Origin of the sequence: Megasphaera massiliensis (assembly GCF_036305205.1) — a bacterium.
Classification (GTDB): domain Bacteria; phylum Bacillota; class Negativicutes; order Veillonellales; family Megasphaeraceae; genus Megasphaera; species Megasphaera massiliensis.
Map to the genome: position 1 here is coordinate 115,344 of NZ_JAXIXE010000036.1, position 57,671 is coordinate 173,014.

The 57,671-nt window shown below is 55.3% G+C and carries 57 protein-coding genes and 1 riboswitch (2 of these 58 cut by a window edge); of the genes, 54 read left to right on the forward strand and 3 right to left on the reverse strand.

Annotation, left to right across the window (positions count from 1 at the left end):
- The 17 genes from cobI to UCI88_RS07445 all read left to right on the forward strand — a co-directional run.
- Positions 1-401, forward strand: the 3' portion of a protein-coding gene (gene cobI, locus UCI88_RS07365; RefSeq protein WP_256179264.1) for a precorrin-2 C(20)-methyltransferase. It extends 298 nt beyond the left edge of the window; only the last 401 of its 699 coding nucleotides appear in the window; its start codon lies beyond the left edge, outside the window; it ends in the stop codon at positions 399-401.
- A gap of 50 nt (positions 402-451) precedes the next feature.
- On the forward strand, positions 452-1,891 hold the full coding sequence (locus UCI88_RS07370) for an Rne/Rng family ribonuclease (RefSeq protein ID WP_044503688.1): 1,440 nt from the start codon (positions 452-454) through the stop codon (positions 1,889-1,891).
- Between the two features lie 39 nt (positions 1,892-1,930).
- The gene (locus tag UCI88_RS07375; RefSeq protein ID WP_256179263.1) at positions 1,931-3,154 is read left to right on the forward strand and encodes a lipase family protein; all 1,224 of its coding nucleotides are present in this window, start codon (positions 1,931-1,933) and stop codon (positions 3,152-3,154) included.
- A 96-nt stretch (positions 3,155-3,250) separates the two neighbouring features.
- Positions 3,251-4,594 carry a Trk system potassium transporter TrkA gene (gene trkA / locus UCI88_RS07380; protein ID WP_225069359.1) on the forward strand — a complete coding sequence of 448 codons (1,344 nt, stop codon included), beginning with the start codon at positions 3,251-3,253 and terminating at the stop codon, positions 4,592-4,594.
- 1 nt (position 4,595) lies between these two features.
- The gene (locus UCI88_RS07385; RefSeq protein ID WP_044503691.1) at positions 4,596-6,050 is read left to right on the forward strand and encodes a TrkH family potassium uptake protein; all 1,455 of its coding nucleotides are present in this window, start codon (positions 4,596-4,598) and stop codon (positions 6,048-6,050) included.
- A gap of 109 nt (positions 6,051-6,159) precedes the next feature.
- Entirely contained in the window at positions 6,160-7,209 is a 1,050-nt protein-coding gene (locus tag UCI88_RS07390; protein WP_256179262.1) for a GspE/PulE family protein, read from the forward strand.
- Positions 7,200-8,156, forward strand: coding sequence for a type IV pilus twitching motility protein PilT (locus UCI88_RS07395; protein WP_044503693.1), 957 nt, complete (start codon positions 7,200-7,202; stop codon positions 8,154-8,156). The genes UCI88_RS07390 and UCI88_RS07395 overlap by 10 nt, the downstream gene beginning before the upstream one ends.
- A 2-nt stretch (positions 8,157-8,158) precedes the next feature.
- Positions 8,159-9,211 carry a type II secretion system F family protein gene (locus tag UCI88_RS07400; RefSeq protein WP_256179261.1) on the forward strand — a complete coding sequence of 351 codons (1,053 nt, stop codon included), beginning with the start codon at positions 8,159-8,161 and terminating at the stop codon, positions 9,209-9,211.
- 13 nt (positions 9,212-9,224) lie between these two features.
- Positions 9,225-9,590: a competence type IV pilus major pilin ComGC gene (locus UCI88_RS07405; RefSeq protein WP_044503695.1), complete on the forward strand. Its 366-nt coding sequence runs from the start codon at positions 9,225-9,227 to the stop codon at positions 9,588-9,590.
- 3 nt (positions 9,591-9,593) lie between these two features.
- The gene (locus UCI88_RS07410) at positions 9,594-10,040 is read left to right on the forward strand and encodes a prepilin peptidase (protein WP_256179260.1); all 447 of its coding nucleotides are present in this window, start codon (positions 9,594-9,596) and stop codon (positions 10,038-10,040) included.
- Positions 10,037-10,462 (forward strand): hypothetical protein, encoded by a 426-nt coding sequence (locus UCI88_RS07415; RefSeq protein WP_044503697.1) that lies wholly within the window; start codon positions 10,037-10,039, stop codon positions 10,460-10,462. Before UCI88_RS07410 ends, UCI88_RS07415 begins: the two co-directional genes overlap by 4 nt.
- Positions 10,410-10,895, forward strand: a complete 486-nt coding sequence (locus UCI88_RS07420) for a hypothetical protein (RefSeq protein ID WP_256179259.1) — start codon at positions 10,410-10,412, stop codon at positions 10,893-10,895. Before UCI88_RS07415 ends, UCI88_RS07420 begins: the two co-directional genes overlap by 53 nt.
- Positions 10,810-11,280 carry a hypothetical protein gene (locus UCI88_RS07425; RefSeq protein ID WP_230198103.1) on the forward strand — a complete coding sequence of 157 codons (471 nt, stop codon included), beginning with the start codon at positions 10,810-10,812 and terminating at the stop codon, positions 11,278-11,280. The genes UCI88_RS07420 and UCI88_RS07425 overlap by 86 nt, the downstream gene beginning before the upstream one ends.
- Before the next feature lie 2 nt (positions 11,281-11,282).
- The gene (locus tag UCI88_RS07430) at positions 11,283-11,693 is read left to right on the forward strand and encodes a hypothetical protein (RefSeq protein ID WP_256179257.1); all 411 of its coding nucleotides are present in this window, start codon (positions 11,283-11,285) and stop codon (positions 11,691-11,693) included.
- Between the two features lie 11 nt (positions 11,694-11,704).
- A complete protein-coding gene (locus tag UCI88_RS07435) occupies positions 11,705-12,451 on the forward strand; it encodes a hypothetical protein (RefSeq protein ID WP_256179256.1) in 747 nt (248 codons plus the stop codon).
- A 15-nt stretch (positions 12,452-12,466) separates the two neighbouring features.
- Positions 12,467-12,976: a hypothetical protein gene (locus UCI88_RS07440; RefSeq protein ID WP_256179255.1), complete on the forward strand. Its 510-nt coding sequence runs from the start codon at positions 12,467-12,469 to the stop codon at positions 12,974-12,976.
- The gene (locus UCI88_RS07445) at positions 12,960-13,436 is read left to right on the forward strand and encodes a hypothetical protein (protein ID WP_256179254.1); all 477 of its coding nucleotides are present in this window, start codon (positions 12,960-12,962) and stop codon (positions 13,434-13,436) included. The genes UCI88_RS07440 and UCI88_RS07445 overlap by 17 nt, the downstream gene beginning before the upstream one ends.
- A 224-nt stretch (positions 13,437-13,660) precedes the next feature.
- Here the strand turns inward: UCI88_RS07445 and UCI88_RS07450 are convergent, their stop codons facing one another.
- The gene (locus tag UCI88_RS07450) at positions 13,661-14,098 is read right to left on the reverse strand and encodes a hypothetical protein (protein ID WP_256179253.1); all 438 of its coding nucleotides are present in this window, start codon (positions 14,096-14,098) and stop codon (positions 13,661-13,663) included.
- Between the two features lie 412 nt (positions 14,099-14,510).
- Here UCI88_RS07450 and UCI88_RS07455 point away from each other — a divergent pair, with 412 nt between their 5' ends.
- From UCI88_RS07455 to UCI88_RS07550, 20 genes are all read left to right on the forward strand, one after another.
- Positions 14,511-15,686 carry an iron-containing alcohol dehydrogenase gene (locus tag UCI88_RS07455; protein WP_256179252.1) on the forward strand — a complete coding sequence of 392 codons (1,176 nt, stop codon included), beginning with the start codon at positions 14,511-14,513 and terminating at the stop codon, positions 15,684-15,686.
- 225 nt (positions 15,687-15,911) lie between these two features.
- Positions 15,912-16,625: an AEC family transporter gene (locus tag UCI88_RS07460; protein ID WP_330024166.1), complete on the forward strand. Its 714-nt coding sequence runs from the start codon at positions 15,912-15,914 to the stop codon at positions 16,623-16,625.
- A gap of 68 nt (positions 16,626-16,693) precedes the next feature.
- A complete protein-coding gene (locus UCI88_RS07465; RefSeq protein WP_065359788.1) occupies positions 16,694-17,692 on the forward strand; it encodes an aldo/keto reductase in 999 nt (332 codons plus the stop codon).
- 142 nt (positions 17,693-17,834) lie between these two features.
- A complete protein-coding gene (locus tag UCI88_RS07470; protein ID WP_256179250.1) occupies positions 17,835-18,470 on the forward strand; it encodes a flavodoxin family protein in 636 nt (211 codons plus the stop codon).
- Between the two features lie 13 nt (positions 18,471-18,483).
- On the forward strand, positions 18,484-19,557 hold the full coding sequence (locus UCI88_RS07475; RefSeq protein ID WP_256179249.1) for an alpha/beta hydrolase: 1,074 nt from the start codon (positions 18,484-18,486) through the stop codon (positions 19,555-19,557).
- Between the two features lie 29 nt (positions 19,558-19,586).
- Entirely contained in the window at positions 19,587-20,183 is a 597-nt protein-coding gene (locus UCI88_RS07480) for a flavodoxin (protein WP_044503709.1), read from the forward strand.
- Positions 20,184-20,464: 281 nt separating this feature from the next.
- A complete protein-coding gene (locus UCI88_RS07485; RefSeq protein ID WP_256179248.1) occupies positions 20,465-21,508 on the forward strand; it encodes a cobalt-precorrin 5A hydrolase in 1,044 nt (347 codons plus the stop codon).
- Positions 21,509-21,522: 14 nt separating this feature from the next.
- On the forward strand, positions 21,523-22,254 hold the full coding sequence (gene cobJ / locus UCI88_RS07490; protein WP_256179247.1) for a precorrin-3B C(17)-methyltransferase: 732 nt from the start codon (positions 21,523-21,525) through the stop codon (positions 22,252-22,254).
- Positions 22,251-22,952 (forward strand): precorrin-6A reductase, encoded by a 702-nt coding sequence (gene cobK / locus UCI88_RS07495; protein ID WP_044503712.1) that lies wholly within the window; start codon positions 22,251-22,253, stop codon positions 22,950-22,952. The genes cobJ and cobK overlap by 4 nt, the downstream gene beginning before the upstream one ends.
- Positions 22,953-22,986: 34 nt before the next feature.
- Positions 22,987-24,204, forward strand: a complete 1,218-nt coding sequence (gene cbiE, locus UCI88_RS07500; RefSeq protein WP_256179246.1) for a precorrin-6y C5,15-methyltransferase (decarboxylating) subunit CbiE — start codon at positions 22,987-22,989, stop codon at positions 24,202-24,204.
- A 22-nt stretch (positions 24,205-24,226) separates the two neighbouring features.
- On the forward strand, positions 24,227-25,639 hold the full coding sequence (locus UCI88_RS07505; RefSeq protein WP_256179245.1) for a cobyrinate a,c-diamide synthase: 1,413 nt from the start codon (positions 24,227-24,229) through the stop codon (positions 25,637-25,639).
- On the forward strand, positions 25,636-26,265 hold the full coding sequence (locus UCI88_RS07510) for a precorrin-8X methylmutase (RefSeq protein WP_044503714.1): 630 nt from the start codon (positions 25,636-25,638) through the stop codon (positions 26,263-26,265). Before UCI88_RS07505 ends, UCI88_RS07510 begins: the two co-directional genes overlap by 4 nt.
- 87 nt (positions 26,266-26,352) lie before the next feature.
- Positions 26,353-27,258 carry a PHP domain-containing protein gene (locus tag UCI88_RS07515; protein WP_256179244.1) on the forward strand — a complete coding sequence of 302 codons (906 nt, stop codon included), beginning with the start codon at positions 26,353-26,355 and terminating at the stop codon, positions 27,256-27,258.
- 3 nt (positions 27,259-27,261) lie between these two features.
- Positions 27,262-28,227: a peptidoglycan recognition protein family protein gene (locus UCI88_RS07520; RefSeq protein WP_256179243.1), complete on the forward strand. Its 966-nt coding sequence runs from the start codon at positions 27,262-27,264 to the stop codon at positions 28,225-28,227.
- Between the two features lie 112 nt (positions 28,228-28,339).
- On the forward strand, positions 28,340-31,624 hold the full coding sequence (gene mfd, locus UCI88_RS07525) for a transcription-repair coupling factor (RefSeq protein WP_256179242.1): 3,285 nt from the start codon (positions 28,340-28,342) through the stop codon (positions 31,622-31,624).
- A gap of 16 nt (positions 31,625-31,640) precedes the next feature.
- The gene (locus tag UCI88_RS07530) at positions 31,641-33,194 is read left to right on the forward strand and encodes a putative polysaccharide biosynthesis protein (protein WP_407944386.1); all 1,554 of its coding nucleotides are present in this window, start codon (positions 31,641-31,643) and stop codon (positions 33,192-33,194) included.
- Between the two features lie 120 nt (positions 33,195-33,314).
- Positions 33,315-33,776 carry a MarR family winged helix-turn-helix transcriptional regulator gene (locus UCI88_RS07535; protein WP_256179241.1) on the forward strand — a complete coding sequence of 154 codons (462 nt, stop codon included), beginning with the start codon at positions 33,315-33,317 and terminating at the stop codon, positions 33,774-33,776.
- Positions 33,773-34,864: an efflux RND transporter periplasmic adaptor subunit gene (locus tag UCI88_RS07540; RefSeq protein ID WP_256179240.1), complete on the forward strand. Its 1,092-nt coding sequence runs from the start codon at positions 33,773-33,775 to the stop codon at positions 34,862-34,864. The genes UCI88_RS07535 and UCI88_RS07540 overlap by 4 nt, the downstream gene beginning before the upstream one ends.
- Complete coding sequence (locus tag UCI88_RS07545) at positions 34,861-37,902, forward strand: efflux RND transporter permease subunit (protein WP_256179239.1); 3,042 nt, start codon at positions 34,861-34,863, stop codon at positions 37,900-37,902. Before UCI88_RS07540 ends, UCI88_RS07545 begins: the two co-directional genes overlap by 4 nt.
- A 181-nt stretch (positions 37,903-38,083) precedes the next feature.
- Positions 38,084-38,785 (forward strand): flavodoxin, encoded by a 702-nt coding sequence (locus tag UCI88_RS07550; protein WP_330024160.1) that lies wholly within the window; start codon positions 38,084-38,086, stop codon positions 38,783-38,785.
- A gap of 71 nt (positions 38,786-38,856) precedes the next feature.
- Here the strand turns inward: UCI88_RS07550 and UCI88_RS07555 are convergent, their stop codons facing one another.
- Entirely contained in the window at positions 38,857-39,462 is a 606-nt protein-coding gene (locus UCI88_RS07555; RefSeq protein ID WP_044503722.1) for a hypothetical protein, read from the reverse strand.
- Positions 39,463-39,489: 27 nt separating this feature from the next.
- Positions 39,490-39,936 (reverse strand): DUF6173 family protein, encoded by a 447-nt coding sequence (locus tag UCI88_RS07560; RefSeq protein ID WP_230198047.1) that lies wholly within the window; start codon positions 39,934-39,936, stop codon positions 39,490-39,492.
- A gap of 224 nt (positions 39,937-40,160) precedes the next feature.
- On the opposite strand from UCI88_RS07560, the gene hslO reads away from it, so the two are divergent.
- From hslO to asrA, 17 genes are all read left to right on the forward strand, one after another.
- On the forward strand, positions 40,161-41,051 hold the full coding sequence (hslO, locus tag UCI88_RS07565; RefSeq protein WP_044503723.1) for an Hsp33 family molecular chaperone HslO: 891 nt from the start codon (positions 40,161-40,163) through the stop codon (positions 41,049-41,051).
- A 28-nt stretch (positions 41,052-41,079) separates the two neighbouring features.
- A complete protein-coding gene (gene mtnP, locus UCI88_RS07570) occupies positions 41,080-41,877 on the forward strand; it encodes an S-methyl-5'-thioadenosine phosphorylase (protein WP_044503724.1) in 798 nt (265 codons plus the stop codon).
- A complete protein-coding gene (gene mtnA / locus UCI88_RS07575; RefSeq protein ID WP_256179237.1) occupies positions 41,877-42,932 on the forward strand; it encodes an S-methyl-5-thioribose-1-phosphate isomerase in 1,056 nt (351 codons plus the stop codon). Before mtnP ends, mtnA begins: the two co-directional genes overlap by 1 nt.
- 17 nt (positions 42,933-42,949) lie before the next feature.
- The gene (locus UCI88_RS07580) at positions 42,950-44,191 is read left to right on the forward strand and encodes an adenosylhomocysteinase (protein WP_044503726.1); all 1,242 of its coding nucleotides are present in this window, start codon (positions 42,950-42,952) and stop codon (positions 44,189-44,191) included.
- Between the two features lie 15 nt (positions 44,192-44,206).
- The gene (locus tag UCI88_RS07585) at positions 44,207-45,487 is read left to right on the forward strand and encodes an amidohydrolase (RefSeq protein WP_256179236.1); all 1,281 of its coding nucleotides are present in this window, start codon (positions 44,207-44,209) and stop codon (positions 45,485-45,487) included.
- 116 nt (positions 45,488-45,603) lie between these two features.
- On the forward strand, positions 45,604-45,849 hold the full coding sequence (locus UCI88_RS07590; protein ID WP_044503728.1) for a hypothetical protein: 246 nt from the start codon (positions 45,604-45,606) through the stop codon (positions 45,847-45,849).
- Between the two features lie 372 nt (positions 45,850-46,221).
- A complete protein-coding gene (locus tag UCI88_RS07595; RefSeq protein WP_256179235.1) occupies positions 46,222-46,707 on the forward strand; it encodes a GNAT family N-acetyltransferase in 486 nt (161 codons plus the stop codon).
- Positions 46,708-46,953: 246 nt separating this feature from the next.
- Positions 46,954-47,052, forward strand: a riboswitch (SAM riboswitch).
- 77 nt (positions 47,053-47,129) lie between these two features.
- The gene (gene cysK, locus UCI88_RS07600; RefSeq protein ID WP_256179234.1) at positions 47,130-48,068 is read left to right on the forward strand and encodes a cysteine synthase A; all 939 of its coding nucleotides are present in this window, start codon (positions 47,130-47,132) and stop codon (positions 48,066-48,068) included.
- A 32-nt stretch (positions 48,069-48,100) separates the two neighbouring features.
- A complete protein-coding gene (locus UCI88_RS07605) occupies positions 48,101-49,138 on the forward strand; it encodes a sulfate ABC transporter substrate-binding protein (protein WP_256179233.1) in 1,038 nt (345 codons plus the stop codon).
- 12 nt (positions 49,139-49,150) lie between these two features.
- On the forward strand, positions 49,151-49,996 hold the full coding sequence (gene cysT, locus UCI88_RS07610) for a sulfate ABC transporter permease subunit CysT (RefSeq protein ID WP_256179232.1): 846 nt from the start codon (positions 49,151-49,153) through the stop codon (positions 49,994-49,996).
- A gap of 12 nt (positions 49,997-50,008) precedes the next feature.
- On the forward strand, positions 50,009-50,839 hold the full coding sequence (locus UCI88_RS07615) for a sulfate ABC transporter permease (protein ID WP_044503733.1): 831 nt from the start codon (positions 50,009-50,011) through the stop codon (positions 50,837-50,839).
- Positions 50,840-50,851: 12 nt separating this feature from the next.
- Positions 50,852-51,913 (forward strand): sulfate/molybdate ABC transporter ATP-binding protein, encoded by a 1,062-nt coding sequence (locus UCI88_RS07620; RefSeq protein ID WP_256179231.1) that lies wholly within the window; start codon positions 50,852-50,854, stop codon positions 51,911-51,913.
- 16 nt (positions 51,914-51,929) lie between these two features.
- Positions 51,930-53,627, forward strand: a complete 1,698-nt coding sequence (locus tag UCI88_RS07625; protein ID WP_256179230.1) for an adenylyl-sulfate reductase subunit alpha — start codon at positions 51,930-51,932, stop codon at positions 53,625-53,627.
- Positions 53,611-53,925, forward strand: a complete 315-nt coding sequence (locus tag UCI88_RS07630) for a 4Fe-4S dicluster domain-containing protein (RefSeq protein WP_044503736.1) — start codon at positions 53,611-53,613, stop codon at positions 53,923-53,925. Before UCI88_RS07625 ends, UCI88_RS07630 begins: the two co-directional genes overlap by 17 nt.
- Before the next feature lie 37 nt (positions 53,926-53,962).
- Positions 53,963-54,862, forward strand: a complete 900-nt coding sequence (cysD, locus tag UCI88_RS07635) for a sulfate adenylyltransferase subunit CysD (protein WP_044503737.1) — start codon at positions 53,963-53,965, stop codon at positions 54,860-54,862.
- Positions 54,862-56,556, forward strand: a complete 1,695-nt coding sequence (locus UCI88_RS07640; RefSeq protein ID WP_256179229.1) for a sulfate adenylyltransferase subunit 1 — start codon at positions 54,862-54,864, stop codon at positions 56,554-56,556. The genes cysD and UCI88_RS07640 overlap by 1 nt, the downstream gene beginning before the upstream one ends.
- Positions 56,557-56,786: 230 nt before the next feature.
- Positions 56,787-57,671, forward strand: partial view of an anaerobic sulfite reductase subunit AsrA gene (gene asrA / locus UCI88_RS07645; protein ID WP_256179228.1) — the 5' portion only. Its footprint extends 132 nt past the window's final position; only the first 885 of its 1,017 coding nucleotides appear in the window; its start codon is at positions 56,787-56,789; its stop codon lies off the right edge, out of view.

Sequence of the window (57,671 nt, forward strand, 5' to 3'; positions counted from 1 at the left end):
TGGCCCTCATTACCCTCGGCTGCCCGACGGTCTATGCGACCAGCATTTACGTTCACCGCCTCGTTCGGGACGCCGGCTATGAAACGGCCATCGTCCCCGGTGTGCCCAGCTTCTGTGCCGTGGCCGCTAAATTGCAGCAGCCGTTGTGCGAAAAAGACGAGGCCTTGCTGATCATTCCCGGCAACCATAAAAACCGCCGGCAGCTGCTGGCTCTCCCGGGCAGTAAGGTCATCATGAAACCGTCGGGAAAATTGGGACCCATCCAGGATGAACTGAAAGAATTGGGCCTCCTCGAGCGGACGGCGATGATCGAGCGCTGCGGACTTTCCGGCGAGAAAATATATGAACAGGCTGCCGATGCAGAAGAGACCGGGTATTTCGCCGTCTTATTGGTGAAATAATCGGTCTTAGAAGGACGTTTCGGCAGCCATTTACAAGGAGGAGTGACACGATGAAAACGATCGTTGGCAATGTCATGCCCGAAGAAACGCGCATGGCTATCCTCGAAGATGGTCGTCTTCGCGATTTCGCGGTGGAACGCGACGATGACATGCATATCGTCAATCATATCTATAAAGGCACAATCCAAAATATTCTGCCGTCCCTTCAGGCTGCCTTCGTCAATATCGGCCGCCGTAAAAATGCTTTTATCTACATGGGGGATATGTTTCCTCGAGCGGCGACGAAAGAAGAAATCCAGCAGATGCATCTGTCTGTCGGCCAGTCGGTCTTAGTCCAGGTCATCAAGGACGAACAGGGCTCGAAAGGACCGAAGGCGACGGCCAATGTCAGTTTGGCCGGCCGCTATGCTGTATTGATGCCGACCGTCGACTACATCGGCGTATCGAAAAAAATCCGCGATGAACAGGAGCGGGATCGCCTGCGCGACATCGTGTCTGAAATAAAGCCGGACGGCATGGGCCTTATCATTCGCACCGTCGCCAAGGGCGTATCACGGGAAGAACTCTTAGGCGACCTTCAGTATTTGCTGCGGACGTGGGACAGTATCCGCCAGCGTTACGCCCTGGCCAAGAAGCCGACTCTCTTGTACCGCGAAGCCGATTTGGTCATGCGCATGGTCCGCGACCATTTTACGGCCGACGTCAAACAAGTCGTCGTCGACAGCCGTGAAGCCTATGAACGCATCTGTCAGGTCTTTCCCGGTTCGCAGTGGCAAAGCCGTATCCGCCTCTACGAAGGGGACGAGCCGGTTTTTGAACACTATGGCATCGAAGAAGGGCTGAAAGGCCTGATGTCACGCATCGTACCCCTGCCGTCGGGTGGCAACTTGGTCATCGATCATACGGAAGCCTTGACCGTCATCGACGTCAACAGCAGCAAGTATACGGGCAACGGGACGACCCTTCAGGATACGATTTTTCACGTCAATAAAGAAGCAGCCATCGAAATCGCCCGCCAATTGCGCCTGCGCGATATCGGCGGCATCATCATCATCGACTTCATCGACATGGCCCAGCCTTTGAAACGCGATGAGATTTTGCAGATTTTGATCCGTGAAACGGCCATGGACTGCACTAAGACTCGGGTTCTCGGCATGACGGCCTTGAACCTCGTCGAAATCACCCGCAAAAAAGCCCGCCAAAGCTTGTACCAAGTACAGTTCGATCCCTGCGACGTCTGCGGCGGATCGGGATACCTCTATTCGGCTGAAACGGTGGTCCTGCAGATCATCCGCCGCCTGCGTCATATGGCGGCGAATCACCAGCTTCGCGGCGACGTCCTCATCGAAGCCCATCCGGACGTCTTGGCCCTCTTAAAGGATAAGAAACGCAAGGCCGAATGGGAGCGGGAATTGAAGCGGACCCTCTATTTTGAAGCCTCAGATCATCCCAATCGGGAAGTATTCTCTATTTTATCGTATGCACCGTGATAACAAGCGGGCTTAGGCGACCTAAAAGGAGGGAAGGCCATGTTTGGGAAAAAAGTATTCATCCTATCGCTTTGTTTCGTGCTGACGGCCTTGTCGGTTCTGGCGTCGTCGCCGCAGGAAGGATATGAACAGGCACGCCGAGAAGTCCTGTCAGCCTGGCTGTCTATGGCCTCTTATGACGATAAGCCCGGTGAAGCTGCCCGTCAGGAATTGATCCGCCGCGGTTGGGATATTGACTCTCGGATACAAAAAGACGATAAGTCCGAGTCGAAATTTAGCCTGGCTCGTAAGGGCAGGGACACGTTCGTCGCCGTCACAGGGACGGAAAGTTTGGCCGACGTCAAATCCGACTTGAATCTCCACTCGATTCCTTATAAAGAGGGGGATACGGGCGATTTGCGGAAAGTCCATGCCGGATTTTCCTATTATACGACGAGCCTCCTCGATACCCCGTATAAGGGGACGACGCTGAAACAGGCTTTAAAAGCCGACGCGGCATCGCAAAACGTGACTTTGACCGGCCACAGCCTCGGCGGGGCAGCGGCCCTCTTGGCGGCAGCCCGCCTCTATGATGAAGGCCTGCCGCAGATTCAGGTTGTCACTTTCGGTGCGCCGGCAGTGGGCAATTCAGCCTTTAATGAGACGTATGAACCCCTCCTTCACGTAGACCGCATCGTCATGGCCGGTGATCCCGTGAAGGGCATTTTACAGACCGTCGATGGGACATACAGCCAATTTTCCAAGGAAACGGTGTGGGACAGTGCGCCGTCGGTGCAGCGCTTTGCCCATGACATTGTCGGCTATGCCGATGCGGCTTTGCGCCATTATTACGATGCTAAAGGGGCCTATGAAGCCTCTTTGGGGCATCCCTTGGCGGCCGATGAGGTCCGGGCGGCGACTCCTTCTGCGTGGGTCCTGCCACTGGCCGTGACCGTCGATACCGCTCTTTCCGGCGATGTGCCGTATATGAGGCAGGCTGCCGACAATCAGTTGACCTATCGCATCCATCCTTTATACGGGGCTTCTGGAAAATCCTTGGCAGAGAATTTGAAAGCGGCTCGGGATAAGGGCTGTGAAGCCGTTTTAGTCCGCCGCCTTACGGGAAAACGAGCGAAAGACAAGGATTATGATTTTGTCATGACCTATGAAGAAGTGTGGTACGACGTACAGAGCGGCGCCGTCCGTTCGGCCTTTTCCATGACCATGAATACCGAAAAGATGACGCCCATCTTGGCGCTTCTGGCCATGGCCGGTACAGCATAGGCTGAAGGGAAAGAGGGCAGATATAGCAACTGTCCCTTTCCGACGTTTCGTCTTTCGCCGGGCTGTTAATGTGATTCTTAGGAGGAGGTTTTTCCTTTGCGCATAGTTGTCGTAGGGGCCGGCAAGCTGGGCTACAGCATTGCCGAGCTGTTATCGCATGAACAATTTGATATCGTCGTCGTCGACCATGATGAAGAACGACTGGAGGTCGTCCGCAACACCCTCGACGTATTGACCATTCTGGCCAACGGTGCCAGTCCGGTTACGATGGATGATCCCGATATTCACGGATCGGACCTCCTCGTCGCTTGCACGGCGACGGATGAAGTCAATCTGGTAACCTGTATTTTAGCCAAGAAACACGGCATTAAATACACGGCCGTCCGCATCCGCGACATGCAGTTCCTGACCGGGGCCAAGGATTATCTGAAAAAGAATTTTGATATCGACCTGGTCATCAATCCGGAAATGATTACGGCCCGTGAAATCAACCGGATTCTCCTGACGCCGGCAGCACTCAACGTCGAAGATTTTGCCAACGGCAAGGTCCGTCTGTTTGAAACCAAAATCACCCGCCATTCGCCGCTGGTCAACGTGCCTTTTAAGAATATGAATATGCCGCCGTCAGTCCTGGTCGGCATGATTTTCCGCGACCAGCGCATGATCATTCCTCACGGGGACGACCGCCTCTATCCGCACGATAATGCCTATTTTATCGGCGATGCCAAGGCCATTGAAAAATTCAGTGAAAATTTTGTGCCCAGCAATATCGAAACCATCGAGCGGGTCATCATCATCGGGGCCGGCCGGTCGGGCCGTTTTTTGGCGCCCATGCTGGATAAAGAAGGCTTCCAGGTCAAGATTTTCGATAAGGACCATGAACGGTGTCTGCAAGTGGCTGAACTGATGGATGACGGCTTGGCCATCCACGGCGACGGGACCGATATCGACCTCTTAGAGCAGGAAGGGATTGCCGATGCCGATGTCGTCATCTGCCTGACCGACGACGACCGCCTGAATTTGATGCTGGCCCTCATTGCCAAGCACTTGGGAGCTAAGAAGACCATCGTCCGCGTATCCCGTATCGAATACGGCGGACTTATGGAAAAAGTCGGCGTTGATATCGTCTTATCGACGCGGCTCTTGTCGGCCGGTGAAGTCCTGGCCTTTGCCCGGGGCGGCGTCGTATCAGTCTCTCTCCTCGAAGGAGCCAAGGCTGAAGCTGTCGAAGTCATCGTCCAGGAAGGGGCACCGGTCATCGGCAAACGACTGATGGATCTCAGCCTGCCCAAGGAATGCCTGATCTGCGCCTATGTCCGCGACGGGGAAGCGTACATTCCGAACGGCCAGTCGGTCCTCTTGGAAGGCGACCGCATCATCCTCTTCAGTCAGACAGAACATTCGCAAAAGGTCATGCAGTACTTTAAAGGCAGGGAGTAGCATGGACAGACATATCTTGTTCTATCTCGTCGGCAGGATCATCCTGGTCAACGGACTGAGCCTGATCATTCCTTTGACAGCCGGCCTTCTTTGGGGCGAAAGGGGACTCTTATACTTCGGGCCTTCCCTCATCGCCGCCGTGGCCTTAGCGTTTTTTTGCCTCTATCGCGGCCGCCATCATAAGCGCCAGGTCGGGGCCGGCGAGGGTGCCTGGTATATGGTCCTCGTCTGGCTGGCATTGAGCCTGTTGGGGATGGTGCCGTACCTTATTGCCGGGGTCTTTACCTCGCCGGCCGATGCTTTCTTTGAAAGTGCAGCAGCCTTTACGACGACGGGGACGTCCGTTCTTGCCGACGGCGGTGCCGCCCTTCCGTCGTCGCTCCTCTTATGGCACAGTCTCATGGGTTGGCTGGGGGGCTTAAACTTTATCCTCATGCTGGTTTCGGTCATGCCCTTGGTGAGCGGCTGTTTCGGCCTGACCTTATCGGTCCATCAAAGCGTGTCTTTCAGTCCTATGGTGGCCAGTATGCAGGACGCAGCCCGAAAGGTAGGATGCATCTATTTGGCCATTACGATGTTTTCTATCTTTCTCTATTGGCTGGCCGGCCTTTCGCCGACGGCAGCCGTCAATCAAGCCCTTCTGACCTTGTCGACGAGCGGCGGCGATTCGCTCTTCGATTTTTTCCGCTATGACAGTCGGGCCCTCGAAGGGGCGGCGGCCCTTTCCATGCTCCTGGCCAGCGGCAACTTCCTCTTGTACTGGAAGGGCTGGGAACGGCGCAGTCTGAAAATCTTTCTGCACGACGCCGAACTGCGGTATTTTTTGATGATGTTCCTCGGCGTCAGTGCCGTCGTATCCTTCCACCTCTGGCACTACGGTGTCTATGATGGCTGGGATAATCTGCGCTACGGCTTTTTTCAGGTCTTATCCTTTATCAGTACCAGTGGTTTTGCATCGACGTCGATGGAGTCCTGGCCGGAATTTGATAAGTATGTCCTGTTTTTACTGGCCTTTATCGGCGGCTGTATCGGATCGTCCACAGGGGGGCTCAAGGTCATGCGCTTTATGGTGCTGTTTAAAATGACCTCCCGGGAATTGCAGCGGACCCTCCACCCGCATATGGTCGTTTCTTTGAAAATAGACGGCGTTCCCGTCGATATGAAAATTGTCAGCCGCGTCCTCAGTTACTTTTTTTTAGTCATCATGACCTTTTTTGCATCGATGCTGATCATTTCCTTAGCCGGCGTCACCCCGATTCAGGCCATGGCCATGGCCGTCGGCTGTCTCTCCAGTGTCGGTTCGACGATGGCCCTCTTTGGTGTCACCGATGTGGCATCGCTACCGGCGTGGACGAAGGTATACTGCGGGTTTTTAATGATTTTAGGCCGCATTGAAATATTTCCCGCCCTGCTGGTCATTCAGCACAGTGTCAGTTATGTCTGGCGCCGCTGGTAAGCCTTGGTAAGAATGTGCTGTGGACGGAAACCTTTCCGTTAAAAAACAATTAAATCACCTTAGACCATCTCCTTTTCATGCTATGCTGGCAGGGAAAGGAGATTTTTTTATGGATGTGAACGCCTTATTTCAACAAGCCGTCGCGGCCGGTGCCAGTGACATTCATATCGAACCCTTGGATGAATTCGTCCGCATCCGCTGGCGAAAAGACGGGGTCCTCCATGCGGCAGGGCAATTGCCTCGCCAGCGCCTTGACAGCCTCGTCAGCCGCATCAAGGTCTTAGCCGGTCTCGACATTGCCAATCGGCGCCTGCCTCAGGACGGGCGCATCGTTTGGCATGAGGGAAGTCGGCGTCTCGACCTTCGCATCAGCACCTTGCCGACGGTTCGCGGGGAGAAAATCGTCGTCCGCATCCTCGACGGCAAGCGGATGCCCTTGGAGTTGTCAGCTCTTGGCATGGACGGCGAAGCCCGGGCCTGTTTAGAGAAATTGGTCTGCCGCCGGCAGGGGCTGATCCTGATTTGCGGTCCGACGGGGAGCGGCAAGACGACGACCCTCTACGCCGCCCTTCGCCATATTCACGATGAGCATCTCAGCATTGCTACCTTAGAAGACCCGGTAGAAATATTGATCGACGGCCTGTCTCAGAGTCAGGTGCAGCCAAAAGGCGGTATGGTCTTTCAAAACGGGCTGCGGGCCCTCTTGCGTCAGGACCCGGACGTCCTCGTCGTCGGCGAGATCCGCGACGGGGAAACGGCGCAGATTGCCGTCCGGGCGGCCCTTACGGGACATGTCGTGTTCAGTACCCTTCATGCGCCGAGTGCCGTCGAAGCGGCCGTCCGCTTGAGCGATATGGGCGTTCCGGCCTACTTAGCTGCCGATGCCTTGACGGGCATCGTATCTCAGCGCCTCGTTCGCCGTAAGACAGCTTCCGGGGATTATGAAGGGCGCTTTTGCCTCTGTGAAGTCGTGCCGGCCGGGCCCTGTTTTAAAGACGCTCTTCGCCGTCGTGTCGATCTTCCCGCCTTGACGGCAGCGGCAGAAGGTGACGGCGCCGTCTTGTTACCGGCAGTCATACAGCGGGCCCTTGACAGCGGGTTGACTGACGAAGCAGAACTCCGCCGTGTCTGCGAGGGAGGACGAGGCCTATGGACATGACCGCCCTTATGGAACGGGCCATTGCCGGTCGGGCTTCGGACCTCCATCTCCAAGAGGGACGGCCGCCTATGATGCGGGTAGCTGCAGGGCTTTCCTCGGTTTCTATGGAATCCGTAGACCGCTTCGGGATGGACCGAGCCCTTCACACCATCGGCTGGTCGTCTGAACGCGACGGTGACGGGGCTTTTTCCTGGAATTCGTCCCTTCGCTGCCGCCTCCACGTCTGTCGGGAAGAGGCCGGGTTGCACCTCGCGATTCGCTTCCTCTATCCTTTAGCAGACCTCCCGGAAGATCGGGATCAGCTTTTGTTGACCCGTCTCGGAACGTTGTCGAGCGGGCTGGTCTTGGTCTCAGGGCCGACGGGCAGCGGTAAGACGACAGCCTTGTGGCGGATTTTACACGGCATTAATGAGCGGCGACGCTGTCACATCGTCACCTTGGAGGACCCTATTGAATACGTGGAAAGAGGGGACAAAGCACTCATTACCCAGCGCGAATTGGGCCGCCATTTTCCGTCCTTTCAGGAAGGCATCCGTCAGGCCCTGCGGCAAGATCCGGACGTCATCCTCATCGGGGAAATGCGCGATCGGGAAACGATGGACGCGGCCTTGACGGCAGCTGAAACGGGGCACCTCGTCTTTTCGACACTCCATACGCCGTCGGCTGTCCATACGGTAAGCCGCATTGCCAGTGCCTACGGGTCCGACGGGCAGGAAGAAGTCCGCCATCGCCTGTCCATGGTCCTTCAGGCCGTCCTTTCCCAGCGCTTGGTTGCCTGCGGGGAAACCTTGGGTGTGGCTCGGGAAATCCTGGTTCGTACACCGGCGGTTTCCCAGCTCATTCGCAGCGGGAAAGAGCATCAGCTGCCGACGGTCATGCAGACCGGAGCGGCCCTTGGCATGCGAACCATGGATCAGGCCTTGGTCCGTTTGACGAAAGGAGGGTGACGATGTTTTCACCATCGCCGCGCCTCGACGGGAAAAGCCTGGCTTTTTTCTTTCGCCAATTGGGGATGCTCTTGACCAGCGGCGTCCCTTTAGTCCAAGCTTGGAAACTATTGACGTCGGATATGAAGAAAAAGCGCCGACAAGCCTTGCATACGGCGGCTCTTCACATGGAGCAGGGCATCCGTCCATCGCTGGCCATGCGCCGTTGCCAGGCTTTTCCCACCTTGGCCTGCCGACTCATCGAAGCAGGGGAACAGACGGGGAATCTCGATACCATCTGTCAGGTCCTGGCTGATTTTTATACCCGGGCCGAGAAAGACCGCCGCGTCCTCTTTGGAGCCCTAGCCTATCCGGCCTTCTTATTGGCCTGTCTCTTGCTTTTGATGACAGGTGCCGTATTCTTCATCATCCCCGTCTTCGTCGACATGATGGCGCAGATGAACGTAGCTGTCCCCAAGGGGACGCAGTACCTCCTTTCGGTTTGCGGCTGGCTCCGCCGGCATGGCATCTATATCCCTTTGGGAATAAGCCTGATGAGTTTCTTCCTGGTGCGGGCCTGGCGGGACGATACGTATCGGTTGGCGATGGAAAAAGCCGTCCTCCGTGTTCCCGGTGTTCAGTCCTTCTTTTTGGCGTGGGCCTGGCAGCGCTTCAGCCGCATCTTAGCCGTCCAGTTGTCCGGTGGAATTCCCTTATTGGAATGTCTGTCCGGCGCCGGCTCCGTCGTACCGTCGCTCTCGTTTCAAAACTACGTCCGCTGCCTCCGTTTTCGGTTGGAACGGGGACAGACCTTCAGCCAGGCTGTTCACGACAGTCCTTATGGCACGGCCTATATCGAGACCATGCTCACCGTCGGTGAAATGACCGGGAAATATGACGATGCCTTAACGGCCATTGCCGTTTATTATGACAGCCGCCTTCGTCGGTGGGCGGTCGGTCTGCAGCGCTGGCTGGGGCCCTTTGTCCTGATCATTGTCGGCGTCTTTATGGGATTTTTGATGTTTTCGCTGCTCTTGCCGCTGCTCGATATGGCATCTTCCGTCGTTACTTCTTGAAAGGAGTCTTATCATGACTATGCGAAATGGTTTTTCTATGTTAGAAATGTTAATCTGTGTCTCTATCATCCTGGTCTTTGCATCCTTTGCCGTACCGAAGTTCACATCGGCAACGAAGACGGCACAGGAAGCCAAGGTACAGGCCGATATCCGCACTATCAGCAATGCTGCCGCCCTTTATGAAATCGACCACGGTGAATTCCCGACGACTGTCGATGAGTTGGTCAAGGTGGACGGCCAAGGACGGCAGTACCTGCAATTTAAGCCGCTGACGCCGGATAAAGAAGAGTACCGCATCGAAAATGGCGTCGTTTCTGCCGATTATAACGATAAGCATTATTCCTCTGATTCCGACGCAGGCGTGCCGGCCGGAACCTAAGCCATGGAGCTCTTTGGCCTTTGGTACGGCTTGGCTTTTGGGGCTACGGCCGCCATTACCTATACCGACGTCAAAGCCTATTGGATTCCCGATGCTCCCGTTGTCGTCCTGGCAGTCGGCAATATCCTGTCCTTGGGCCTTGGACTCGTGCGACCATCGGTCATGGCCGTCAGTGCGACGATTTTCTTTTTTCTCCTCCTCTACGTCCTCTGGCCGAACAGTATCGGCAGCGGTGACATTAAACTGGCCTTAGCCCTCTCTATCGGCTGTCCGGCGGGAGGGGCCTGGCTGATGACCGTGACGGCTTTCTTGTCCGCGACGGTCATCTCCCTTCTCTGTTGGAGCCTAAAGGGGAAGACCATCCTTCCCTTTGGGCCCTTCCTCCTCTTTGGCTGGTGGCTTTCACAGGAGATTCACTTTCAGTGGTTCGGTATCGGTCTCGGCTTATGAAACGACGCAATGGATTTATTCAACTGACAGGCCTGTTGACAGCTGTGTTCCTCCTCGGCCTTTATTTGGCCTTGGCTCTGAGCAGCAGCCAGTCCCTCAGCCGTCATCAAGCCCTTGACGGCCTCGTGCGGGAGTTGGTCTTTGATATGGAAATCGCCCGCCAGCACAGCCTTGGCAACAACGTCGGCAAAGATTACTGTAAATTGATGCTGCAAGAGGATCGGTATGTCTTGCAGCATCGCTATCGAGTGAAGAAAAAAAGGCCTTACCCGCCGGGGATACGGGTGACGAAAGGAGTGGTGCAGTTTGATGTTTACGGCCGTCCGAAGTATAAAATGGTGGTCGTCGTTTCGGCAGACGATGAGCGCTATGAGCGGCGCATCGTCGTGGCGGCTCAGACCGGGCGCATCCGCATCGAGTAGGAAGAACGGCTTTTTCTTCCTGGCTGACGGCATGGCAGCCTTTTTTATCGGAGCCGTCCTGCTGCTTGCCGCCGGAGCCCTTGCCGTCCAAGCCCTGGAGCTGCACCGGCGGGCTGCCTCTCGCTATCAGGCGGTCATGGTCGGCCGTCAGGCCATGGAACGGTGGAAGGCCGGACTGCCTTTGCCGGATGAGATAGAAGTGGCCGGACATCGTTATGGAATCCGGCATCGGCAGTATGGCGAGCAACGAGGGTATACGGTATGGGAAGTCGAGGTGGACGATGAAGGTGGCAAACCGTTTTTCTGTCGGCGCCTGGGGCCGATTCCGCCGAAGGAACGGCTGGATGATGATGGATATGCTGCTGGCCATGACCTTCGTCGTATTGGCCGTGACAGCCTTCCTGCCCCTGATGAGTCAGACCGTGAGCTTTGATAGAAGGGCCCATATTCAAGAGGCCTTACTGCGTCAGGCCGTGAGCATTGAAGCGACCTTGTTCCAAGAATTGGTCTACGGTCAGGAATGGGACGTGTCTTTCGACAGTATTCGCTTTACAACACCGCAGGGGAGGCGCAAAGGCTTTCTGGTGCACGGGGACGTCCTCTTTGTCCGCCTCAATGACGGGACGTATCAGCCACTGACCGGCGGTGTCGGTACGGTCAAGGGCTGTCGGATTCTGATTTACCCTTACGACAAAAGGCCCTTCTTTTCTCAAGAAGGGCAGGCCGTTGCCGTATCCCTTCTTCTCGTAGAGGAAGAAAGCGGGCTGTCCCTGCCGATTACGCTTATGGTAACGTCGTTGAATGAAGGAAGGCGATGAAGATGCGAAACGGATTCTTTTCTTTTTCGATGACGGCCATGGCCGTCCTGACCTTGTCCCTGGCCATGACGACGGCTTTGTTGGCCGTGAGCAGCCTGCAGATGGTTGCCATATATGAAAAGAAAGTCCGCCTGCACTACTTGGCGGACAGTGCCGTCCGAGAAGGATGGCAGGAGGTACAACAAAATCCACTTCCTTATTTTCAACGTCACGCCGTGGCCGTGCCTCAATCGGCGCAGCTGGCCGAAAAGGGAGAAGCCGTCACTGTCGAAGTTCAGGGCGACCGCGGGTATTTGCGGGCCCTTGCCGTCGATGAAGCGGCATCGTTAGAACAAACGAGCAGCCTTTTCTTTGAAGTAGTACGGCATGAAGACGGTCAGTATGAATTGCAGCCGCTTCATTATCGAGATTGAGAGGTGAGGGTATGCGGCAGTGCAGAAATGCCTGTCTGTGGCTGATGGGGCAGACGGTTCGCGTTTTAAAACAAACACGCAAATGGTATGGTCCCGTCGCCTTTTGTCAGGGCCATACGGAATGTGAGCGGCAATGGAAAAAGGATTGGCTTGATTCTCCCGATGAAATTCGGGCCAAAATGCCGCTGTTACTGGATCGCTACGGCCTGTCCGGCTGGCGTATCCATATCGTCGTCGGCGGACCGGATATGATATGGAAGCCTATTCCTTTAGCGACAGCAGATGCGGCCGAAGCCCGGGAACTCATTCGTGGTGCCGGCTTGCTCGACGAAGATGGGAAGCCCTATGGCTTTGACCTTGCCTGTCCTGAAAAAAATCGAGACGGGCTCTATGACTGGATCGTCGGCGCCTATCCGGCCGACTGTATCGAGGCTTTGTGTCAATCCGTCGTCGATGCCGATGCCGCCCTTGTTTCCTTGGACCTGCTGCCTGCTTTTTTGGGACGGATCCAACCGGAGGGGCAGGGCCTCCTATCGTTCCGGGATGAAAGGGTCCTCCATACGGTACATCTGCAAAACGGCCGGCCCCTGGCCTATGAGCTGCAAGAAGGTGCGCCTCTTTCAGAAGGGGCTTCGCCTTTTATGTGGCAGGAAGACGGGGAGACGGAAGGCCGCCCCTTGTCGCCGTCGAAGGCCGTTGCTCAGGTCATGGAACAGTATGGACTGTCTCAGGCGACGGCGTCCTTGATTCTGCTGTAAGGGAGCGTGGTGAGCGTGAAATGCAACTTGATACCGCCGGCATACCGGCAGCCTCGATGCCTTTGGGGAAAGCCCCTTACGCTGGGACTCTTGGGATTGGCCGGACTCTTTTTGGCAGGCGGAACTTTTTTTCAATACCAAATCGCCCAAGAGAAAATGTATTATGAAAGGGTACTCTATCCGATCCAAGAGAGAATCAAAGGCCATAACGACCGGATCCGAGAGGGGCAGGCTTTGGTCGAACGACAGGCCAAAGAACGGCAGGAGACGTCTTTTTCCTGGCCTGTCTTGTTCGTGGATCTGGCCCTTTCCAAACCGGATACGGTCGTTGTCACCAAGGTCAGCGGCCGAGACAGGGGAGCCGTCATCGAAGGCTTGACAGCGACTCCCGACGGGGCCCGAAAATGGCAGGGCTATTTACAGGCCGGCGGGCGGTATCAAGCGGCTGTGACCCGCATGCAGCCTAAAGGCGGCGAAGCCGTCCCTTTTTCCTTAGAAGTGAGTTGTCATGAAAAAAATTCTTAAAGGGCGGGTGTGGTCACCGTCGTGGATTCTGGCAGCCTTACTATTGGCGGGGCTCTCTCTGGGGTATGCTTGGATGTCGTATCAATCTTTTACAGCATGGAAAAGTCTTCGCAGCCAGCTTCAAGTCTATGCCCATAAAGATTTTTCGGCTTCCGCAGCGGTGCCGGACGGGAGTGCTGTCGATATGGAAGGGGCTGTTTCAAATCTGATCGACAGTCATGGACTGACCCTCTTGTCGTGGCACCAGGCCCGACAGGGCGATAGCCAGACCCTGATGATGGAAGGTCCTTTTGCCTCGATCCTGTCATGGCTCAATGACTGGCAGAAAGAAGTTCCCAACGGGTCCGTAAAGGTCATCGAGTGGGTGCCGACGGGCGAATCGACGGTTATTACCGTCGAAGTGTCGGGCCCTCCGGGACATACTGTCAAACAGAGAAAAATGGCTGAGCCCGGCTCCTAGATGAGTGGGAACGCTTTCTGTCACCGTCATGGAGACTGAGTCAGGGGGAATCGGTGAAACATCCTTTTCCACAGATAGAGTTCTTGGTCCGTTGGTTACGGGCATCTGAAAAAGCCACTGATGACTAAATCAGTCGTCAGTGGCTTTTTGTCGTAAAAAATCAGAAGGCGAATTTCGGATACATAAATCAGTCTCTATCCGGTACGAATCGATACGCCGATTTGTCAGTCGCCCCAGTCCATCATATGGTCGATAAAGGTGTCGATCCGGTCGCGTTGGCGCTCTTCCGGAGTTTTTTCCCGCTGGGCAGCATAGCACGGACCGTGGTGATGATAGGTGCCGCGACGGCCGGCTTGGCGGTAATGGGGATAGTAAGGCAGGGTATCCTGATGGAAGAAGGTTTCCGTATTGTACGTGTGGACGGCCTTGTTGTACTGGTCGACGGCGTCTCTCCGCCGGGCCAGGAGTTCGTCAATCTGTTTATCGACGTCGCGGACATAGGTGTCCAAATCTTTCCGATAGGCGTCCATTTCGGATCGGCTGGCCATTTCCGCTGAGAAGGGTTCATGGCTGCTGGAAAAACGTTCTTTGGCATCTGCGCCGATGGGCAGGGCCATTGCCAGGGAGGCTAGGATGGCAATAGACATCATTTTTTTTGACATAGCGTGTAGTCTCCTTTTTTTACATAAAATACATAATTATTATACCTTATTTTTACACCGAACCTCAAGTTCTATTCGGAAGTCATGACCATAAGGAAAATCTTTCCGTTTCTCCCAAATCATCTGCCGGCCCTGTTTCGGGAGAGGGCGTTCAAAGCCGTTCTGACTGACAAGAGAATAGGAGAGGATGAGGAGGTTTCAACAGGATTTTCGGCCGAAGGCATGTTTTTAGAAAAAGTTTTCAAAGAAGACTTGACCGGTAGTTAATACCGAATGATAAGATAAATTTGTACCTGAGGTGAAGGCCGGGACAGCCCCGTTTGTAAGCCCTTTTGGAAGGTTCGATACTTTTTGTTGCTTTTACACAGCCTCTTGGCTGTTTATAGATAGATATTGGATAGGAGACGATGAAATGGAAAACTTTGTTTTTGAAAATAGTACAAAAGCCTATTTTGGAAAAGGCTGCGTCGGTCAATACTTGCCGGAACTCTTGTCCCATTACGGGAAGACGGTCATGGTGGCCTATGGCGGCGGCTCCATTAAGCGGACCGGCATTTACGATGAAATCATGGCGATTTTGACCAAGGCCGAAAAGGACGTCGTCGAATTTTCGGGTATCATGGCCAATCCGACCTATGCCAAGGTCCTCGAAGGGGCGAAAATCGCCAAAGAACAGGACGTGGACCTCATCTTGGCTGTCGGCGGCGGTTCGGTCATGGACTGCTGCAAAGCCGTGTCCCTGGCTGCCGTCTATGACGGTGACGTGTGGACTGATTTTTGGGCTAAGGCCGGCACCGTCGACGTCAAACCTATTCCGTTAGGCATTGTCATGACCGTATCCGGGACGGGCAGTGAGATGAACGGCGGCGCCGTCATTACCAACGAAGACGTAAAGGTTAAGACCGGCCGCGATTACCCGGCCCTCAACGCTCAATTTGCCCTCCTCGACCCGCTTTATACCTACACCGTTCCTAAACTGCAAATGGTTTCCGGCGCCTTTGATTCCTTTACGCACATGATGGAAACCTATTTCAGCGCCCCCGATATCGATAATGTGTCGGACAGCATTAATGAAGCCCTCATGAAGAGCGTCGTCCGCAACCTTCGTAAGGCCATTGAAAATCCCGAAGACTACGAAGCTCGCAGCAACCTGGTCTGGCTCTCGACGATGGCTGAAAACCGGATTCTCAAATTGGGAAAGAAGGGCGATTTCCAAGGCCATATCTTAGAACACTCCCTGGGGGCTTTTACGGACTGCAACCACGGCTGCGGCCTGGCCGTCCTCTTGCCGGTCTATTACCGCCACATTAAAGTTGAAGGGGCGGAAAAATTCGCCCGCTTTGCCAGCGAAGTTTGGGGCATTTCCCCGGAAGGGAAGACAACGGCCGAACTTGCTAACGACGGCGTCGAAGCCTTGGCCTCTTTTGTAAAGGAAATCGGCCTGCCGACGACCTTGCGGGAACTGGGCATGACGGACGACCAAAAAGATTGGCTGCCCCGTATAGCTTCCGGTTGTGTCGCTTCCCCGGGAAGCTACAAGCACCTCGATGGCGATGAAATCTTGGCCATCTTTGAAGAAGCCTGGTAGGAAGGTGAATGAGGAACCGATGCTTATTTTACAACAAATGATTATTTTCGTCCTGCTCATGGCCGTCGGCGCCTTGGCCCGTCGCTATGAGATCCTGACGCCGGCCAATCAGCCGCAGATTACGAAATTGGTGGTCAACATTGCTTATCCGGCCATCATCTTATCGGGAGTCACCGGCAAGGGGCCCGCATTGAAGGGGCGGAACTGGCCTATGCCTTCGGCGTCATCCTGGCCATGCTGGTTTTGCTCATGGCCTGTGCCTGGATCCTGCCGCGGATCCTTCGCTATCCCAAGAAACACTACGGCATCGTCAATGTCATGATCATCTTCACCAATATCGGCTTCATGGGCGTTCCCATGATTGACGGCATTTACGGGAAAGATGCCCTCATTTATATGACCGTCCTCTTGATTCCTTTTAATATTCTCTTTTTCTCTTATGTTATCCAGACCATCAAAGGCAGTTCTGACAAGAAAGAACCCTTTCGTTGGCAGAGTTTGGCCAATACCGGCATGGGCGCCTGCATCCTGGCCATCATCCTTTACCTGAGCGGCATCGAGCTGCCGTATATACTGGCCCAGTCGATTACCATGCTCGGCAGTATGACGGCGCCTTTGGCCATGATGCTCCTCGGTTCTTTCCTGACCGATACGGCGTGGAAGGGCATGATAAACGGCCGCATCATCGCCTTTACGATCATCAAGATGGTCGTCATTCCCATCGTCCTGACCTTAATTCTCGGCCGCTTCGTGGATAATACGTATTTACTGGCCGTCTGCATGGCGGCACTGGCGACGCCGTCAGGGAACATCATTCCCCTCTTGGCAGCCGTTTATAATAAAGATGCCTATCCTGTCTCCGTAGAGGGCATTGCCTTGACGACGGCTGCTGCCGTGGTTACCATGCCAATCGTCGCTGTCGTCACCGGCCTTGGTTGAAGCAGGGAGAGAGGATAACTCATATAAATTTTGTGATATTTTATGTTATGAAGAAAGGAAGGATTTTTATGAAAACTCGCACCTTAGGAAAAGATTTTACCGTATCGGCCGTCGGCTTAGGCTGCATGGGCATGAGTCACGGCTACGGCCAGCCCAAAGATGTTAAGGACATGACAGAATTATTGGCCAAGGCCGTCGATGCCGGCTATACCTTCTTCGATACGGCCGAAGTCTATGGGACACCGGACGATCCCCACGCAAACGAAACCTTGTTGGGAGAAGCCTTGAAGCCTTTCCGCGACCGGATCCAGATCGGCACCAAATTCGGCATCCACTTCGATATGACGTCGCCCGAGCCCAATAAGCCCATCGTGCCCGATGCCCGTCCGGAACTTATCCGCAAGTCCGTCGAAGACTCTTTGAAACGCCTTCAGACCGACCATATCGACATCTATTACCAGCATCGCCAGGATACCAAGGTCCCCGTCGAAGACGTAGCTGCCGTCATGGCTGACCTCATCCGGGAAGGGAAGATCCTTCACTGGGGCCTGTCCGAAGTCGACGCAGACACCCTGCGCCGGGCCCATGCCGTCTGCCCGGTCACGGCCGTACAGAACCGCTATTCCATGATGGCCCGCTGGTACGAAAAAATGTTCCCGGTCCTCGAAGAACTGCAGGTCGGCTTAGTTGCCTTTTCGCCCATGGCTAACGGTTTCCTGACGGCTCGGTACGATGCGAATTCTCAATTTGATCCCGATACGGACTACCGCCGGAATATGCCCCAATTCCAGGCCGATGCTATCGAAGAAAACAAGGCCCTTTTGCAGTGGATCCAGGACCTGGCTGCCTCCAAGAATGCTACGCCGGCACAATTGTCCCTTGCCTGGATGATTTCTAAAAAGCCGTGGATCGTACCTATTCCGGGAACGACCAACCCGAATCGTCTCTTAGAAAACGGGGCAGCCGCGGACATCGAACTGACGGCTGATGAAGTACGCCAAATTGATGAAGCCCTGGATAAGATACAGATGTCGTCCGTCTTTGGCGGCACGGTCGTTCGGGGCTGATCGCTTTCCGACGGTTCGTCGGAGAGACCGAATTTTTCAATTTATAATAAAAAAGACATATGTTCCCTTGACTTGGACTCGACACCAAGGTTTATAGTGTAATAATGGAGTCAGGTTGAGGTGATGGAAAGAGGATATGACCATGAAAGTATTATTGGTAAACGGCTCGCCTCATAAAGAAGGCTGTACCTATACGGCCCTTCAGGAAGTGGCTCAGACCTTGGAAAAGCTCGATATCGAAACGGAATTCTTTTGGATTGGTGTCAAACCGATTGGCGGCTGCATGGCCTGTCATAAGTGCCGAGAAATCGGGCGCTGCGTCATTCCCGACATCGTCAATGAATTTCGGGAAAAGGCCTTGTCGGCGGACGGCTTCGTCTTCGGCTCACCCGTCCATTATGCGGCCCTGGCCGGCAATATGACGTCCTTCATGGACCGCGTCTTTTATGCCGAAGCCAACGGAAACGGCAATAAGGCCTTTTATTTGAAACCGGCAGCGGCCGTCATTTCGGCACGCCGGGCCGGGACGACCGTCTCTTTTGACCAGATGAATAAATACTTCACCCTGCAGGAAATGCCTATCGTCTCGTCGCGCTACTGGAATGAAGTCCATGGCGCGGCACCGGAAGAAGTCCTAGAAGATAAGGAAGGCCTGTATACCCTGCGGGTTTTAGGCCGCAATATGGCCTATATGCTGCGCTGTCAGGAAGCGGCTAGAAATGCCGGCGTGTCCCTTCCGGAACGGGAAGCCCCGATTTTTACCAATTTTATTCACTAAAAGGAGGTACCTTATGAAGATGAGAATGACTGCGGCAGCTATCTTGGCTGCGACACTGATTACCGGTTCGTCTTTTGCCATGAAGCCCGTGACGATCGTCGACCAGGGAAGTTTTTTGGCCGGAGGGACCGTGGTTACGGCACCGGGCGAGTATAAGGGGACGACGGAACCGACCAACAATGCCGGCGAAACCCTGCATGGCGACCACGCCTACGTCTTTTATCAGGAACCGAAGAATGCCCGCCGTACGGCCCTCGTCTTCCTTCACGGTTACGGTCAGTCGGCCAAGACTTGGGAAACGACGCCCGACGGCCGCGACGGCTTCCAGAATATCTTTTTGGAAAAACGGTACAAGACCTATCTCGTCGACGAACCGCGGCGGGGACGGGCCGGCCGTTCTACCGTCCCGACTTCAATCAGCGCCCGTCCGGACGACCAACTTTGGTTCAACAACTTCCGCATCGGCCAGTGGCCTGATTATAACGACAACGTAGCCTTCCCCAAAGATGCCGCTTCACAGGACCAGTTTTTCCGGGCTATGACACCGGACACGGGGGCTTTTGACGGCCATGTCGTCGCCACCGCCATGACGGCTGTCTTCGATAAGGTCGGCGACGGCGTCTTGATGACTCATTCGGCCGGCGGCGGTCCCGGCTGGGAAACGGCCATGGCCTCGTCCCACGTAAAAGGCGTCATCGCTTTGGAACCGGGCACCTTCCCCTTCCCGGAAGGGATGGTTCCGCCTGTCGAAGAAACGACCAGCCCATTCCCGACTAAGGGGACGGCCGTTTCCATGGATGATTTCATGAAACTGACTAAGATTCCCATCGTCGTCTATTATGGAGACAACATCCCGAAAGGCGATACACCGGTGGCCAATTGGGGCGAAGACACTTGGCGCATCCGCTGGAATCTGGCCAAGAAATGGGAAGCCCTGGTCAATCAGTACGGCGGCCATGTGGAAGTCGTCAGCCTGCCCGATATCGGCATCAAGGGCAACACCCATTTCATGATGTCCGACCTCAATAACGAGGAAGTGGCCGACGCCATCGCAGCCTGGCTCCATAAACAAGGTTTAGATAAATAATTTTATTATCGGACAAGGGGGATTTTGGTATGTGGAAAAAAATCATGAGCGGTTTATTGATGGCTGTCGCCTTAGTGACCCTTACGGCCTGCGGCAGTACGGGGACGACGGCGGCACAGCCGGCATCGGACGGGGCTAAGGCTGCCGCTTCTCAAGGAAAGGTCTTAGTCGTCTACTTCTCGGCAACAGGCAATACGAAACGCGTGGCCGAAACGATTGCCAACCATGAAAATGCGACGGTCTTTGAAATCAAGCCGACCGAGCCATATTCCGACAGCGACCTCAACTACCGCGACGACAACAGCCGCGTCGTTCGCGAACACGCCCAGCCTCAGCTGCGGCCGACCTATGAAGGCGACGTCGCCGACTGGGATTCCTACGATACGGTCTACATCGGCTACCCCCTGTGGTGGCAGCAGGCGCCGCATGTCGTCTACACCTTCGTGGAAGGTCATAACTTCAGCGGCAAAAAGGTCATTCCTTTCTGCACGTCAGCGGCAAGCTCCCTCGGGGACAGCGGTCAGAACCTGGCCAAGGCAGCAGGCACCGGCGATTGGCAGACCGGTGTCCGCTTCAATGGCGGGGCCAGCGACAACGACGTCTTGAACTGGCTGCAGCAGCAGTAAGAAAAAATCCGGCAGGAATAAATCGATTCCTTAGGGAAAAGATAATAAAAAAAGAGATTTTTTGTTCCGAGCAACCTCGACGGGCTGCTCGGAATTTTTTTGCTGCCAAAACATAGAATCTCAGGCTTTTCGTTGGTGGAAAGGATGTGCCGGGAAAGAGGGGGTGCGATACCGATATCGGTACACACCATACACCGATATCGGTATAAATATGGTATAATATCTTTGGTTTATATTAACGGATTGCAGAGGCACCGATTTTTTTAGAAGGGGGACAGGTCGTGAACGCAGTTGTTTTTTCCTTTACCAAAGCCGGAACGGCCCTTGGCGGTAGAGCAGCAGCCTTCCTTCAGCAAAATGGCTGGCAGGTCCGCCGGGCGACGCTCGCGAAGTTTGCCATACCGCCGGCCGTCTCCTTCGACCCGTCTCTGCGGGAAGAAACGGGCCGGGCTTTTCAATCGGCACGGCTCCTCCTTTTCGTCGGGGCAGCGGCCATCGCCGTGCGGTCTATTGCGTCTTTTATCCGTAAAAAGGATCAGGACCCGGCGGTTATCGTCATCGACGAAAAAGGGCAGTTCGTCATTCCCATCTTGTCCGGTCATATTGGCAGAGCCAATGAATGGGCCCGGCAAGTGGCTGAGGCCATAGGGGGACAGGCCGTCATTACGACGGCAACCGACGTCAATGCCTTATTTGCCGTCGATGAATGGGCCGCAAAGGCCGGTCTGCGCCTGTCTTCTCTGACGGAGGCCAAGGCCTTTGCTGCGGGTCTTCTGGAAAGGGGAAGGGCTGGCTTGTACAGTGAGTTTCCCATTGAAGGTCCTTTGCCGCCGGGCTTGGTCATGACGACGGATTGTGAAACGGGGTTGATTGTGACGACGAAAGAGAACCTGTCCCTTTTTCAAACTTCCGTCATGGTAAGACCGGCTATTCTCCATGTCGGCATCGGCTGCCGCCGCGGAACCTCATCCTCGGCTATTGAAAATGCCGTCTCATCGGCCCTTAAAGAGGCCAACCTCTCGAAAGAGGCCGTGGCGGACGTCAGCAGCCTCGACGTCAAGCGGGATGAAACGGGGCTCTTGGCCTTTGCTAAAGAGCGGTCATGGCCTATCCGCTTCTTTACGGCCGACGAGCTCAACGCTGTGCCGGGCACGTTTACGGCTTCGGATTTTGTCCGACAGGCCGTCGGGACGGACAATGTCTGTGAACGATCGGCCGTCAAGGCAAGTGGCGGCGGCAAGCTCGTCGTTTCCAAAAAGGCCGGTCAGGGTATCACCGTGGCCGTTGCCTGTGAATCGTATATACTCCGATTTTTAAATGTTTAGAAGGATGTGATTTCATGAAACCACATATTTACGTCGTCGGCATCGGTCCCGGCTCTGAACAGGGCATGACCTTGGAGGCCAAGGCTGTCCTCGAAGGCTGCGACTGCATCGTCGGCTACCATACATACATCGATTTGATTCGCAGCTATTTTCCTGACAAGGAATTTGTCGTCACCGGCATGACTCAGGAAGTGGCTCGCTGCCGCTTGGTCTTGGAACGAGCCCTTGAGGGGCAGAAGGTGGCCATCGTTTCCAGCGGTGACGCCGGCATCTACGGCATGGCCGGCATCATGCACGAAGTGGCTGCCGATACGCCGGACGTTGACATCGAAGTCATTCCCGGCGTCACCGCTGCCAGTGCCGGTGCCGCTCTTTTGGGGGCGCCCCTCATTGCCGACGCCTGCCTCATTTCCTTGAGCGATCTTCTGACGCCGTGGGATAAGATTGAAAACCGCCTGGACTGCGCTGCAGCCGGGGACTTTGTCATCTGCCTCTATAACCCGGCCAGCAAGAAGCGGTCTGACTACCTCGAAAAGGCTTGTGACATCATCCTGCGCCATCAGTCGGCCCATACGCCGGCAGGCATCGTCCGCAATATCGGCCGCGATGGCCAAGCGGTCAAGATTCTCACCTTGGGGGAACTGCGGACGCAGCACCTTGATATGTTCTGCACGGTCTTTATCGGCAACAGCCAGACTAAGGTCTTAAACGGCAAGTTAGTCACGCCTCGAGGCTATCGACTATGATTGGCCCCGTTTGGATTGCCGGCGGGACGACGGAAGGGCGGAAACTGGCCGGTTACGCCGCACGCTTTCAGGTCAAAGCCTTCGTCTCCGTAGCGACGGCCTACGGCGCGTCCTTATTGCCGAAAAGTCCTTATGTGACCGTCCTGGAAGGCCGAATGGATGAGGGACAGATGGAAGGATTTTTGAAGGACAAAGGGATACGCCTTGCCATCGACGCCACCCATCCCTATGCGACGGTCGTCACCGACAACATCAAGGCAGCCTGCCAAAAGGCCGGTGTCCCTTATCGCCGCATCAACCGCCGGGCCGGAACGTACCGGACGGATGGCCGCACCATTGCCGTTCGCACCGTCGACGAAGCCGTCGAAGTCCTGAGTCATACGGAAGGGAACGTATTTTTGACGACGGGCAGTAAGAACCTCGATGCCTTTGCCAAGATCCCGGGCTATGAAAATCGAGTCTATGCCCGTATTTTACCGGTCAAGGCCTCCCTCGAACGGGCCTTGGATTTGGGCTACCCGCCGGCGCGCCTGATCTGCATGCAGGGGCCTTTCTCGGCGGACCTCAATGCGGCCATGTTTAAAGAGACCGGGGCCCGCTACGTCGTCACTAAAAATTCAGGCCACACCGGCGGCTTCCAAGAGAAACTGAAAGGGGCCGAACGAACGGGGGCGACGGTCATCATCATTGAACGCTGACAGGGAGATTATTTCGTCAGGGAAAGGACGTTATATGCATATCTATGTTATCGGCACCGGTCCGGGAAACCCGAATCTTTTGACCGTACAAGCCAAACGTGCCATCGAAGCCTCGACCCTTCTCGTCGGCGACAAGCGGATGCTGGAACCCTTTGAGGGGACGGGGAAAGAATTGGTCCGGACTTATCGGCGCGATGAAATCTGCCGCCTGGCGGCGTCGCGGACGGATGCGGATGGGCCTATGGCCGTCTTAGTATCGGGGGATGTCGGCTTTTTCAGCTTGGCAGCCTTATTGAAGAACATCCCGGACTGCACCGTGATCCGTATCGCCGGCATCAGCAGTCTGGTCTACTTTGCCGCCGCCTTGGAGACATCTTGGAATGACGTCTTCATCGTCAGCCGCCATGGTCGGCAGGAACCGCTTATTCCGGCTGTACGCCAGCATGCCAAGGTCTTCGTCCTCACCGGCGGCAGCGAATCACCGTCTGCCCTCTGCCGCAGTCTCTGTGACAGAGGGCTTGGAGCCGTGCGGGTTGCCATCGGCTGTAATCTCTCTTATGACGACGAAGTCATCCTTCGCGGTACGGCTGCTGACTTTACGGAAAGAGGGGACGACGCCTTAGCCGTCATGATGATTGAAAATGACGACGCCCGTCCTTGGCAGCGCCCTGTACACGGTCTTGCCGACGAGGCTTTTTTGCGGGGTAAGGCGCCCATGACCAAACAGGAAATCCGCAGCGTGGCCTTGTCGAAACTGGCACCGGCTGCCGATGCCGTCGTCTACGATATCGGTGCCGGTACCGGGTCCTGTACGGTGGAACTGGCCCTGCAGGCGCCCTTTGGAAGGGTTTATGCCTTTGAAATAAACGACGATGCCCTGCGGGTCTTGAAGCAAAATATCGCCCATTTTGATTTGGCCAATGTCACCGTCGTGTCCGGTGATGCCAGCGCGCGGCTGAAGGATGTGGAAACGCCGCCGGACTATGTCTTTATTGGCGGTACCAAGGGGAGGCTCGTAGCCATCCTCGACGAGGTCTACCGGAAAAATGAAGCCTGTGCCGTCGTCGTCACGGCCATTACCATCGAGACCTTGGCGGCCCTTACGACCTACTACGGATCGCATCCCGAGTATGATCTCGATATTACTCAGGTCAGCGCGGCCCGCAGTCAAAAAGTCGGCGCCAGCCATCTCATGATGGCCCAGAATCCGATTTTTATTGTAACCATTGTCCGCCGTTCCCATGTTTCCTGACGGTCTTATAAAGGAGGTTCCTATGGCGCATCGATCCACGATTCCGCGGCTGTTAATCGCGGCTCCCAAAAGCGGCAGCGGCAAGACGACCGTCGTCTGTGCCCTGCTGCAGGCTTTAAAAAAACGCAGATTGTCCCTGACAGCCTTTAAGTCCGGCCCGGACTATATCGATCCCATGTTCCACCGCCGCGTCCTTCACACTCCGTCGTATAACCTCGATCTCTTTCTCTTCGGCCGCGGCGAAAAAGGAGCCCAAGCGGCCCGGCAGCTTCTTTGCCGTCATGGAGAAAAGTCTGACCTGGTTCTCATCGAAGGGGCCATGGGCTATTACGACGGTGTCGGAAGGGGTCACGAAGCCAGTGCCTATGACGTTGCTGCCGTTACCGATACACCGGTCGTAATTGTCGTCGACGGCCGTGGGGCAGGGCTCTCCTTAGGTGCCGTCTTAAAGGGAATGGCCGATTTTTATCCGGACAGCCATATCGTCGGCTTTATCGTAAACCGCATAAAACCCATGGTATACGCCCATTTTAAGGACGCTTGGGAAAAGGCCTCGGGCCTTACGGCTTTAGGCGCCCTTCCGGATCTTCCGTACTGCGCCTTTTCCAGTCGCCACCTGGGATTAGTGACGGCCGGAGAAATACAGAACCTTCAGGCTATTATGGAGCGCCTGGCGGACGCGGCTGAAATGCATATCGACCTCGACGGCCTGTTAACCCTGGCCCGGGCAGCCTCGCCCCTTGCCGAAGGAGACGCATTGGAAGCGGGAAAAGAAGGGGAGACGGAACGACAGGCTGTCATTGCCGTGGCCCGTGACGAGGCTTTTTGCTTTTACTACGAAGACAGCCTGGACGTCCTTCGCCGCTGCGGGGCCGAATTGATCTTTTTCAGCCCCCTTCACGATGAGGTTCTGCCGCCTTGCGACGGTCTTTATGTGGGCGGCGGCTATCCCGAACTTTACGCTCGAGAACTTGAAGTTAACGAAAGCCTGCGCGGCCAGATCAGACAGGCCTTGATAGGCGGACTGCCTTGCTTTGCCGAATGCGGCGGCTTCATGTATCTCCATCAGTATTTTCGCGGCGACGACGGGAAGCTTTGGGCTTGGGTCGGTGCCGTTCCCGGTGAGACCTTTATGACGACGTCCCTTCAGCACTTCGGTTACGTGACCTTACAGGCAGAAGAAGACAACCTCCTCTGTAAGGCCGGTGACACCATACCGGCCCATGAATTCCATTATTCCAAGAGTTCTCTGGAAGGGGAGGCCTTTACGGCCTATAAGGCCGGGAGTCGGCGTTCCTGGCCCGGCGGCGTGGCCGGTGAAACCTTAGCCGCCAGTTATCTCCACCTCCATTTCCTCGGAAATCCGGATTGGGCGGCTAACTTCGTCAAAGCCTGCCGGGATCGAGGTCGTTTCAGAAAGGATGAATCTGTATGAAGATAGAACATATTTTACCGGCCGACATCGAACGCCGCAGCATGGAAATTATTGAAAGCGAACTGGGGCCGATTGAGCTTCCGCCCGATGAAAAGGACATCATCAAGCGCGTCGTTCACACCAGCGCCGACTTCGATTACGTCCGCAACCTGCGCTTCAGCGAGGGTGCCGTAACGAAGGCCCTAGAAGCCTTGAAAGGCGGCTGCACCATCGTGACCGATACCAATATGGCCTGTATGGGCATCAGTAAGCCCGGTCTTACGAAACTGGGCTGCCAAAAGGTCTGCTTCATGGCTGATGACGACGTAGCCGCTGCGGCCCGGGAACAGGGGACGACGCGGGCTCAGGCCTCGATGGATAAGGCCGCCGGTCTTACGGGACCGCTCATCATCGCCGTCGGCAATGCGCCGACAGCCCTTCTGCGCCTGAAAGAACTCATCGATGAAGGACGCATCGCGCCGGCCCTCATCATCGGCGTTCCCGTCGGCTTCGTCAATGTCGAATACGCCAAAGACGTCATCATGGAAGCCGGCGTCCCTTATATCGTCGCTAAAGGACGAAAAGGGGGCAGCACCATTGCCGCTGCTATCTGCAACGCCCTCATTTATAAACTGACTCGCGGATAAGCCCATATCTTACTTACTTCTTACTGGCACGGCGCCGTCATGCGTAGTATAATAAGGGCGACATTTAAATGAGAGGGAGTGTAGAGTATGGAAACATGGCTTGATTTGCACATGCATACAAAATACAGCATGGACGGTCAGTTTGAACCGGCCGACTTGATACGTCAGTGCGCTGACGCGAAGGTACAGGCCGTGGCCGTCACCGACCACGATTCCACCCGGGCCATTCCCGAAGCACGGGAAGAAGCGTCCCGGATGGGACTGCGCCTCATACCGGGCATTGAAATCAGTTGTCAGCATGAGGGGAAGAACTTTCACCTCTTAGGCTATGGGATTCATCCCGATGCCGCCGTATTTGAAGCGATTGAAAAGGATGTGTACGGCCAACGAAAAGTCGTGTCCGACAAAGTGCTCGACGCCGTCGAAGCCTTAGGCATCGTCCTCGACCGCGACGCCATTTGGAAACTTTGTACCAGTGGTGTCGTCGCGTCGGTTCACATCGCTCGCGTTGCCCTTTCGGACCCGCGCAATGCCGACTGCCCCGTCCTGGCACCCTATCGGCCGGGCGGCAGCCGCAGTGCTGCGCCCTATGTCAACTTCGGCTGGGATATCTGCGGTCAGGGGGGACCGGCCTTCATCCCCATGACCTTCATGGATTTTTCAAAGGCTGTCGATATCATTCACAATCAGGGCGGCGCCGCCGTATTGGCCCATCCCGGAGCCAATATGAAGCAGAACCGTCCTTTGACGGAAACCCTCATCGCCCTCGGTCTGGACGGCATCGAAGCTTACTGCAGCTATCACGATGACGATACGGCTGCCTTTTACCGCCGGATTGCCGATGAACACGGCCTGATGGCGACCATTGGCAGCGACTACCACGGCCGGGCTAAGCCGCATATTGCCCTCGGCACGTACGGTCATCCCGAGCCGCAGGCTTTGTGGGACCGCCTGGTCGCACACATTCAAAATCATCATGGGGAAGTGTACTAAATCATGAAACAAAGCAAGACCCTGTCAGCCCTGGCCGTTGCGCTGTGGCTGGCTTTTGGTTTTTCAAGCCTGTCGTTGGCGGCATCGCCGTCGGACATCGAAGCGGCCTATACGGTCGGTGCCGTTTCCGATTCGAATCAGTCCGTAACGAAGGCGGCTACTGAAAAAGGAAAGGCGACGGTAAAGAAAAAGGGCGTCGATAAAAAATCGTCGTCCGAAAAGAAGGGGACGAAAGGGGATACCCCTGCCAAATCTTTGACAGACGGCGAATCCTCAGAACTTCAGCCCGTCGCCGTGAGCAGTGTACCACGGGATGCGAAGCCTGCCGGAGCCCGCGGCGTCCTGCGGACCTATCATCCGGCAACGGATGCAGCCCCGGCCGAACCGATGGCTATTAAGGAAACGAATTTCCGCTTCAATGAACCCTTATTGCTGCGGCCCAAGACGGACATGATCGTCATCCACCACGTCGGCATTCCCGACGGCGATACGTCGGCGGCTGCCATTCACCGAGCCCATTTAGCGAACGGCTGGGCCGGCATCGGCTACCATTACGTTATCCGCAAAGACGGGACCATCGAACGGGGACGCCCCTTAGCGACGGTCGGAGCCCATGCCCAAGGGCAGAACTATCACACTGTCGGCATCAACGTCACGGGCAACTTCGATAAAGAAATTCCCACGCCGGCTCAGCTCCACGCCTTAGAAGGCCTCGTTGCCTGGTTGTGCAAGATTTATGAAATCACGCCGAGTGCAGCGACCATCGTCGGTCACCGTGACGTCAACAGTACGGACTGCCCGGGTCAGCACCTCTACGACATGCTGCCTCAGATCCGCCGCGATGTGGAAAAGCGGATGGAAGGCGATGCCGCTCCGTCTTATGAAGATACCCTGAAAGAAAAGAGCCTCCTCAAGATGAGTCGTAAGGAACGGGAAGCCTTTATCATGCAGGGCGCGGCGGGACGATAATGTGCCTAGTCGGGACGAATGAACTATGATATAATAAAAAACACGCAAGTATGATGATAATTATCGAGGGCTTTGGGAAACTAAAGCCCCCTTTGTCATGAGGTAAAAAAGCATGAAGCAATTCTTTCAATGGATGAATCAAGATGAAAATATCCGGTCCGCCGGGGAGGCCTTTTTAAAGCCCGGCTGTCACAGCATCTACGGCCTCAGCGGCTCTGTCAAGAGCGCTCTGGTCGCTAAGGTGCTGCACGAAGACCCCCGTCAGGTCGTCCTCGTCGTCCCGTCGCGGGAACAAGCGGCGGCCTGGCAGGCGGACCTGGCCTTTTTGGCGCCTGACGTAAAGGTTCTCGACTTTCCCGTCGTCGATAAGGCCGTCTTTACGACGACGGCTAAAAGTATCGACCGGATGGCTCGGCAGATGGAAGCCCTGGGCCGTCTGCGCCAGGGGGATCCGGTCCTCGTCTTGGCTGCGCCGGAAGAAGCGGCACAGTACGTCATGGCTCCCCAGCGCATCGACGATGCGGCCATCGACGTCGAAATCCAAGGAGAATACGATCGCGATGACTTGTTGCAGCACCTCGTAGACGCCGGCTATGAACGGGTTGACATGGTTGAACGGCGAGGCCATTTTTCCGTCCGCGGCGACATTGTCGACGTCTTTGCCGTCAATGAACCGCAACCCCTGCGCCTGGCCTTCTTTGGCGATGAACTGGAAAGCATCCGCGCCTTCGACGTCGACAGCCAAAAGTCGCTGTATGATGCCGAACGGGCGCGGATTTTGCCCGTGTCCCTGACGACGGCGGACGATGAGGAATATACCATCCTTGATTACGTCGAAGAAGGGACCATCATCTGGGATGAACCGAACCGGGTCCGTGACGGCCTTAAAAAGATTCTCAAAGAATCGGACGATTACAAGGGCGTCCTGGCGTCGTGGAAAAATATGGTCTCGCCGGAACGAAAAGTTCCTCAAATCGTCTTGTCCCTTATGGCCCAATCCGTGCCCGATATGCTCATCGACGAGTCCTTCAGCTTTGCCGCCAAGATGATGGCCAGCTTCCAAAAGCAGTTCAACCTCCTCGAAGAAGAAGTCGGCCATTGGCAAAGCTTAGGCAATACCATCGTCTTCGTCATCAACAGCAGAGAGCGCATTGCCTCCCTCAAAGCCTGGATGAAGCAGCATGACCTTTCGATTGCCGATTATGACGACGAAAAAAGCGCCGCCGGCGGCATGTATATCGTCGAAGGGGAAATCCACGACGGCTTTGAACTGCCTTATGCCAAGGTCGTCGTCGTCGCCGAACGAGACGTCTTCGGCACTCAGAAACGACGCCTGCGACACCGCGTTGCTAAGGGCCAGGAAATCAGCGTCTTTACCAGTCTGAAGGCCGGCGACTACGTCGTCCATGAAGTCCACGGCATCGGCCGCTACATGGGCATCAAGACCATTGAAATGGATGGCGTCCATAAAGATTATCTCGAAATTCACTATGCCGGGAAAGACATCCTCTACGTGCCGACGGACCAGTTATCCCTCCTCCAGCGCTACATCGGCAACGAAGGCGATACGCCGAAATTACAGAAGATGGGCGGCTCGGACTGGCAGAAGATACGCTCTAAGGCTCAGAAGTCGATTACCGATTTGGCTGAAAAACTCGTCGCCCTCTACGCAAAAAGGGAAGTCGTTTCCGGCTATGCCTTCCCGCCGGATACGCCCTTTCAGAAAGAATTTGAAGAAGCCTTTCCCTATGAAGAAACGGAAGATCAGTTAAAAGCCGTTCGTGAAATCAAGGACAGCATGGAAAAACCGACGCCTATGGACCGCTTGGTCTGCGGCGATGTCGGCTTTGGCAAGACGGAAGTGGCCATGCGGGCTATTTTTAAGGCCGTCACAGCCGGTAAGCAGGTTGCCGTCTTGGTACCGACGACGGTCTTGTCTCAGCAGCACTTCCAGACCTTTATGGAACGGTTCGGCCCCTTCGGTGTCCACGTCGAAGTCCTCAACCGTTTCCGTTCCTACAAAGAAAAGAAATCGATCCTGGCCCGGACCTTGACCGGCGATATCGACATCCTCATCGGGACTCACAGCCTGCTCAACAAGAACGTTAAATTCAAGTCCCTGGGCCTTCTCGTCGTCGACGAAGAACAGCGTTTCGGCGTCGCCCAAAAAGAAAAATGGAAGGCCTGGGCCGCCCATATCGACGTCTTGTCCCTCAGTGCTACGCCGATTCCGCGGACCCTCCACATGTCTTTGGTCAACCTGCGGGAAATGTCGGTCATCGAATCGCCGCCGACGGACCGCTTCCCGGTCCAGACTTACGTCGCTGAATACGACGCCCGCATCGTCAGTGACGCTATCATGCGCGAAAAGAGGCGGGGCGGCCAGGTCTTTTTCGTCTATAATCGTGTCGCTTCCATCGAACGCATGAAGGACGAACTGCAGGCCCTCCTGCCTGACGTAACCATCGGCATCGCCCACGGTCAGATGGCCGGCAGCATGCTCGAGTCGATGATGTTCGATTTCTATGAAGGAAAGTACGACGTACTCCTCTGCTCGAGCCTCGTCGAAAACGGCCTTGACGTAGCCAATGCCAATACGATCATCATTTACGACGCCGACCACTTCGGCCTGTCTCAGCTCTATCAGATGCGGGGCCGCGTCGGTCGGAGCCACCGCATGGCCTATGCATACTTCTTGTACCGCAGGGACAAGGTTTTGTCTGAAGTCGCTGAAAAACGGCTCCAAGCCATCAAAGAATTTACCGAACTCGGTTCCGGTTTTAAAATCGCCATGCGCGACCTTGAAATCCGCGGTGCCGGCAACCTCCTCGGTCGGGAACAGCACGGCAACATCGCCAGCGTCGGCTTTGCCATGTACTGCCATATGCTGGAAGAAGCCATTGCTAAGGCCCAGACCGGGAAAGAAGTGGAACCGCCGCCGCCGGAAACGGTCATGGAAATCCACGTCGACGCCTTTATCGACAACGAATACATTCAAAACGGCGGTCAGAAAATCGACATGTACCAGCGCTTGGCTGTCGTCTCTTCGAAAGAAGAGCTGGACGAACTGCGCCGCGAACTGGAAGACCGCTATGGCCGACCCAGTTCGTACGTCGAAAAGCTCCTTCAGGTGACGGAAACCCGTCTCGAAGCCAAGGCTCAGGGAATGGTCCTCATCGCCCAGAAGAAGGACGTCCTCGAAATCAAGTGGCGCCGCGTCTCGGACATGCCCGATTTGACGAAACTCGAAAAGCCCCTGCGCAGCCGCTTCCGCCTCGTTCCCAGTATACCGGTCATGGTCCGCGTATCCCTTTCCGGTATCGCCGATATCCTCGACTTTATCCAGACCTTGCTGACGGCCTTTTCCTCCCTTCGAAAGGAGGATTCCCGTGACTAACTTTTTACGCGGCGCCATGGTCCTCACCGTAGCCGGCATCGTCGTCAAGATCTTAGGCGGGTTGAACCGCATTTTCTTATCGCGGCTCTTAGGCGGCGAGGGAATCGGCCTCTATCAGATGGCCTATCCGGTCTACATCCTGCTCCTCAGCATCATCGGCGCCGGTATTCCCATTGCCGTGTCGATCATGATTGCCGAACAAGCGGCCCGAGGCCATTACAGCGGCGTCCGCCGCATCTTTCACGTGACCTTGGCCTTTATGACCGTCGTCGCCGTCCTCTGCGGCCTGGCCCTGCCTTTTGGAGCCCAGGCTATGATCGAGTTCGGCATCGTCCGCGACAGTCGGGCCCTGCCGGCCTTAGCTGTGTTGGCACCGGCCTTAAGCTTATCGGTCATCGTCTGCTGCTTCCGCGGCTATTTCCAAGGCCTGCAGCTCATGACGCCGACGGCTCTGTCCCAGATGGCCGATCAATTCGTCCGCGTCTGCACCATGCTCGTTCTCGCCTGGATTTTCCTGCCCAGAGGTCTTGAGTGGGCGGCGGCCGGTGCTTCTTTCGGTGCCGTTCCCGGGGCAGCTGCAGGGCTCATCCTCATCGCCTTCTTATACTACCGTCATCAACGGAATCCGTTACCCGATGACGACGGCGTCTTCGTCATCCAGTCGGCGCGGCACATCATCCGCCGCCTCGTCGTCTTAGCCGTTCCCGTAGCGGCAGCCAACATGCTCCTTCCGGCCGTAGCCAGCATCGATCTCTTTATCGTGCCTCTGCGGCTGGAAGCGGCCGGTTACAGTACCCATGAGGCGACAGCCCTCTATGGCTACCTGACGGGCATGGCCAACGGCCTCGTCCAATTGCCGGCAATCTTGACGATTTCCTTGGCGACCAGCTTAGTACCGGCCGTCTCAGCGGCCTTTTCCCAGGGGAGAAGGGACGTCGTCCTGTCCCGGACCCATACGGCGATGCGCATTGCCAACGTCATTACCATCCCGGCCTGCTTGGGGCTGGCCGTGTTAGCCGTGCCCATTTCACGTCTCTTGTATGCTACGCCGGCTGCAGGGCCTGCTATCGGCGTCCTGTCCATTTCGGTCTTTCTCGTCGGCCTCCAGCAGATTACCAGTGGCCTTCTGCAGGGCATGGGGCGGACGGCCGTGCCGCTCTACAATATGGCCGCTGCAGCTGTCGTTAAGATTTTCTTGAGCTGGCACCTGACGGCCATTCCCTGGCTCGGTGAAGTCGGGGCCGCTTGGGCGACCAATGCCGATTTAGCCGTAGCTACAGCCTTGAACCTCTATTTTGCCCGCCGCTTCGTCGGCTACGGCGTCCAGTGGGGCTATGTCGGCCGCTTGTTCCTGTCGGGGGCTGCCATGGCCGGTACGGCTTGGATCATCCACCACAGCCTGCTCAACCTGGTAGGGAATACGTTGGCCACCATCATGGCCATGACGGCTGCTGCCGTCGTCTATCTCATCGGCATCTTTGCCTTCCGGGCCGTTGCCGTAACGGACCTTGCCAAACTGCCCGTCATCGGGTCGAAACTTGCCGCCATGGCTGAAAAATTAGGAAAATAATACAGATATAAGAGGATTGCCTTCGTAAGGGAATCCTCTTTTTTTCTTGCTTTTGGCAAATCCCTTTGCTATACTATAAGAAAATGGTTGATTCAATCAACTAATAAAGGGGACAATAAGATGAATTACTTATGTGTCGGTCACGATTTCGGGGTTATCAATATGCGGTCCCAGGCCTATATTACCGAAGCCTGTCAGCCTTGGAACCTGTCTTATTCAGAATACGTGACCCTCATGACCCTCTATGATTTCGACGGCTCCAGCCAAAGCGAGCTCTGTAACGAGATGAAAGCCGATAAGGCCCTCGTTGCTCGCAGCCTGAAAACCTTGGAAGAGAAAGGCTACGTCTGCCGCCGCCAAAAGGACGGCGACCGGCGCTTTAAGTTTATCTATCTGACGCCTAAAGCCAGGGATATTCAAGGGGAGTTGGCGGGATTTTTAGAAACCTGGATTACCTATCTCGTAGAAGGTTTTGATGAAACGAAGCGCGATGAGATGCTTACCATGCTGCACGCCATTGCCGAGCGGGCTGATGAAGCCGATATACGCGCTGTGAAGAAAAAGGGGGAGATGATACGATGAAAGGGTGGCATATGAAGTACATCCTCGCCGCAGCTGCCATCGTGGCGGCCGTGACTTTAGCCGGCTGCGGCAGTGAGCAGACCGCGGCCGAACCGGATCAATTGGTAAAGACCATGGAAGTCGGAAAAACGAATGACAGTACGGCCGGTACCTATTCGGGGACGGTAAAAGGGCGCTATGAAAGTAAGCTCTCTTTCCAGGCCGGCGGCCGGATTACGACGCGCAATGTTCAGCTAGGAACGCGGGTCAAGGCCGGCGACGTCTTGATGACCGTCGATCCCAAGGACATCATGCAGGCCGTCAACCAGTCTCAGGCTCAGGTCGATGCGGCAGCGGCTCAGCTCCAATTGGCGGCGTCTAATTTAAAGCGCTATAAGGAACTATATGCCTCGGATGCCGTCAGCGCCGCTGACCTCGATCAGTTCCAGACAGCCTATGACCGGGCCGCAGCCCAGTATAATCAGGCTCAGGCCGGCCAGCAGGCCCAGGACAATCAGCTGTCCTATACACAACTGACGGCCGATGCCGACGGCGTCATCGCTGCTGTCAGTGCCGAAGTGGGACAGGTCATCCCGGCCGGTCAGCCTGTCGTCACCTTGGTCCATGACGGCGACCTGGAAGTCACCATTAACGTACCGGAAAATAAACTTTCCGACTTTCCTGTCGGAAAAGCCGTGACCGTATCCTTCTGGGCCCTTCAGAACCAGACCGTGTCCGGCGTCGTCCGCGAAGTGGCGCCTATGGCCGATGCCGTATCGCGGACCTATGAAGTCAATATTACCCTGCAAAATCCGCCCCAGGGCCTGCAATTGGGCATGACGGCATCGGTTGCCAATGCCGGTGAAGAACGGGCTGCCGCCGATACGGTCGTCCTGCCGTTATCGGCCATTTATCAGACCGGCAGTACGCCTCAGGTCTGGGTCGTCGGTAAAGACAAGACCTTGTCCCTGAAAAATGTGTCCGTTGAAACCTTTGGCGACAACAGCGTCAAGGTCACAGGCCTTCAAAAAGGGGATATTGTCGTTACGGCCGGCGTCCATAAATTACGGGCCGGCGAAAAAGTCCGCATTGAGGGGGACGATGTATGAGAAACTTATCAGAAGTATCCCTCCGTAACCGGGCCTTAGTCTGGTATTTCATCATCCTCGTGGCCATTGCCGGCGTCTTTTCCTATATCAAATTGGGACGGATGGAAGACCCGACGTATACCGTACGGACCATGATCGTCACCGTCGCCTGGCCGGGAGCTACGGCAGAACAGATGGAAGAACAGGTGACCGACAAGATTGAAAAGAAACTCCAGGACACGCCGCACCTCGATTACCTTAAGAGTTATTCCCGGCCGGGGCAATCGGTCATTTACGTCAATTTGGACGATAAGGCGCCGCAAAGCAGCATCCGCGATACGTGGCACGAAGTCAGAAACTTGACGGAAGACGTCAAACGCGACTTGCCCGACGGCGTCTACGGTCCGTACTATGACGACCGCTTCGACGACGTCTTCGGCTCCATCTATGCCCTCACGGGCGACGGCTATTCTTATGAAGAACTGCGGCAAAAAGCCGAAAAGATACGCCGCATGATGATGAACGTCGACGACGTCAGCAAAGTCGAACTCGTCGGTGAACAGTCAGAAAAAATCTATATCGAAGTGGCCAATGCCAAACTGGCCGAACTGGGCATTCCGCCGACGGTCATCGCCAATGCCGTCAAGGGCCAAAATGAGATGACGCCGGCCGGCATGGTGAACACCGAGTCGGACAACGTTTATCTTCGCCTGTCCGGCGTCTTTAAGGACGTCGAAGGCATCCGCAACCTGCCCATCAATGCCAACGGCCGCATCTTCCGCTTAGGCGACATCGCAACCGTCGAACGGCGTTATACCGAACCGGCCGACCCTAAGATGTTCTATAACGGCAAGCCTGCCGTCGGCATCGCCCTGTCCATGAAGGACGGCGGCAACAATTTAAAGCTCGGCGAAAACCTGAAAAAGCTTGAAGCCAGCGTCAAAGCCGACCTTCCGGCCGGCATGGAAATGAACCAGGTCTCGGACCAGCCGCAGATCGTCAAAGAGTCCATCAGTGACTTTACGGAAACACTGTGGGAAGCCATCGCCATCGTCCTCGTCGTCAGCTTCATCACCCTGGGCCTGCGGACGGGCCTGGTCGTCGCCTTCTGCATTCCCTTGGTCCTTACGGGCGTCTTCTGCGTCATGGAAATCACCGGTATCGACCTTCATAAGGTATCCTTAGGGGCCCTCATCATCGCCTTGGGCCTCCTCGTCGACGACGCCATCATTGCCGTCGAAATGATGACCGTCCAGCTCGAAAAAGGGAGGAGCCGCATCGACGCCGCCTGCTACGCCTTTCGGGCTACGGCCAAGCCCATGCTGACCGGGACCCTCATTACCTGCGCCGGCTTCATTCCCGTCGCCTTTTCCGATGGCGCAGCCGCTGAATTTTGTAAAGCCCTATTTCCGGTCATCACGGCAGCTTTGGTCCTGTCGTGGATCGTATCGGTCATGGTAGCACCTCTTTTTGGCTACTACCTCATCAAGCCCAAACAGAAAGAGGGCGAGGACCCGGAAAAGCTGTATACCAGTCGGTTCTACGTCTTTTTCCGCAAGGTCCTGAACTGGTGCCTGACCCATCGCGTCATCGTCATCGGCGGGACGGCTGCAGTCTTCGTCATTTCGGCCGGGCTGACCTATTTTATTCCGAAAGAATTCTTTCCTCCGTCCCTGCGGCCGGAACTCATCGTTGAAATGACCCTGCCCGAGGGCTCCTCTATGGAAGCGACCCAGAAAGAAGCGTCCCGGTTGGCTCAGTACCTTGACGGCCAGCAGGATAAATTGAAGAATTACTCGTATCACGTCGGCCAAGGAGCACCGCGGTTCGTCCTGACTGTCGAGCCCGTCCTTCCGGCCGATAATTACGCCCAGTTCGTCGTCGTCGCCAAGGATACAGAATCGCGGGAAGCCCTGGCAGCCTCCTTGAAGACGGAGCTGGCCGATAAGTTCCCCAACGTCCGCAGCAATATTAAGCACATCTCTTTGGGGCCGCCGTCGGATTATCCCATCATGATGCGCGTATCGGGTTACGATAAGGACAAGGTCAAAGCCTATGCCGAAGAGATTGCCGCCCGCATTGCCAAAGACCCGAATACGGAAAACGTCTTCCTCAACTGGGATCAAAAAGATAAGGTTATGCACGTCGAGCTCGACCAGGATAAACTGCGGGCCATGGGGATTTCCGGTCAGGATATTGCCCAGACCCTGTATACGGAACTGTCCGGGGCGACAGTGGCCCAGTACTATGCACCGGATAAGACCATCGATATTCAGCTTCGCCTCGACGATAAGGACCGCCAGGATCTTTCAGCCATCCAGAGCCTGCTGGTCTACGTCGGCCAAGCCGGCTACGTTCCCTTGGAACAGATCGCCCGCATTTCCTATCAAGGCGAAGACGGCCTCATTTGGCGCCGCAACTTAAAGCCGACGGTTACCATTAACGGCGGCATCAAGTCGGGAACGGCTGACGATGCGACGCAAAAGGCTTACGATTCCATCGCCGACATCCGTGATAATATGCCTTTCGGCTACACGGTGGAAGTGGACGGCTCTCTGGAAAACAGCCAAAAATCCTTGAAATATCTCTTGGGTCCCGTGCCTGTCATGGTCATCATCATCATGACCTTGCTCATGTTCCAGCTCCGGAGCCTGCCCCTTATGGGACTGACTCTGATTACGGCTCCTATGGGACTCATCGGGGTCTCCCTGGGGATGCTTCTCTTTAGAGAGTCCTTGGGTTTTGTAGCCTACCTCGGCATCCTGGCTTTAGGGGGCATCATCATCCGCAATTCGATTATCCTCCTCGACCAGATCGAAAAGCATATGGCTGCCGGCGAAGACCCGTGGCACGCCATTATCGATTCGGCGGTCCTGCGCTTCCGGCCCATCATGCTGACGGCCGCGGCGGCCATTTTAGGCATGGTTCCCTTGATGACCAGCGTCTTCTGGGGCCCCATGGCCGTGGCCATTGCCAGCGGTCTCTTAGTGGCCACCGTCCTGACCCTCTTGGTCCTGCCGACGATGTACGCCGCCTGGTTCAAAGTAAAAAAAACATAGTTTCTATTTAGGTCTGCATCGTCTCGATGCAGGCCTTTTTGGCATCGGAGAATCCGGTATGGCACAGACTGTTGTTTTACAAGGGAATCTTACTATCGTATAATATAAAGTATAGATAAGAAATTAACTGATGGGGGATTTCTCTATGATAAAACGTGCTTCTGTCCTCGTGGGGACTCTTGTGTTAACACTCCTTCTGTCCGCCTGTGCCAGAGGTCCGGCACGGACTGACAACGATACCCATCGGGAAACCCTTGCCCAAAATGAAAAGAAGCCGGTTTCGACGGCTGTCGTCCATAACGGCCAGGGGAATCCCCGCCGCGTCCTCATTGCTTATTTTACGTATCCCGATAATACAGATGCCCAAGCCATTCATTCCAAGGAATACGACGTCATGACGTCGGCCAGCCTCAATGTAAAAGACGGTGAAATCATCGGAAACGATGCCATGATTGCCAACGAAATCGCCCGGGAAACCGGCGGCGACGTCTTTTCCATCCTGGCCGAAAAGCCTTATTCCGCCGACTACGATGCCATGATTCGTGATGAAAAGGCGGCGGCTGCCCGTGATGAACAACGGGAGCTGAAAAGCCACGTCGGTGATATGAGCCGGTACGATACGGTCGTTTTGGTCTATCCCATTTGGTGGGATGCCCTGCCGGCACCGGTTACGTCCTTTTTGACGGAAAACGATTTTTCCGGGAAGGCCTTGTATGCCGTGGCTTCGTCTGGGGACAGTGATTTTGTCGATACCGTCGAAGACATTGCCGCACTCGAGCCCGACGCGGACGTCTATGAAGGCTTCGTCCTCCGTCATGACGAGATGGGCGAAACGTCCGATGCCGTTCGTCAGTGGCTTAAGACGGCGAATTTCATGAAATAAAAAACTCTCCGGTTACACCGCTTGGCGATGCAGCTGGAGAGTTTTTCGTAAATAGAACGGGGATACCGGTCTTAGGAATGACGATGATAGAGGATGAGGCCGCCTTTTTTGCGGTGGCCCGTATTCCACAGCCCGTTGAAGTCGAGCCAGCGCCAGGAGCCGTAGGTAACGGCTTTGACCATGAAGTCGCCGTCGAATTCGGTGTAGCCCGTCAGTAAGAACCAGTGCCAGTCATAGAATTTAAAGTTGGGATTGTTGTGATGCAGGACCAGGTGGGGGATGGGCCATCCGGCGTCGATTTGAGCCTTGATGACGTCTTTCGTTTCCTCTGCCGTCTTATCGCCGGACCAGGGGTCCATGGTGATGTCGTCGTCGCCGTGGTCGGTCAGGAATTGGCCCATGCCGTCGATGTACATGTCGAGGCGGTCGATGCCGCCCCAGCGCGGACGGAGATAGGGCTTCATGACATTGGTAAAGGCGATGTAGTCCTTCTTGGCGACGTCTTCGGTCTCGTAGGGATAGAGGCCTTGGGCGTCTTTATAGCGCGTAAAATAAATGGAAGAATCGCAGGCCGTCACAGCAGCGCAGCCGCCGAGGTTCATCATGCGGTCCGTCAGCCAATCCTGATTACCGCCGTAGGCCGAACCGATATAAAAATAAGGGAGTTCATGTTTCATTAAAGGCATATCCTTTCGTAATAATACTTAATCTTGAGCATCGTGTATGATGTCGGGTTCTGCTTTTTGGGTAAAGCCGATGACCCGGCGCGGTTTTTGGATGTCATCTTGTCGGGGGACAGCCACCAAGAGCAGGTTGAGCTGGGACAGGTGCTGGACCAGTTCGACGGCCGAGCCGTCTGAGAGTTCGCCGTAAAAGACGATCATATTCGGGTCCCAGTAGCCGATATCCTGAATGCTGAAGGTAATGTCGCCGGCCGAGACCAGGCGGCCGCCGGCCTGCATCGTATCGGGGAGTTCCGATTCAAAGTTGTTGATCAAAGCGACGATGCGCTGATACATATCGGAGGCCATATACGGCGCTTCCGGGTCCTCCGTTTCCGTTTCCGGAGCCGGCGGACAGAGGGCCATTTCCTTGACTTCGTCGGGGAATACTTCTTCCTGTACGGGGATCGTTTTCTTTTCTGTCTTCATGGATATCACTCCTTCTTGGCTGCTTCCTAATACTATTCGAGATGAATACGGCAAATTCCTGCTTAAAAAGCGGACAAACTTTATCTATTTTGAATAGAATGATTGAGTAAAAGGCAAGAAAAGGGCGGCCGCTATGGATGGGGCTTTTGGGGGCGGGACTGGCTAGGGGTGGACAGATGTTGTATAATAAGGATTGGATTTGTAGAGAAAGGATAGAATCGATTATGATCAGAGACAATCAAATTATTCACTATACATCAGATGAGGCCATCCGCGTGTCCATTGCCTTTACGGCAGGCATCGTGGAAAAAGCCCGTCAGAGCCATAACTTATCGCCTGTGGCCTGTGCCGCCTTGGGCCGGACCATGACCGGGGCAGCCCTTCTCGCCGGAGACTATAAGAACCACGAAGGCGTATCCATCAAGATCGCCGGCGACGGCCCTTTGGGCGCCGTCCATGCCGACTGCTTCGATACCAATAAGCTTCGCGGCTACGTCGACAATCCGACGATTGATTTGCCTTTAAAACCGAACGGCAAACTCGACGTCTCGGCTGCCGTCGGCCGCAACGGCCAGATGACCGTGACCCGCTTTACGCCGAAGACGACGACCTATACCAGCCAGGCCGACCTCGTGTCCGGTGAAATTGCCGAAGATATCGCCTACTACCTCTATACATCGGAACAGGTGCCGTCGACGATCAACTTAGGCGTCCTCGTCGACCGGGATTACACCATTGCCGCTGCCGGCGGCTTCCTCGTTCAGGCCCTGCCCGGTGCCAAAGATGAAGACCTGGCTCGTGTCGAAGCCAACATCACCCAAGTCGGCGCCTTGACGACGTACCTCAAGGACCATCCCAAGGGAGAAGGCCTGATCGACATCATCCTCGGCGGCATGCATTATAAAGAATTGTACCGTCAGCATCTCTACTGGCGCTGCACCTGCTCGCGCCAGCGCTTTGAAAGTGCCTTGCTATCCCTGCGCCCGGAAGACAAAGAATCCCTCTTGAAGGATCCCCAGGTCGAAATGACCTGCCATTACTGCGGCGCCAAGTATACCCTGTCCCACGACGAAGTAGCGGCCTTATACGAAAAGGCCGGGGCAGACAAGCATTGATCTTCATTTCATAAAGGGAGGTTTTATCATGGGACTTATTGCCATCATCGGCGGTACCGGAGTCTGTGATCCGAAGATTTTGTCCAATGTCCGCGAAGGGTACATGGATACGTATTACGGTTCTATTCGTTACTGGAAGGGGACGTATCAGAACCGAGACCTCATCTTTTTAGCCCGTCACGGCCGGATGCATTCCATTCCGCCGCACCTCATCAACTATCGGGCCAACATTCTCGGATTGAAGCGCCTCGGCGTCACGGCCATTTTGGCGACGACGGCTGTTGGATCCATGAATCCCGAGTACAAGCCCGGGGACTTCGTTTTGCCCGACCAGTTCATCGACTTCACCAAGAGCCGGCACACGTCCTTTTTCGACGGCGGTGCCAACGGCGTCGTCCACGTCGACATGACGGAACCTTACTGCCCGACCCTGCGCCGCCACGTTATTCAGGCAGCGACTGACGCGGGAGACTGCCGTCTCCATGCTACGGGAACCTATGTCTGCACCGAAGGGCCGCGGTTTGAAACGCCGGCGGAAATCCGGATGTTCCAAAAACTCGGCGGCGATATCGTCGGCATGACCAACGTTCCCGAAGTCTGCCTGGCCCGGGAAGCGGAAATCTGCTACGCCACGGTGTCCATGGTCACCAACTTTGCTGCCGGCATTTCCGATAAGCCCCTGACCCATGAAGAAGTCGTCGATGCCATGGCCAAGAGCTCCCTGCGCCTGCGCCAGCTCATTTTAAAGAGCATCGAAAACTATCCCGTCGATGAAGACTGTGCCTGCCACCATACGCTCCAGGCTTACGGAGGGTTTACGGTATAATGGAAACGTTGCGCTGGAAAAAGGGAACTCTCTATCTCCTCGATCAGACGGTTCTGCCCTTTACCGAAACCTATCTGACCTGTACGACCTGGCAGGACGTCCATAAGGCCATTTCCGTCCTGGCCGTCCGCGGCGCTCCGGCCATCGGCGTTGCCGCCGCTTACGGCGTCGTCTTAGGTGCCCGCTCTATCCTTGAAAAGCCCGGTGAAAAGCCTTTTATAACGGCCCTTCAGGATATCTGCACAAATCTTGACGGGGCTCGCCCGACGGCGGTCAACCTCCACTGGGCCTTGGAGCAAATGATGGCCTGCGCGAAGGCCCATGGCGGCGAAAGTCCGACGGCGATCGTCCATGTCTTAGAAGACATGGCCAAAGCCATCCATGCCGACGATGTGGCCATCAATACGGCCATGGCCGGCTGGGGTGCCGATGAAATCGGGAAAGGGGACCGCCCCTTGACCCTTCTGACACACTGCAATGCCGGAGCCTTGGCGACGGCCGGCGTCGGCACGGCCCTCGGCGTCATTTCTGAACTCCATCGCCGGGGACAGGTCAAGATGGTCTATGCCGATGAAACGCGGCCCCTCCTGCAGGGAGCGCGGCTGACGGCTTTTGAGCTCATGGCAGGCGGCGTTCCGGTTACGCTCATTACCGATAACATGGCCGCCTGGACGATGAAAGAAAAGGGCGTCGACGCCATCATCGTCGGTGCCGACCGCATTGCCGCCAACGGCGATACGGCCAATAAAATCGGGACCTACGGCCTGTCCCTGATGGCCAAGGTCCTGGGTATTCCCCTGTATATTGCAGCGCCCCTATCGACCTTTGACCGGTCGATTGCCGGCGGCAGTCAGATCCCCATTGAAGAGCGCAGTCACGACGAAGTCCGCTCTTTCAGAGGCGCTGCCACAGCCCTTTCGGATACGCCGGTCTACAACCCGGCCTTTGATGTGACGCCCCATGAAAACATCCGGGCCATCATCACCGAAAAGGGCATCATCAGCCATCCCGATACGGAGGCTGTACAGACATTTTTTGACAAGCATTCATTATAGAAAGAGGTATGAACTGTATGGAATCAATTATTCGCGATATCAAATTAGCTAAGAGCGGCCATGAAAAAATCAATTGGGTCGACCGTCACATGCCGGCCCTCAATGCCATTGGCGACAAATTGAAAGCCGAACAGACTTTTAAGGGCAAGACCATCTGCGTCAGCGTCCACCTCGAAGCCAAGACGGCATATCTGGCCGAAGTCCTTCACCGGGCCGGCGCTAAGGTCATCGTTACCGGCAGCAACCCCTTGTCGACTCAGGACGACGTCGCAGCAGCCCTCGTCGAAGACGGCCTGACGGTCTATGCCTGGTACGGCGCAACCGATGAAGAATACTTCGATTTTCTGAATAAATCCCTCGACCATAAGCCGGACATCATCATCGATGACGGCGGCGATCAGGTCCATCTGCTGCACACGACGCGGAGCGACGCCATGGAAAACCTCCTCGGCGGCACGGAAGAAACGACGACCGGCGTCAACCGCCTCCACGGCCTCGATAAAGCCGGCCAGTTGAAGTTCCCCATGATTGCAGCCAACGATTCGTACTGCAAATATCTCTTCGACAACCGCTACGGTACAGGCCAGTCGACATGGGACGGTATCATGCGCACGACGAACCTCACTGTCGTCGGCAAGAAAGTCGTCGTCGCCGGCTACGGCTGGTGCGGTAAGGGCTGCGCTATGCGCGCCAAGGGCCTTGGTGCTCACGTCATCGTTACCGAAGTCGACCCGATCAAAGCTATTGAAGCCGTATTCGACGGTTTTGAAGTCATGCCTATGGCCGAAGCGGCCAAAGTCGGAGATATCTTCGTCACCTTGACCGGCGACAAAGACGTCATCCGCGGCGAACACATGAAGAACATGAAAGACGGCGTCGTCCTGGCCAATGCCGGTCACTTCGACGTCGAAATCAACCGCCCCGAACTGGAAGCCCTCTCGGTCCGCCATTTTGAAGCTCGCCACAACATCGAAGGCTATGAACTCCCCAACGGTCATGTCATCAACCTCTTGGCGGAAGGCCGTCTGGTAAATCTGGCTGCCGGCGACGGTCATCCGGCTGAAATCATGGACCTGTCCTTTGCCGTTCAGGCCCTGGCTGCTAAATACATCCTCGACCATCATACGGAACTTGAAAACCATGTCTATGTCCTCCCTCATGAAATCGACGACGATATCGCCAAAATCAAACTGGCTTCCATGGGGTACGCCATCGATACCCTCAGTGAAGAACAGCGCAAATACTTGAATCTCGACTAAGAGGAGCGGACTAGGATGAAAAAACTGATTCAGCACGTCGGCCTCTATCGGGACCACAAGGTAACAGAAAATCAAAATATTGCCATCGACGGCACGAAAATCACGGGCTTTCCCGAAAATCCCGTCCTTTCCGATTACGATGAAGTCATGGACGGCAAGCAGATGCTGGCCCTGCCGGGCTTCGTCAACACCCACAACCACATCGCTATGACCGTCTTCCGCAGCTATGCCGATGACATGCAGCTCATGGATTGGCTCCAGAAGAAAATCTGGCCGGCCGAAGATAAGCTTGACGGCGACGTTGTCTACGCCCAGACCATGCTCGGTATTGCCGAAATGATTCGCTGCGGTACGACGTCCTTTGCCGACATGTACTTCTTCATGGATGACGTCGCCCGCGCCGTCGACGCTTCCGGAATCCGGGCCTGCCTGAGCCGGGGCATGACGGGCATTACGCCCAGTGCCGAAACGGCCCTCAAGGAAAATAAACAGCTCTTTTTAGACTGGCATAAAAAAGGGGATGGCCGCATTACGGTCATGCTCGGACCTCATGCGCCGTACACCAATACGCCGGAATACCTCTCCCGCGTCGTCGATTTGGCCCATGAATTAGGGGCTGAAATCCACACCCATTTGTCGGAAACGAAGGGCGAAGTCGAAAACATTAAGCAGCAGTACGGCAAATCGCCCATTGCCTGGTTCAACGACCTGGGCCTCTTCGACACGGGCTGCCTGGCGGCCCACTGCGTCTGGGTCGACGACGACGACATGGATATTATGCTTAAAAAACACGTCCGCGTCGCCCACAATCCCGGCAGCAACTTGAAACTGGCCAGCGGCTTTGCTCCCATCGCTAAGATGCTGAAAAAGGGTATCACCGTCGGCCTCGGCACGGATGGCGCCTCGAGCAACAATAACCTCGACATCGTCGAAGAAATGCACTTGGCGGCGCTTGTCCATAAGGCCAACACCCTCGATCCGACGGTCATCCCGGCTGAAACGGCTATCAACATGCTGACTGAAGGCGGGGCCAAATGCCTGGGCTACACCGATGTGGGCAAACTCGAAGCCGGCTACAAAGCCGACATCACCTTAGTCGACCGCGAAGGCCTCCATTGGTACCCGAAACACGACGCCCTCAGCCTCATGGCTTACAGCGCCAACAGCATGGACGTCGACACGGTTTTGGTAAACGGGGAAGTCCTCCTGCGGAACAAAGAGTTTACCAAACTCGACATCGAAAAGATCAAAGCTGAAGCCGAACGGACCAAAGAAAAACTCTTTGCCCAAATTTAGCCTTTACGCAAGGGAGTGGCCCCTGCGATTACGGCTTGTTTTATTCCCGAAAAGCGTGTATAATTAAATTCAATTTGAGGCTATTTATGTACGTTTACAGGGAGATGCATCGATTCATGAATAAAACGCTCGTCACGGCTGCCTTCGTCGTCTTGGCACTGCTCTTGTCGACACACTGGGATTTACCGGCCATTAAGATCCTCTTGACCGGTTGTCTCCTGGGCTGGTTGGCCCGGTCCGTCGTCGCGAATATAAAGGAAAGCAACCGGAAAGCCGAAGTACGGCGAAATAAACGGCTCCGCCGCATGGCTGCCGATCACGCAGCCAGGGAAGAAAGCCGTGCCGGTGTAAGCGAACACTGAAGCATAAAGGGCGACATAAAGCCTTTTGAAAAGGACTTGTGTGAGGTAAAAACTTCATACAAGTCCTTTTCTGTATCTGCCGCTGTGACAGGCCTTTTCCGGTGAAAATCACAGCCGTTCGAATGGTTCGGAGGGATGCTTCGATTCCCGGAAGGGGCCGGAGTTACAGGGGTATTTATTCGATGCCGACCGGCTGCTGCTGTTGAAAAAGAGCGATATGACGGTCTGGAACTTTCGGGACGTTCATTTACGGACTTTCTCCAGACGTTTTCCTGTAGCTTTTTCTCGGCATTTACGATATAATATTTGAAATATACGTTCACTGTGTCCGACTGTAAGAGGCAGGAGGGCCGTGATGGAAGGAGCGATGGCATGAATATCAGAACGGCAACTCTCGACGACCTTAAGGCTGTCACCGCCGTAGAAGCGGCTTGTTTTCCGGCAGCCGAGGCGGCATCGGAAGAACGCCTGCGCGGCCGTATTTCCTACTTTGGCCGTCATTTTTGGCTGCTCTTTGGCGACGATGGGACTCTTATTTCTTTCGTCGACGGCATGGTTACGGATCAACGCGATTTGACGGACGACCTCTATGGGGATGCCTCTCTCCACGACGAAAAGGGTGCTTGGCAGATGATTTTCGGCGTCAATACATTGCCAAGTTATCGGAAGCACGGTTATGCCGCATTACTTCTCACGAAAGCTATCGACGACGCCCGCAAAGAAGGCCGCCAGGGACTGGTCCTGACCTGTAAGGAAAAACTCCTGCATTATTATGCTAAATTCGGCTTTAAAAACGAGGGACTCAGCACCTCGGAACACGGTGGCGCCGTTTGGTATCAAATGCGCCTTACTTTTTAATGAAGGCGGATGAAGGCTTCTTTATACGTAATTTTAACTTTTTTCTTCATTTTTTTCATAAAATGCCTTGACAAGACGCCTTACAAAGTGTACAATTCCAGTAACGTTTCAAGCGAATCGTTGTTGTATACATTGTATAAGAATGAGGTATGTCATTATGGGGTACTTAAAAAATTTGACCATCATGTGTTGTACGATATAATCGTATTGTACAGCTATCTATCATAGGACAATACAATACGAACCTATTCATCCAGAGCAGCCGAGGGACTGGCCCTTTGACGCTGCGGCAACCTACGTAGGTAAGGTGCCAATTCCAGCAGGATTTTACCTGGCAGATGAAGTCATGGGCATACGTTTATTTCTTGCGCCATCTGCTTATCACAGGTGGCGCTTTTCTTTTGGCAACATGGAGGGATCTTATGGAGCATGTAGCAAAATACGTGACCGACCTCGTCGGTCATACGCCGCTCTTGGAGCTGACCCGCTGGCAGGCGGTACACGGCATCAAAGGCCGGGTCCTGGCCAAGCTTGAATACTTCAATCCCTTGGGCAGCGTCAAGGATCGAGTGGCCGTGGCCATGATCGACGCCGGGATACAAGCCGGGAAGATCAATCAGGATACGGTCATCATCGAACCGACGAGCGGCAACACCGGCATCGGTCTTGCCATGGCCGCGGCCGTGAAAGGTTTGCACCTCATCTTGACCATGCCTGATACGATGAGCCTGGAAAGGCAGAAAATCGTCAAGGCTTTGGGTGCAGAAGTCGTGCTGACACCGGGCATCGAGGGGATGCGCGGCAGTATCGGCAAGGCTGAAGAACTGCGAAAGTCTTACGGCAACGCCTTCATTCCGCAGCAGTTCGACAATCCGGCCAATCCGGCCATCCACCGGACGACGACGGCCGAAGAAATCTGGCGCGATACGGACGGTAATGTCGATATCTTCATTTCGTCCGTCGGCACTGGCGGTACCATTACCGGCACGGCTGAGGGGTTAAAAAGCCATGACCGGGAGGTACAAATCGTCGCTGTCGAGCCGAAAGACTCGGCCGTCCTTCGCGGCGGAAAGCCCGGGCCCCACGCCATTCAGGGGATTGGCGCCGGCTTCATTCCCAGCGTCCTCGATATGTCACTCGTAGATGATGTGATCGACGTATCGAATGAGGATGCTTATGAACGGGCTCGGGAAGTGGCCAAGACCGACGGCCTCTTGGTCGGCATCTCGTCAGGTGCCTCCTTACAGGCGGCCCTAACCGTCGCCAAGCGGCCGGAAAATGAGGGCAAGACTATCGTCGTCCTCTTGCCGGACGGCGGCGAGCGCTATTTATCTACATCTTTATTTGAAGAAGGCCTGTAAGGGCCTGCAGTCGGTATCGAGGGGGAAAAGATATGAAACATAAAAAAATCATAGCGGTACTGACTGTCACGGCAGTCCTCACGGCGGCCGGTCTCTTGGCCGGCTGCGGTCGTGGGACTGATGAGGACACGCTTACCTTGACCAACGTCTCGTATGATCCAACACGTGAATTATATAAAGAATATAATGAAGCCTTTCAAAAGCATTATAAAGAGCAGACCGGGAAGGATATCCGCATCGTCCAGTCTCACGGCGGTTCGGGCAGCCAGGCCCGATCGGTCATCGAAGGCAGTCGGGCTGATGTCGTGACCCTGGCCCTGTCGTATGACATCGAACGCCTGGAACGGGCCGGCCTCATCGATGCCGGTTGGGAACAGGAACTTCCCGATGACTCGGCACCGTACACGTCGACCATCGTCTTTCTGGTTCGCAAGGGGAATCCTAAGGGGATACGCGACTGGAACGATTTGACGAAATCCGGCGTCAGTGTCATTACGCCCGATCCCAAGAGCAGCGGCGGTGCCTGTTGGAACTTTTTGGCCGCTTGGAGCTGGGGCCTTGATCATTTCGGGGGGAATGAAATCAAGACCCGGGCCTTCATGACCGACCTCTACCGCCATGTCACCGTCATGGACGCCGGCGCCCGGGGCTCGACGACGACCTTTGTCGAAAACGGGCAGGGGGACGTCCTCATCGCCTGGGAGAACGAAGCGCTCTATACGATGCGCGAATATCCCGGCAGCTATGAAGTCGTCGTACCCAGTGTCAGCATATTAGCACAGCCCAGTGTGGCCGTCGTCGACCGCCTGGCTCGGCGCAAGGGCCATGAACAGGCGGCTCAGGAGTACCTGCGCTATTTGTACTCTGACGAAGGCCAGGAATTGGCCGCCAAAAATGATTTCCGGCCGTCCAATCCGGAGATTCTCCGGCGCTACGCCGACCGATTTGACCTTAACGTCAAGCTGACGCGCATCAGCGACTTCGGCGGCTGGGATGCAGCCTATGTCAAATTCTTCGACGACGACGCCATGTTTGATAAAATCATGGCCGATGTCGATGGCAGTCAATAAGGAGGGATGCAGATGAATCCATTTTCAAACCCGGCGGGCGGGCGAAACCGAATTATTCCCGGCTTCGGCCTGACCCTGGGCGTGACCCTGGCCATGCTGTCCTTATTGATCCTAATCCCGTTGATATCGATTTTAGGCCACGCCTTTCAGCTGACGGCCAATGACTACGCCAAGCTCATCACCAACAGTGCCATTCGCAATGCTTTTATCACGACCCTTGGAAGTTCTTTCTTGGCGGCCCTGATCAACTCCATCTTCGGTTTCATCCTGGCCTGGGTCCTCGTCCGCTATGAATTTCGCGGCAAGACCCTCTTAAACGGTGTCATCGAACTGCCTTTTGCCTTGCCGACGGCCGTTGCCGGCATTACTCTTTCCAAGCTCTATTCCGATACGGGCTTCTTCGGCAGCTTCTTTGCCGGCTACGGCATTCCCATCGCCTATACCCATATCGGCCTTATCATCGCCTTGGTCTTCGTCGGCATTCCCTTCGTCGTCCGCTCCATTCAGCCGGTCCTGGAAAATTTGGATCCGACCTATGAAGAGGCGGGGAGCATGCTCGGCGCGTCGAAGTTTACCATCTTCCGGCGCATCATCTTTCCGGAACTGCGGCCGGCTCTCTTGACCGGTTTCGGCCTGGCTTTTGCCCGGGGCCTTGGCGAATACGGCAGTGTCATTTACATTTCAGGCAACAGTGCCAAGAACCACACTCAGGTCGTCTCGTACGTCATCATGCAGAAGCTTAATTACGTCGACTATGCCAGCGCTACGGCCATCGCCTTGGTCATGCTCATCATCGCCTTTGCCATGCTGTTTTCCATCAATATGATTCAGCTCTGGCAGGCTCGGCGCGTTCAATAGAGGAGGGGAATCATGAAGCACAGCAAGACAAAAATACTCTTACTGAGCATCAGCGTCGTCTTCGTCGTCGTCATGCTCATCGTCCCCCTCATTTCGGTCCTAATGAATTCACTGGCCGAGGGCTGGGACTTTTACGTCAAAGCGTTGACGACGCCTTACGTTTTGTCAGCCCTGCGCCTGACCTTGATAGCCACGGTCATTGCCGTCATCGTCAATACCGTCTTCGGCCTCTGTGCGGCCTGGGCCATTTCAAAATTCGACTTTCGGGGCAAACACCTGTTGACGACCCTCATCGATATTCCCTTTTCCGTCTCGCCGGTCATCGCCGGCCTGGCCTTCATCATGACCTTCGGCCGCATGGGCTGGATCGGTCAGTGGATCGAAGTCCTGAACGATTATTTAGGGACGGATATTCAGATTGTCTTCGCCGTTCCCGGCGTCATCTTGGCGACGATTTTTGTCACCTTTCCCTTCGTCTTCCGGGAAATCATTCCGGTCCTCCATACCCAGGGCCGCGATGAAGAAGAAGCCGCCGCCCTCATGGGGGCCAAGGGGAAGACGATATTCTTCCGCATTACCCTGCCGCAGATCAAATGGGCCTTATTGTACGGCATCGTCCTCTGTACGGCCCGGGCCCTCGGCGAATTCGGTGCTGTCAGCGCCATGTCGAAACTGCGGGGCGAAACCTTTACCTTGCCCCTTGAAATCGACGCCCTCTACCAATCGGGGTCGACCGATGCCATTACGGCGGCCTTTGCCGTGTCGTCCCTCTTGGTACTCTTAGCCGTCGGCGTTCTCTTGCTGAGGGTATTCTTTGAAGCCAAGCTCCACAAGCCATCTTAAGGAGGTGATGTCATGTACGTCGAGATGAAGCATATCGAAAAAAACTACGGCTCTTTCCACGCCTCGCGGGACGTGTCCTTTTGCGTCGACAAGGGCAAACTGGTCGCCCTCCTGGGACCCAGCGGCAGCGGCAAGACGACGATCCTACGCATGCTGGCGGGCCTTGAAAATCCCAACAGCGGCGACATCGTCATCGACGGCAAACGGGTCAATGACATTCCCGCTGCCAAGCGGGGCATCGGCTTCGTGTTCCAAAACTACGCCTTGTTCCGCTATATGACCGTCTTTGACAACGTCGCCTTCGGACTCACCATACAGGGGATGGATAAGAAGCAAATTCGTGAGCGCGTCCTGGAGATGATCGACCTCGTCGGCTTGGCCGGCATGGAAGGGCGCTATCCCAATCAGCTTTCCGGCGGCCAGCGACAACGCGTGGCCTTTGCCCGGGCCCTGGCGCCTCATCCCCAGGTCCTGCTCCTCGATGAACCCTTTGCGGCCATCGACGCCAAGGTGCGGCAAGAGCTGCGCAACTGGCTGAAAGAGACCATTCACCGCGTCGGTATTACCAGCATCTTCGTCACCCACGACCAAGATGAAGCCGTGGAAGTGGCCGACGAAATCATCATCACCAATCACGGCCGCATCGAACAAGTCGGGACGCCCTTTGATATATACAGCAAGCCCAAGACGCCCTTTGTGGCCGAATTCATTGGGACGCCCGTCGTCATCGACAACTGCAGCGTCCTCACGGGCTTCGTCGACGTCGGCGGTCCGAAAAGAGCCATTATCCGACCGGAATTCCTCAAGATCTATAAACAGGGGACGATGAAGCGCTACGCCAGTGCTGCTGAAGACGGTGTCGTCGAAGCCGTCGTCTTCCGCGGCAGCCGCCTCGACGTGACCCTGCGCGTCAAGGACTACCTCATTCACGGGGAATACGCCTTTGATGCCCCGAATCTTACGGTCGGAGAAACGGTGAAGGTCCTCATTTACCGCCTCCACGTCCTCGACGGGGATAAGACCTATTTACGAGAAAACAGTGCCATGATGGGCTCTGATGTATTCTATATTTAAACGAAGGAGTATTGCCATGCAGATTCAGAAGGAGAAAATCATCCACACCGATGTCCTCATCATCGGCGGGGGAACGGCAGGCTGTTATGCCGCCTTGACCCTCCGGAGCCTGTCGAAGGCCTCGGTGGTCATCGCCGAAAAGGCAGACATTCGCCGCAGCGGTTGTCTGGCAGCCGGTGTCAACGCCTTGAATGCCTATATCACCAAGGGCCATACGCCGCAGTTTTATGTGGATTACGCCAAGAAAGACGCCGCCGGCATCGTCCGCGAAGACCTGCTCTTGACCATGTCGGAAGGCCTCAACGAAGTCACCAAGAAGCTTGAAGAATTGGGCCTGGTCATCTTGAAAGACGAACAGGGGGAATACGTTACCCGCGGCCCGCGCAACATCAAGATCAACGGCGAAAATATCAAGACCATCTTGGCCGATGCCGTAAAGAAACTGGACGACGTCGAAGTTATCAATCATTTGAATATTACCGACTACATCGTCCGCGACAATCGCATTGCCGGTGCCCTGGGCTTCGACATCCTGACCGGTACGGCTTATGAAATCCGGGCCAAAGCCGTCCTTTGTGCAACCGGCGGTGCGTCCGGCCTCTACCGGCCCAACAATCCCGGTTTTTCCCGCCATAAGATGTGGTACAGTCCCTTTAATACGGGAGCCGGTTACGCCATGGGCATCCGGGCCGGGGCGGAAATGACGACCTTTGAAATGCGTTTCATCGCCTTGCGCTGCAAGGATACCATTGCTCCGACAGGGACCATCGCCCAAGGCGTCGGTGCCAAGCAGATCAACGCCAAGGGCGAAGTCTACGAAGATAAATACGGCTTGACGACGTCTCAGCGGCTCTACGGCACGGTGAAGGAAAACCTCGAAGGCAAGGGACCTTGCTACCTCAAGACAGAAGGCTTGACGGCCAAAGAGGATGAAGCCCTCTTAAAAGCCTACCTCAACATGGCGCCGAGCCAGACCCTGAAATGGATGGAATCGGGAAAATTCCCGAGTCAGCAAAACGTCGAAATCGAAGGGACCGAACCCTACGTCGTCGGCGGCCATACGGCCAGCGGCTACTGGGTCGATACCCATCGGCAGACGACTATTGAAGGGCTCTATGCTGCCGGTGACGTCGCCGGAGGCTGCCCGCAGAAGTACGTAACCGGCGCCCTCGTCGAAGGGGAAATCGCTGCCAAGCATATCGTTGAAACGGCATTGTCCGGAGACCTCGAGCTGACGGCCGATGAAGAACAGCAGCTCTTAGCTGACAAGGTCGCCGAATACAACGCCTTCCTCGGCGAAGAACGACCTTTCTTTACCGTTGAAGAACTGGAAGAAGCCATGCAGAAAGTCATGGACACCTACGCCGGCGGCATCGGCAGCCATTACCAATACAACGAACGCCAGCTGGCCCTTGCCGATGAAAAAATCGACCAGCTCACGGACCTGGCAACCAGCGTCGGTGCCGGTGACTACCATGAACTGCTCTTCGTCTACGAACTGCGTGAACGATTGACTGTCTGCAAGGTCCTCATTGCTCACCTCCGGGCCCGCAAGGAAACGCGGTGGCATTCCTTTGCCGAAAACCTCGACTATCCGGAGCAGAGGGAAGAATGGCTGAAATACGTCAATTCCCGCATGGATGAAGATGGCCAGATTCACATGGTATACCGCGATTTAGTACCGGGAGGGAGCCTTTATGAGCATTCGCATTAATCAAGACCGCTGCATCGGCTGCAAACGCTGTGTGTCCGTCTGCCCGGGCAGCCTTATCGATATCAACGAGACGGGAAAGGCCCGGATGCATTACCCCAAAGACTGTTGGGGCTGTGTATCCTGCGTCAAAGAGTGTCCCGTCCAGGCCATCGACTTTTACCTCGGCGCCGACATGGGCGGCCGGGGGAGTACGATGAACGTCACCACCGAAGGTCAGTACATCAAATGGCACATCCGTCGGCCTGACGGCAGTGAAGAGACGATTACCATCGACCGCAAACAGGCCAATTCGTATTAACCGGCCTTACTATCTATCTGTTTAGAGGGGGATTATTATGTCTGCATTATCGCATCTTGACAACTTGGAAGCCGAAGCGATTTACATCATCCGCGAAGTGGCGGCAGAGTGTGAAAAGCCCGTCATGCTCTATTCCATCGGCAAAGACAGCTCGGTCATGCTCCATCTGGCCTTGAAGGCTTTTTATCCGGAAAAACCACCGTTCCCGTTCCTCCACGTCAATACGACTTGGAAGTTTAAGGAAATGATTCGCTTCCGCGATGAAACGATGAAAAAATACGGCCTTCAGCTCATTGAACATATCAATCAGGAAGGTGTAAAACAGGGAGTCAATCCCTTCGATTACGGCGCATCCTATACGGATATCATGAAGACCCAGGCCTTAAAGCAGGCCTTGAACCAATACGGCTTCACGGCAGCCTTCGGCGGCGGCCGCCGCGACGAAGAAAAGTCTCGCGCCAAGGAACGCATCTTCTCCTTCCGCAACGAAGCCCAGGCTTGGGATCCGAAGAACCAGCGTCCGGAAATGTGGAAACTGTACAACACCCATATCCATAAGGGGGAAAGCATGCGCGTATTCCCCATTTCCAACTGGACGGAAAAGGATATCTGGCAGTACATCAAGCGGGAAAACATTGACATTGTATCCCTGTACTTTGCCGCTGAACGGCCCTGCGTCTACCGCGACGGCAACATCATCATGGTCGACGACGACCGCATGCGCTTAAAGCCCGGCGAAGAAGTCATGCATAAGAAGATTCGCTTCCGGACCCTTGGCTGCTATCCGCTGACGGGGGGCATCGAATCGGACGCCGACACGCTGGACGCCATCATCGACGAAACCTTGAGTGCCGTATCGTCGGAACGGACGAGCCGGGTCATCGATAACGAAGCGGCCGGCAGTATGGAACGCAGAAAGAGAGAGGGGTACTTCTAATGGATAGAAATGAAAACGGTTTATTAAAATTCATCACCTGCGGCAGTGTCGACGACGGCAAATCGACGCTCATCGGCCACTTGCTGTACGATGCCAAACTGCTCTATGCCGATCAGAAACGGGCGTTGGAGCTTGAAAGCAAGGTCGGCAGCCGCGGCGGGGCCATTGACTATTCGCTCCTCCTCGACGGCCTCATGGCTGAACGGGAACAGGGCATCACCATCGACGTCGCCTACCGCTATTTCAATACGGATAATCGCAGCTTCATCGTTGCCGATACGCCGGGCCATGAAGAATATACGCGCAACATGGCCGTCGGTGCCTCCTTTGCCGATTTGGCCATCATCCTCATCGACGCTACCCAGGGCGTCTTGGTCCAGACTCGGCGCCACGCCCGTATCTGCGCCCTCATGGGCATTCGCTACTTCATCTTTGCCATCAACAAGATGGACCTCGTCGACTATGATCAGAAGCGCTTTGAAGCCATCAAACAGGATATCGAAGCCCTTCGGGACGACTTGGAACTGGAAAACGCCGTCTTTATTCCCGTCTCGGCGACGGAAGGGGACAACGTTACCAAAAAGTCCGTTCCCATGGCTTGGTACGACGGCCCGACCATCCTCGAATACTTGGAAACGGTCGACGTCGAAGAAAATGACGAAGAAGGCTTTTACCTTCCTATTCAGCGCGTCTGCCGTCCGAATCATACTTTCCGCGGCTTCCAGGGGCAGATCGAAAGCGGCTCTTTACAAGTCGGCGATACGGTTCAGATCCTGCCCAGCAAGCAGGAAGCCAAGGTTAAAGACATCCTGGTCGGCTTTAATTCTGTGCCGTCGGCCTCGAAGGGGCAGCCGGTCAATGTCCAGCTCGACCGGGAAGTCGACGTTTCCCGGGGCTGCGTCTTTACGAAAGATACGGCTATCGGCCTTGGCCAGCGCATTACAGCGACCATGCTCTGGATGGATGACCAACCCTTAGTCGTCGGTAAAGAATACGTCGTCAAACTGGGGACTAAGGAAATCGTCGGCGTCCTGACCGATGTCGACTACACCATCGACGTCAATACGGGCGAGAAAAAACGGGCCACGGCCGTTTCAAAGAACGAAATCGCCGTCTGCACCTTGTTCCTCCAGGAACCGATCGTTGTCGACACCTTCAGTCATCACAAGGGGCTTGGCGAACTGATCCTCATCGACCGGGTGACCAATATGACGTCGGCCTGCGGCGTCGTCATCGACGGCAACGATACCGACAGCGACCACACCTTCGTCAACGGCAGCCTTAAGGGGAGGGGCGACGTCTTTGAAGACTTCTTCTACGGTATGCAGAGCCTGAACATCACCAAGGCCAAACCGGCTTACCGCCAGTATCATATCGGCGATGCCATCCCGACCAAAGGCGAAACCTATGCCTATCCCGACGACTTCGACATCCTCATCCTACGCGATAATTTGGCTGTTGAAATCCGCCATGCCAAGGTGGCCAACATCCTGGCTCTCGACGGCTACGCCTATACGGAAAAACCGTTGGTCAACGGCCGGGGCTTCGCCATCAACGTCCATTCGGCACAGGAATTTGCCGACTTTAAGGCCGATTATGCCGCTGCCGGCGACAATCCCGACGCCAAAGTCTTCGATAAGTGGCTGACTTTTGAAACGTACCGTACGATTAAATTCCATAACGATTTTGAATAACTTCATCACGAAAAAAGTGCTGTTCCCACGGCGGGAGCGGCACTTTTTTTGTCTTTTGAGAATGGCGGTATAGATGACTTTTAAGCATGATTAATTGCGGATATTTTCAATAACCGTTGCGACGGCAACAGTTTGAACGGTCCCTTCCTGCTATGATAAGGGCAAGCTAGAAATAAGATTGCTGTCACGATATATGTGAAAAAAAGTATTTACTGAAAGAAGGGACTGCTATGGGATACGCGGTATCACTTGAAAAATTTCAAACTGTCTTCGATAGCTGGAGAAAAAAATACGATATTTACGCTCCGAAAGTCTTTGAAGGAACGGGTCGTTTTTCTGAAACAGACGTCGTCCGTTACGGGAAAGTCACGGATTTGGCCGATATCGATTGGAACGAACGGTCGGAATACTCCTTTAAGGATATTCTCCTGCCGCTGAGCCAGACCTTATTGTACTTTACGGAACATGGTATGACCGAATCGGAAGGTCCGACGAGAGGGACTATCGTCTTCCTCCGCAGCTGCGACCTCCACGCTGTGAAGCGCCTCGATTATATGTTCCTTGAAAACGGTCCGGAAGATTCCTATTATAAGCGCGTCCGCGACGGTCTGAAGTTCGTCCTCATGGGTTGCGACCACGATTTTGACGGCTGCTTCTGCGTCTCTATGGGGACCAACGTCAGCACGGACTACGACGCTGCCGTCAATGTCCACGGCGATGAGATTGAAATCGACTGTAAGGATGAAGACCTGGCTGAAGCCCTCCGTGCCATGGGCGCTGCCGAAGTCGACGTCACGCCCGACGCCGTTATGGAAAACAGCCTGACTGTCAAGGTTCCGGAAAACCTGACCTCGGCGGTGGCCAAGAGTTCCATTTGGGACGAATACGACAAGCGCTGCATCAAGTGCGGCCGCTGCACCATCGCCTGTCCGACCTGCACCTGCTGGTCCATGCAGGATCTCTTTTACACCGAAAACGGTCAGGCCGGTGAACGGCGCCGCGTCCAGGCCTCGTGCATGATCGACGGCTATACGGAAGTGGCCGGCGGCCTCTGTTTCCGCAAGAAAGCCGGCGAACGGATGCGCTTCAAGGTCCTCCACAAGGTCCTCGATTTC

Coding starts and splice junctions, on each gene's coding strand:
- UCI88_RS07390 (WP_256179262.1), top strand. CDS start 6,160: ATGGATGTGAACGCCTTATTTCAACAAGCCGTCGCGGCCGGTGCCAGT.
- UCI88_RS07510 (WP_044503714.1), top strand. CDS start 25,636: ATGAAGATAGAACATATTTTACCGGCCGACATCGAACGCCGCAGCATG.
- UCI88_RS07620 (WP_256179231.1), top strand. CDS start 50,852: ATGTACGTCGAGATGAAGCATATCGAAAAAAACTACGGCTCTTTCCAC.
- UCI88_RS07430 (WP_256179257.1), top strand. CDS start 11,283: ATGCGAAACGGATTCTTTTCTTTTTCGATGACGGCCATGGCCGTCCTG.
- UCI88_RS07595 (WP_256179235.1), top strand. CDS start 46,222: ATGAATATCAGAACGGCAACTCTCGACGACCTTAAGGCTGTCACCGCC.
- UCI88_RS07450 (WP_256179253.1), bottom strand. CDS start 14,098: ATGTCAAAAAAAATGATGTCTATTGCCATCCTAGCCTCCCTGGCAATG.
- UCI88_RS07480 (WP_044503709.1), top strand. CDS start 19,587: ATGTGGAAAAAAATCATGAGCGGTTTATTGATGGCTGTCGCCTTAGTG.
- UCI88_RS07410 (WP_256179260.1), top strand. CDS start 9,594: ATGGAGCTCTTTGGCCTTTGGTACGGCTTGGCTTTTGGGGCTACGGCC.
- UCI88_RS07625 (WP_256179230.1), top strand. CDS start 51,930: ATGCAGATTCAGAAGGAGAAAATCATCCACACCGATGTCCTCATCATC.
- UCI88_RS07475 (WP_256179249.1), top strand. CDS start 18,484: ATGAAGATGAGAATGACTGCGGCAGCTATCTTGGCTGCGACACTGATT.
- UCI88_RS07375 (WP_256179263.1), top strand. CDS start 1,931: ATGTTTGGGAAAAAAGTATTCATCCTATCGCTTTGTTTCGTGCTGACG.
- UCI88_RS07455 (WP_256179252.1), top strand. CDS start 14,511: ATGGAAAACTTTGTTTTTGAAAATAGTACAAAAGCCTATTTTGGAAAA.
- UCI88_RS07370 (WP_044503688.1), top strand. CDS start 452: ATGAAAACGATCGTTGGCAATGTCATGCCCGAAGAAACGCGCATGGCT.
- UCI88_RS07470 (WP_256179250.1), top strand. CDS start 17,835: ATGAAAGTATTATTGGTAAACGGCTCGCCTCATAAAGAAGGCTGTACC.
- UCI88_RS07585 (WP_256179236.1), top strand. CDS start 44,207: ATGAAAAAACTGATTCAGCACGTCGGCCTCTATCGGGACCACAAGGTA.
- UCI88_RS07540 (WP_256179240.1), top strand. CDS start 33,773: ATGAAAGGGTGGCATATGAAGTACATCCTCGCCGCAGCTGCCATCGTG.
- cysD (WP_044503737.1), top strand. CDS start 53,963: ATGTCTGCATTATCGCATCTTGACAACTTGGAAGCCGAAGCGATTTAC.
- cysT (WP_256179232.1), top strand. CDS start 49,151: ATGAATCCATTTTCAAACCCGGCGGGCGGGCGAAACCGAATTATTCCC.
- UCI88_RS07445 (WP_256179254.1), top strand. CDS start 12,960: ATGAAAAAAATTCTTAAAGGGCGGGTGTGGTCACCGTCGTGGATTCTG.
- UCI88_RS07530 (WP_407944386.1), top strand. CDS start 31,641: ATGGTCCTCACCGTAGCCGGCATCGTCGTCAAGATCTTAGGCGGGTTG.
- mtnP (WP_044503724.1), top strand. CDS start 41,080: ATGGGACTTATTGCCATCATCGGCGGTACCGGAGTCTGTGATCCGAAG.
- UCI88_RS07395 (WP_044503693.1), top strand. CDS start 7,200: ATGGACATGACCGCCCTTATGGAACGGGCCATTGCCGGTCGGGCTTCG.
- cobK (WP_044503712.1), top strand. CDS start 22,251: ATGATTGGCCCCGTTTGGATTGCCGGCGGGACGACGGAAGGGCGGAAA.
- UCI88_RS07505 (WP_256179245.1), top strand. CDS start 24,227: ATGGCGCATCGATCCACGATTCCGCGGCTGTTAATCGCGGCTCCCAAA.
- UCI88_RS07630 (WP_044503736.1), top strand. CDS start 53,611: ATGAGCATTCGCATTAATCAAGACCGCTGCATCGGCTGCAAACGCTGT.
- UCI88_RS07420 (WP_256179259.1), top strand. CDS start 10,410: ATGAGCGGCGCATCGTCGTGGCGGCTCAGACCGGGCGCATCCGCATCG.
- UCI88_RS07555 (WP_044503722.1), bottom strand. CDS start 39,462: ATGAAACATGAACTCCCTTATTTTTATATCGGTTCGGCCTACGGCGGT.
- UCI88_RS07545 (WP_256179239.1), top strand. CDS start 34,861: ATGAGAAACTTATCAGAAGTATCCCTCCGTAACCGGGCCTTAGTCTGG.
- UCI88_RS07435 (WP_256179256.1), top strand. CDS start 11,705: ATGCGGCAGTGCAGAAATGCCTGTCTGTGGCTGATGGGGCAGACGGTT.
- UCI88_RS07405 (WP_044503695.1), top strand. CDS start 9,225: ATGACTATGCGAAATGGTTTTTCTATGTTAGAAATGTTAATCTGTGTC.
- mtnA (WP_256179237.1), top strand. CDS start 41,877: ATGGAAACGTTGCGCTGGAAAAAGGGAACTCTCTATCTCCTCGATCAG.
- UCI88_RS07605 (WP_256179233.1), top strand. CDS start 48,101: ATGAAACATAAAAAAATCATAGCGGTACTGACTGTCACGGCAGTCCTC.
- UCI88_RS07520 (WP_256179243.1), top strand. CDS start 27,262: ATGAAACAAAGCAAGACCCTGTCAGCCCTGGCCGTTGCGCTGTGGCTG.
- cbiE (WP_256179246.1), top strand. CDS start 22,987: ATGCATATCTATGTTATCGGCACCGGTCCGGGAAACCCGAATCTTTTG.
- UCI88_RS07415 (WP_044503697.1), top strand. CDS start 10,037: ATGAAACGACGCAATGGATTTATTCAACTGACAGGCCTGTTGACAGCT.
- UCI88_RS07425 (WP_230198103.1), top strand. CDS start 10,810: ATGATGGATATGCTGCTGGCCATGACCTTCGTCGTATTGGCCGTGACA.
- cobJ (WP_256179247.1), top strand. CDS start 21,523: ATGAAACCACATATTTACGTCGTCGGCATCGGTCCCGGCTCTGAACAG.
- UCI88_RS07640 (WP_256179229.1), top strand. CDS start 54,862: ATGGATAGAAATGAAAACGGTTTATTAAAATTCATCACCTGCGGCAGT.
- UCI88_RS07590 (WP_044503728.1), top strand. CDS start 45,604: ATGAATAAAACGCTCGTCACGGCTGCCTTCGTCGTCTTGGCACTGCTC.
- UCI88_RS07580 (WP_044503726.1), top strand. CDS start 42,950: ATGGAATCAATTATTCGCGATATCAAATTAGCTAAGAGCGGCCATGAA.
- UCI88_RS07465 (WP_065359788.1), top strand. CDS start 16,694: ATGAAAACTCGCACCTTAGGAAAAGATTTTACCGTATCGGCCGTCGGC.
- hslO (WP_044503723.1), top strand. CDS start 40,161: ATGATCAGAGACAATCAAATTATTCACTATACATCAGATGAGGCCATC.
- UCI88_RS07560 (WP_230198047.1), bottom strand. CDS start 39,936: ATGAAGACAGAAAAGAAAACGATCCCCGTACAGGAAGAAGTATTCCCC.
- UCI88_RS07400 (WP_256179261.1), top strand. CDS start 8,159: ATGTTTTCACCATCGCCGCGCCTCGACGGGAAAAGCCTGGCTTTTTTC.
- UCI88_RS07615 (WP_044503733.1), top strand. CDS start 50,009: ATGAAGCACAGCAAGACAAAAATACTCTTACTGAGCATCAGCGTCGTC.
- UCI88_RS07535 (WP_256179241.1), top strand. CDS start 33,315: ATGAATTACTTATGTGTCGGTCACGATTTCGGGGTTATCAATATGCGG.
- UCI88_RS07385 (WP_044503691.1), top strand. CDS start 4,596: ATGGACAGACATATCTTGTTCTATCTCGTCGGCAGGATCATCCTGGTC.
- mfd (WP_256179242.1), top strand. CDS start 28,340: ATGAAGCAATTCTTTCAATGGATGAATCAAGATGAAAATATCCGGTCC.
- UCI88_RS07515 (WP_256179244.1), top strand. CDS start 26,353: ATGGAAACATGGCTTGATTTGCACATGCATACAAAATACAGCATGGAC.
- cysK (WP_256179234.1), top strand. CDS start 47,130: ATGGAGCATGTAGCAAAATACGTGACCGACCTCGTCGGTCATACGCCG.